At 33.6% G+C, this 57,671-nt stretch carries 50 protein-coding genes and 1 pseudogene (1 of these 51 running past the window's edge); 13 read left to right on the top strand and 38 right to left on the bottom strand.

Annotated features, from left to right (window positions below; translation table 11 throughout):
• Positions 1 to 1,576, top strand: partial view of an OmpA family protein gene (locus B0A64_RS11760; RefSeq protein WP_089479733.1) — the 3' portion only. Its footprint begins 596 nt before the window's first position; 1,576 of the gene's 2,172 nt are visible here — the last part of the coding sequence; its start codon lies off the left edge, out of view; it ends in the stop codon at positions 1,574 to 1,576.
• A gap of 153 nt (positions 1,577 to 1,729) precedes the next feature.
• Positions 1,730 to 2,212: a hypothetical protein gene (locus B0A64_RS11755; RefSeq protein ID WP_089479716.1), complete on the top strand. Its 483-nt coding sequence runs from the start codon at positions 1,730 to 1,732 to the stop codon at positions 2,210 to 2,212.
• A 59-nt stretch (positions 2,213 to 2,271) separates the two neighbouring features.
• Here the strand turns inward: B0A64_RS11755 and B0A64_RS11750 are convergent, their stop codons facing one another.
• On the bottom strand, positions 2,272 to 2,652 hold the full coding sequence (locus tag B0A64_RS11750; protein ID WP_089479715.1) for a DUF1573 domain-containing protein: 381 nt from the start codon (positions 2,650 to 2,652) through the stop codon (positions 2,272 to 2,274).
• Between the two features lie 287 nt (positions 2,653 to 2,939).
• Here B0A64_RS11750 and B0A64_RS11745 point away from each other — a divergent pair, with 287 nt between their 5' ends.
• Positions 2,940 to 5,573 carry a valine--tRNA ligase gene (locus tag B0A64_RS11745; RefSeq protein ID WP_089479714.1) on the top strand — a complete coding sequence of 878 codons (2,634 nt, stop codon included), beginning with the start codon at positions 2,940 to 2,942 and terminating at the stop codon, positions 5,571 to 5,573.
• Between the two features lie 41 nt (positions 5,574 to 5,614).
• Here the strand turns inward: B0A64_RS11745 and B0A64_RS11740 are convergent, their stop codons facing one another.
• The 5 genes from B0A64_RS11740 to B0A64_RS11720 all read right to left on the bottom strand — a co-directional run bounded on the left by B0A64_RS11740 (position 5,615) and on the right by B0A64_RS11720 (position 13,613).
• Positions 5,615 to 6,256, bottom strand: a complete 642-nt coding sequence (locus B0A64_RS11740; protein ID WP_089479713.1) for a putative polyvalent protein kinase domain-containing protein — start codon at positions 6,254 to 6,256, stop codon at positions 5,615 to 5,617.
• A gap of 79 nt (positions 6,257 to 6,335) precedes the next feature.
• Positions 6,336 to 7,646 carry an APC family permease gene (locus tag B0A64_RS11735; RefSeq protein WP_089479712.1) on the bottom strand — a complete coding sequence of 437 codons (1,311 nt, stop codon included), beginning with the start codon at positions 7,644 to 7,646 and terminating at the stop codon, positions 6,336 to 6,338.
• Positions 7,647 to 7,848: 202 nt separating this feature from the next.
• Positions 7,849 to 10,101: a TonB-dependent siderophore receptor gene (locus B0A64_RS11730; RefSeq protein ID WP_089479711.1), complete on the bottom strand. Its 2,253-nt coding sequence runs from the start codon at positions 10,099 to 10,101 to the stop codon at positions 7,849 to 7,851.
• A 284-nt stretch (positions 10,102 to 10,385) separates the two neighbouring features.
• Complete coding sequence (locus tag B0A64_RS11725; protein ID WP_089479710.1) at positions 10,386 to 11,111, bottom strand: DUF4198 domain-containing protein; 726 nt, start codon at positions 11,109 to 11,111, stop codon at positions 10,386 to 10,388.
• Positions 11,112 to 11,291: 180 nt separating this feature from the next.
• Positions 11,292 to 13,613, bottom strand: coding sequence for a TonB-dependent receptor (locus B0A64_RS11720; RefSeq protein WP_089479709.1), 2,322 nt, complete (start codon positions 13,611 to 13,613; stop codon positions 11,292 to 11,294).
• Positions 13,614 to 13,873: 260 nt separating this feature from the next.
• Between B0A64_RS11720 and B0A64_RS11715 the strand changes: the two genes are divergently transcribed.
• Positions 13,874 to 15,034: an MFS transporter gene (locus tag B0A64_RS11715; protein ID WP_089479708.1), complete on the top strand. Its 1,161-nt coding sequence runs from the start codon at positions 13,874 to 13,876 to the stop codon at positions 15,032 to 15,034.
• A gap of 27 nt (positions 15,035 to 15,061) precedes the next feature.
• Here B0A64_RS11715 and B0A64_RS11710 read toward each other — a convergent pair whose 3' ends face one another.
• From B0A64_RS11710 to B0A64_RS11695, 4 genes are all read right to left on the bottom strand, one after another.
• The gene (locus B0A64_RS11710) at positions 15,062 to 15,538 is read right to left on the bottom strand and encodes a DUF6265 family protein (protein WP_089479707.1); all 477 of its coding nucleotides are present in this window, start codon (positions 15,536 to 15,538) and stop codon (positions 15,062 to 15,064) included.
• Between the two features lie 255 nt (positions 15,539 to 15,793).
• Entirely contained in the window at positions 15,794 to 18,103 is a 2,310-nt protein-coding gene (locus B0A64_RS11705) for a DNA topoisomerase 3 (protein ID WP_089479706.1), read from the bottom strand.
• A gap of 125 nt (positions 18,104 to 18,228) precedes the next feature.
• Positions 18,229 to 19,302 carry a serine hydrolase domain-containing protein gene (locus B0A64_RS11700; RefSeq protein ID WP_089479705.1) on the bottom strand — a complete coding sequence of 358 codons (1,074 nt, stop codon included), beginning with the start codon at positions 19,300 to 19,302 and terminating at the stop codon, positions 18,229 to 18,231.
• A gap of 301 nt (positions 19,303 to 19,603) precedes the next feature.
• The gene (locus B0A64_RS11695; protein WP_089479704.1) at positions 19,604 to 20,401 is read right to left on the bottom strand and encodes a PhzF family phenazine biosynthesis protein; all 798 of its coding nucleotides are present in this window, start codon (positions 20,399 to 20,401) and stop codon (positions 19,604 to 19,606) included.
• Positions 20,402 to 20,691: 290 nt separating this feature from the next.
• On the opposite strand from B0A64_RS11695, the gene B0A64_RS11690 reads away from it, so the two are divergent.
• Positions 20,692 to 21,483, top strand: coding sequence for a DUF5995 family protein (locus B0A64_RS11690; RefSeq protein ID WP_089479703.1), 792 nt, complete (start codon positions 20,692 to 20,694; stop codon positions 21,481 to 21,483).
• Positions 21,484 to 21,580: 97 nt separating this feature from the next.
• Here the strand turns inward: B0A64_RS11690 and B0A64_RS11685 are convergent, their stop codons facing one another.
• Together B0A64_RS11685 and B0A64_RS11680 are read right to left on the bottom strand one after the other, a co-directional pair.
• Positions 21,581 to 22,009 (bottom strand): copper resistance protein NlpE N-terminal domain-containing protein, encoded by a 429-nt coding sequence (locus tag B0A64_RS11685; RefSeq protein WP_089479702.1) that lies wholly within the window; start codon positions 22,007 to 22,009, stop codon positions 21,581 to 21,583.
• A 236-nt stretch (positions 22,010 to 22,245) separates the two neighbouring features.
• Positions 22,246 to 23,388 (bottom strand): hypothetical protein, encoded by a 1,143-nt coding sequence (locus B0A64_RS11680; RefSeq protein ID WP_089479701.1) that lies wholly within the window; start codon positions 23,386 to 23,388, stop codon positions 22,246 to 22,248.
• Between the two features lie 410 nt (positions 23,389 to 23,798).
• Between B0A64_RS11680 and B0A64_RS11675 the strand changes: the two genes are divergently transcribed.
• Positions 23,799 to 24,137, top strand: a complete 339-nt coding sequence (locus B0A64_RS11675) for a hypothetical protein (protein ID WP_089479700.1) — start codon at positions 23,799 to 23,801, stop codon at positions 24,135 to 24,137.
• Positions 24,138 to 24,513: 376 nt separating this feature from the next.
• On the top strand, positions 24,514 to 25,275 hold the full coding sequence (locus B0A64_RS11665) for a response regulator transcription factor (RefSeq protein WP_089479698.1): 762 nt from the start codon (positions 24,514 to 24,516) through the stop codon (positions 25,273 to 25,275).
• Positions 25,276 to 25,517: 242 nt separating this feature from the next.
• Here the strand turns inward: B0A64_RS11665 and B0A64_RS11660 are convergent, their stop codons facing one another.
• The 4 genes from B0A64_RS11660 to B0A64_RS11645 all read right to left on the bottom strand — a co-directional run bounded on the left by B0A64_RS11660 (position 25,518) and on the right by B0A64_RS11645 (position 29,198).
• Entirely contained in the window at positions 25,518 to 26,093 is a 576-nt protein-coding gene (locus tag B0A64_RS11660) for a HEAT repeat domain-containing protein (RefSeq protein WP_165769799.1), read from the bottom strand.
• 494 nt (positions 26,094 to 26,587) lie between these two features.
• Positions 26,588 to 27,796, bottom strand: coding sequence for a tetratricopeptide repeat protein (locus B0A64_RS11655; RefSeq protein ID WP_089479696.1), 1,209 nt, complete (start codon positions 27,794 to 27,796; stop codon positions 26,588 to 26,590).
• Positions 27,793 to 28,131 (bottom strand): hypothetical protein, encoded by a 339-nt coding sequence (locus B0A64_RS11650; protein ID WP_089479695.1) that lies wholly within the window; start codon positions 28,129 to 28,131, stop codon positions 27,793 to 27,795. Before B0A64_RS11650 ends, B0A64_RS11655 begins: the two co-directional genes overlap by 4 nt.
• A 2-nt stretch (positions 28,132 to 28,133) precedes the next feature.
• Positions 28,134 to 29,198 (bottom strand): protein kinase domain-containing protein, encoded by a 1,065-nt coding sequence (locus B0A64_RS11645; RefSeq protein WP_089479694.1) that lies wholly within the window; start codon positions 29,196 to 29,198, stop codon positions 28,134 to 28,136.
• A 344-nt stretch (positions 29,199 to 29,542) separates the two neighbouring features.
• Here B0A64_RS11645 and prfA point away from each other — a divergent pair, with 344 nt between their 5' ends.
• A complete protein-coding gene (gene prfA, locus B0A64_RS11640; protein ID WP_089479693.1) occupies positions 29,543 to 30,619 on the top strand; it encodes a peptide chain release factor 1 in 1,077 nt (358 codons plus the stop codon).
• Positions 30,620 to 31,362: 743 nt separating this feature from the next.
• On the opposite strand, the gene B0A64_RS11635 is transcribed toward prfA, so the two are convergent.
• From B0A64_RS11635 to B0A64_RS11590, 11 genes are all read right to left on the bottom strand, one after another.
• Complete coding sequence (locus B0A64_RS11635; RefSeq protein ID WP_089479692.1) at positions 31,363 to 31,734, bottom strand: hypothetical protein; 372 nt, start codon at positions 31,732 to 31,734, stop codon at positions 31,363 to 31,365.
• Between the two features lie 11 nt (positions 31,735 to 31,745).
• Positions 31,746 to 32,138 (bottom strand): phage holin family protein, encoded by a 393-nt coding sequence (locus B0A64_RS11630; protein ID WP_089479691.1) that lies wholly within the window; start codon positions 32,136 to 32,138, stop codon positions 31,746 to 31,748.
• 35 nt (positions 32,139 to 32,173) lie between these two features.
• The gene (locus B0A64_RS11625) at positions 32,174 to 32,458 is read right to left on the bottom strand and encodes a YtxH domain-containing protein (protein ID WP_089479690.1); all 285 of its coding nucleotides are present in this window, start codon (positions 32,456 to 32,458) and stop codon (positions 32,174 to 32,176) included.
• 47 nt (positions 32,459 to 32,505) lie between these two features.
• Entirely contained in the window at positions 32,506 to 32,658 is a 153-nt protein-coding gene (locus tag B0A64_RS24940; RefSeq protein ID WP_109746162.1) for a lmo0937 family membrane protein, read from the bottom strand.
• Positions 32,659 to 32,686: 28 nt separating this feature from the next.
• On the bottom strand, positions 32,687 to 33,328 hold the full coding sequence (locus B0A64_RS11620; protein ID WP_089479689.1) for a porin family protein: 642 nt from the start codon (positions 33,326 to 33,328) through the stop codon (positions 32,687 to 32,689).
• A 34-nt stretch (positions 33,329 to 33,362) separates the two neighbouring features.
• Complete coding sequence (locus B0A64_RS11615; RefSeq protein ID WP_089479688.1) at positions 33,363 to 33,929, bottom strand: DUF4142 domain-containing protein; 567 nt, start codon at positions 33,927 to 33,929, stop codon at positions 33,363 to 33,365.
• A gap of 533 nt (positions 33,930 to 34,462) precedes the next feature.
• Positions 34,463 to 36,247 (bottom strand): sensor histidine kinase, encoded by a 1,785-nt coding sequence (locus tag B0A64_RS11610; RefSeq protein WP_089479687.1) that lies wholly within the window; start codon positions 36,245 to 36,247, stop codon positions 34,463 to 34,465.
• A 10-nt stretch (positions 36,248 to 36,257) separates the two neighbouring features.
• Positions 36,258 to 36,707, bottom strand: a complete 450-nt coding sequence (locus B0A64_RS11605) for a response regulator (RefSeq protein ID WP_089479686.1) — start codon at positions 36,705 to 36,707, stop codon at positions 36,258 to 36,260.
• A gap of 20 nt (positions 36,708 to 36,727) precedes the next feature.
• Positions 36,728 to 37,279, bottom strand: a complete 552-nt coding sequence (locus B0A64_RS11600; protein ID WP_089479685.1) for a helix-turn-helix domain-containing protein — start codon at positions 37,277 to 37,279, stop codon at positions 36,728 to 36,730.
• A 156-nt stretch (positions 37,280 to 37,435) separates the two neighbouring features.
• Positions 37,436 to 37,621: a CsbD family protein gene (locus B0A64_RS11595; RefSeq protein ID WP_068843283.1), complete on the bottom strand. Its 186-nt coding sequence runs from the start codon at positions 37,619 to 37,621 to the stop codon at positions 37,436 to 37,438.
• Positions 37,622 to 37,728: 107 nt separating this feature from the next.
• Positions 37,729 to 38,202, bottom strand: a complete 474-nt coding sequence (locus B0A64_RS11590) for a Dps family protein (RefSeq protein WP_089479684.1) — start codon at positions 38,200 to 38,202, stop codon at positions 37,729 to 37,731.
• A 161-nt stretch (positions 38,203 to 38,363) separates the two neighbouring features.
• Here B0A64_RS11590 and B0A64_RS11585 point away from each other — a divergent pair, with 161 nt between their 5' ends.
• The 3 genes from B0A64_RS11585 to B0A64_RS11575 all read left to right on the top strand — a co-directional run bounded on the left by B0A64_RS11585 (position 38,364) and on the right by B0A64_RS11575 (position 42,349).
• Positions 38,364 to 40,547 (top strand): DUF5723 family protein, encoded by a 2,184-nt coding sequence (locus B0A64_RS11585; RefSeq protein ID WP_089479683.1) that lies wholly within the window; start codon positions 38,364 to 38,366, stop codon positions 40,545 to 40,547.
• A gap of 115 nt (positions 40,548 to 40,662) precedes the next feature.
• A complete protein-coding gene (gene pyrF / locus B0A64_RS11580; RefSeq protein WP_089479682.1) occupies positions 40,663 to 41,481 on the top strand; it encodes an orotidine-5'-phosphate decarboxylase in 819 nt (272 codons plus the stop codon).
• Positions 41,482 to 41,548: 67 nt separating this feature from the next.
• Positions 41,549 to 42,349, top strand: a complete 801-nt coding sequence (locus B0A64_RS11575; protein ID WP_089479681.1) for an ABC transporter substrate-binding protein — start codon at positions 41,549 to 41,551, stop codon at positions 42,347 to 42,349.
• Here the strand turns inward: B0A64_RS11575 and B0A64_RS11570 are convergent.
• Together B0A64_RS11570 and B0A64_RS11565 are read right to left on the bottom strand one after the other, a co-directional pair.
• Positions 42,346 to 43,266, bottom strand: coding sequence for a helix-turn-helix domain-containing protein (locus B0A64_RS11570; protein WP_089479680.1), 921 nt, complete (start codon positions 43,264 to 43,266; stop codon positions 42,346 to 42,348). The two genes, B0A64_RS11575 and B0A64_RS11570, sit on opposite strands and share 4 nt — an antisense overlap.
• A 147-nt stretch (positions 43,267 to 43,413) precedes the next feature.
• The gene (locus B0A64_RS11565) at positions 43,414 to 44,424 is read right to left on the bottom strand and encodes an aldo/keto reductase (protein WP_089479679.1); all 1,011 of its coding nucleotides are present in this window, start codon (positions 44,422 to 44,424) and stop codon (positions 43,414 to 43,416) included.
• Between the two features lie 588 nt (positions 44,425 to 45,012).
• On the opposite strand from B0A64_RS11565, the gene B0A64_RS11560 reads away from it, so the two are divergent.
• Positions 45,013 to 46,506: a catalase gene (locus tag B0A64_RS11560; RefSeq protein WP_089479678.1), complete on the top strand. Its 1,494-nt coding sequence runs from the start codon at positions 45,013 to 45,015 to the stop codon at positions 46,504 to 46,506.
• A gap of 493 nt (positions 46,507 to 46,999) precedes the next feature.
• On the opposite strand, the gene purU is transcribed toward B0A64_RS11560, so the two are convergent.
• From purU to B0A64_RS11520, 8 genes are all read right to left on the bottom strand, one after another.
• Positions 47,000 to 47,854, bottom strand: a complete 855-nt coding sequence (purU, locus tag B0A64_RS11555; RefSeq protein WP_089479677.1) for a formyltetrahydrofolate deformylase — start codon at positions 47,852 to 47,854, stop codon at positions 47,000 to 47,002.
• Positions 47,855 to 47,950: 96 nt separating this feature from the next.
• Complete coding sequence (locus tag B0A64_RS11550) at positions 47,951 to 48,673, bottom strand: DUF4197 domain-containing protein (protein WP_089479676.1); 723 nt, start codon at positions 48,671 to 48,673, stop codon at positions 47,951 to 47,953.
• Between the two features lie 240 nt (positions 48,674 to 48,913).
• Positions 48,914 to 49,471: a hypothetical protein gene (locus B0A64_RS11545; protein ID WP_089479675.1), complete on the bottom strand. Its 558-nt coding sequence runs from the start codon at positions 49,469 to 49,471 to the stop codon at positions 48,914 to 48,916.
• 79 nt (positions 49,472 to 49,550) lie between these two features.
• Positions 49,551 to 50,174, bottom strand: coding sequence for a hypothetical protein (locus tag B0A64_RS11540; protein WP_244285397.1), 624 nt, complete (start codon positions 50,172 to 50,174; stop codon positions 49,551 to 49,553).
• Between the two features lie 15 nt (positions 50,175 to 50,189).
• Positions 50,190 to 50,615: a cytochrome c oxidase assembly factor Coa1 family protein gene (locus B0A64_RS11535; protein ID WP_089479673.1), complete on the bottom strand. Its 426-nt coding sequence runs from the start codon at positions 50,613 to 50,615 to the stop codon at positions 50,190 to 50,192.
• 129 nt (positions 50,616 to 50,744) lie between these two features.
• Complete coding sequence (locus tag B0A64_RS11530) at positions 50,745 to 51,101, bottom strand: hypothetical protein (RefSeq protein WP_089479672.1); 357 nt, start codon at positions 51,099 to 51,101, stop codon at positions 50,745 to 50,747.
• Between the two features lie 231 nt (positions 51,102 to 51,332).
• The gene (locus B0A64_RS11525; protein ID WP_089479671.1) at positions 51,333 to 51,674 is read right to left on the bottom strand and encodes a hypothetical protein; all 342 of its coding nucleotides are present in this window, start codon (positions 51,672 to 51,674) and stop codon (positions 51,333 to 51,335) included.
• Positions 51,675 to 51,983: 309 nt separating this feature from the next.
• A complete protein-coding gene (locus B0A64_RS11520) occupies positions 51,984 to 53,549 on the bottom strand; it encodes a L,D-transpeptidase family protein (protein ID WP_089479670.1) in 1,566 nt (521 codons plus the stop codon).
• Positions 53,550 to 53,855: 306 nt separating this feature from the next.
• On the opposite strand from B0A64_RS11520, the gene B0A64_RS11515 reads away from it, so the two are divergent.
• Positions 53,856 to 57,263 carry a methylmalonyl-CoA mutase family protein gene (locus B0A64_RS11515; protein WP_089479669.1) on the top strand — a complete coding sequence of 1,136 codons (3,408 nt, stop codon included), beginning with the start codon at positions 53,856 to 53,858 and terminating at the stop codon, positions 57,261 to 57,263.
• 70 nt (positions 57,264 to 57,333) lie between these two features.
• Here B0A64_RS11515 and B0A64_RS25155 read toward each other — a convergent pair.
• Positions 57,334 to 57,671: pseudogene (locus B0A64_RS25155) on the bottom strand (reverse transcriptase domain-containing protein); the annotation flags it as partial.

The following is a 57,671-nucleotide window of genomic DNA, read 5'->3' as shown; positions in this document are numbered from 1 at the left end:
TAATATGAACTCGGCAGATTCTCTTGTGCATTATTTTGCCAAAGAATTAAAAACCGGAATGCATGAATCGAATCCTGTTTTTACAAAAGACGGGAAAACGATTTATTTTACCCGTAATAATTCTAAAAATGGAAGCAAAAAAACAAATGATCAGAAAATTTCGAACCTTCAGATTTTTAAAGCTGACCTGGTCGACGGTAAATGGACAAATATAGTGTCACTTCCGTTTAACAGTCCAAATTATTCCGTAGAGCATCCTGCCCTTAGTCCAGACGAAAAAGTATTGTACTTTGCATCGGATATGCCGGGAACATTAGGTTCTTTTGATATTTATTCGGTAAATATTAACAAAGGAGCATTTGATACACCACGAAACTTAGGACCGACTATTAATACAGAGAAAAGAGAACAATTTCCCTTTGCTTCTCAGGATAATAAACTTTATTTTTCATCAGATGGTCATTTGGGATATGGATCGCTGGATGTTTTTGTTTCGGATATGAACCAAAATGAATATTCAAAACCTGTAAATGTTGGTTTGCCCCTGAACTCGAATTTAGATGATTTCTCCTTTACTATAGATTCAGATAGCAAAGAAGGCTTTTTTGCATCCAACAGAGAAGGCGGAAAAGGCAGCGATGATATTTATTGGTTTAAAGAAATTAAAGATTTAATTGTCGAAGATTGCAAACAGTTTATTGCAGGAACAATTACGGATGTTGATACCAAATTGGCATTAGAAAATGCAACTGTAATTTTGCAGGATTCCAATCAAAAAACGTTAAATACCGTTACGACGACTGCTGACGGAAAATTTAGTTTTACAGTTGAATGCGAAAAGTCATTTACTGTTTTGGCATCTAAAGAAAAATATACAAGTGAATCAAGATCCTTGTCTTCAGGAACAACACGAGAGGCAAGCAATGATGCTTCGATGGCATTAAAATCTCTGGAAGTTATCAAACAAGAAGAACAACAAATTGCCGAAACTAAAAAGAAAGAGGAGGAAATTGAAACAAAACGCAGCAAAGAAAAAGAGGCATTGGCGATTATTGCGCTAAAAGAAGCAGAGAAAAAAGCGAAAGCAGATCAAATTGTGGCAGCAGAAATTAAGAAAAAAGAGAAAGTAGCCGAAATTGCCGCAACTGAAATCAAGAAAAAAGAAAAAATAAAACAAATATTAATCGACGAGAAAGATATTGTAAGAGATAAGGACAGATTGATTATTAAAACAGATCCTATTTATTTTGATTATAATATGTGGTATATCCGTAAGGAATCGAAGGTTGTTTTGGGTCGTGTTGTACAATTGATGAAGAAATATCCTGAAATGGTTATTGAAATTGGTTCGCATACAGATTCAAGAGGAAATGCAAAATTTAATGAAGACCTGTCTCAAAAAAGAGCCAATTCTACCAGAGATTTTATCATACAATCTGGCGTGACGGCAAAAAGAGTACTAGCAAAAGGTTATGGAGAATCTGTCCCTATTATAAAATGTAAAACAGACGAAGCTTGCTCAGAAGAAGAACATGAATTGAACAGAAGAAGTGAATTTGTAATCACAAATTTATAGCGGTAGTTTTATACACAGTTAGTTAATCTAACAGGTTCTTAAAACTTTTCAGGTTGATATAAAAAATGTAAATTTTAATTTTAGAAGCCTTTTTTTGGGCTTCTTTTTTATTTAACTTTATAATGTAACAATGAACTTAAAAAAAATATAATTATGAAGAATCTAGTCCTATCGTGTACACTTTTGGTCTGTCTTGGATTTCAAAGCTGTAAAAAAAATGAAGACACAAAAGCGGTTGAAGCTGCAAAAGCTATTAGCGAAAAACCGGTAAGTGTACAATGCTATAAAGCAGTCTACGAAAAAGACACTATTGATATTACCTTAAATACTTTGAAAAGCGGAAAAATAACAGGAAACATGGTAATGAAAGTTGCTAATGCTCCTGAAAGAACCGGTGATATAAAAGGAGAATTCCGCGGAGATACTTTATTTGCAGATTATACCTTTGTTGACAGCACAAATAAAAATAAAATATTCAAAAATCCTTTGGCATTTTTAAAACGTGAAAACCAGCTTATTCTGGGCAACGGGACTATGCAAACCACGATGGGTGTGACTTATTTGGTCAAAGATCAACCGATAGATTTTGATCGTGTAAAATATAAATTTACTACTGCTGAGTGTAAGGGTAAATAAATGAGGTACAAAAAAAGCCGTTTCTTATAGAAACGGCTTTTGCTATTTTTAGATTTTTTTTACAAAACTTCACCTTTAATTTTTAAAGCAACTCTGCCATCAGGATAATTTACAGCATTGCTTTCGACTGTAATTGTTTTACGGATAGGACCGGCAGCCATATTGTATTTTACATCAATTTTACCTTTTTTACCGGGCATAACTGCTGCTGCAGGTTTTGTAACAACTATAGTACTTACTGTAGATTCTGCTCCTGTAATTAATAGAGGTGCATCTCCTGTGTTTGTAAATTCAAAAGATCGAACTCCGTTATCACTTTTCGAAATTTTTCCATAATCAATTGTATTGTCCGGGGCTGCAAATTCAATTTTTGGGCCGTTTTGTGCATAACTTATTGCGCTAAACAATACGACTGCAATAAAAGAGGCTACATTTTTCATTTTGAAATTGTTTTAAAGTTGTAAGTAAATATACATTCTTTTAATTAACACACAAATTAATAATTCGCTTTTTATAGTCTACTTAATTATTTACTTTTGTTGTCAATATAATTACAAAAATTGAACCAAAGTTTAAAAGGTTTATTTGTTTAACTGTTTGGGCGTTTAATTGATAAATAAAATTACGATTAAAAAAAAGTGCAAAAACAAATGAGCAACTAGACAGACTTAATGGGCCAACGATTAAACAAATCAACAAATTTAACGATTAAACATATTTATAATAAATGAGTATTCCAGCACAATTTGACGCTAAAACGATCGAGAATAAATGGTATGATTACTGGATGAAAAATAATTATTTTCATTCTGAGCCAGATCATAGAACACCTTATACAATTGTAATTCCGCCACCAAACGTGACAGGAGTCTTGCATATGGGGCACATGTTGAACAATACAATTCAGGATGTTTTAATTCGTAGAGCGCGTCTTAAAGGTTTAAATGCTTGTTGGGTGCCCGGAACAGATCACGCATCTATCGCAACAGAGGCTAAAGTTGTAGCAAAACTAAAAGCCGAAGGAATCAATAAAAATGATCTTACCCGTGAAGAATTTTTAGCACATGCCTGGGAATGGACGGATAAATATGGTGGAGTAATCTTAGATCAGCTTAAAAAGTTAGGAGCTTCCTGCGATTGGGAAAGAACCAAATTTACTATGGATCCTGATATGTCAGCATCTGTAATTCGTTCTTTTGTAGATTTATATAACAAAGGATTAATTTATAGAGGTTACCGCATGGTAAACTGGGATCCTGAAGCTAAAACTACTTTGTCTGACGAAGAAGTTATTTATGAAGAACAACAAGGGAAATTATTTTTCCTAAAGTATAAAATTGAGGGAACTGAGGAATTTTTGACCATTGCCACAACTCGTCCCGAAACTATTTTTGGAGATACTGCAATTTGTATCAATCCAAACGATGAGCGTTTTACACATTTGAAAGGTAAAAAAGCAATTGTTCCTATTTGTGGCAGAGTGATTTCAATTATCGAAGATGAATATGTAGATGTAGAATTTGGAACCGGATGTCTAAAAGTTACTCCGGCGCACGACATGAACGATAAAACGCTTGGAGAGAAACACAATCTTGAAATCGTTGATATTTTTAATGAAGATGCGACACTAAATAGTTTCGGATTACATTATCAGGGAAAAGATCGTTTTGTAGTTCGTACTGAAATTGCAAAAGAATTGGAAGAAACAGGAGTTTTGGCAAAGACAGAAATCCATTTGAATAAAGTAGGAACATCTGAAAGAACCAAAGCAGTAATCGAACCAAGATTATCAGATCAGTGGTTTTTGAAAATGGAAGATTTAGTAAAACCGGCAATTCAATCTGTATTGGTTGATGGTGATATTAAATTGCACCCTAAACGTTTTGAAAATACTTATGCACATTGGTTAAACAATATTCGTGATTGGAATATTTCTCGTCAGTTATGGTGGGGACACAGAATTCCGGCTTTTTATTACGGAGACGGAAAAGAAGATTTTGTAGTTGCTGAAAACATCGAAGATGCTTTAGCTTTAGCAAAAGAAAGAACCAATAACCAACAACTAACAACCGACAACTTAAGACAAGATGTTGATGCATTAGATACCTGGTTCTCGGCATGGTTATGGCCAATGTCAGTTTTTGGTGGAATTATGGATCCTGAAAGTGCCGATTTCAAATATTATTATCCAACAAATGACTTGGTTACAGGTCCGGATATTTTATTTTTCTGGGTTGCCAGAATGATTATTGCAGGTTACGAATATACAGGCAAAAAACCATTTACAAATGTATATTTAACAGGTTTAGTACGTGACAAACAACGTCGCAAAATGTCTAAATCATTAGGGAATTCTCCTGATCCTCTGGACCTGATCGAAAAATTTGGTGCAGATGGTGTTCGTGTAGGATTGCTTTTAAGTGCTTCTGCCGGAAACGATATTATGTTTGATGAAGAATTATGCAATCAGGGAAAAGCATTTTCTAACAAAATATGGAATGCCTTTAAACTGATTAAAGGTTGGGAAGTTTCTGGAACTATCGCGCAACCGGAATCATCAAAAGTAGCCATCGAATGGTACGAAGCAAAGTTGCAACAAACATTGGTTGATATTGAAGATAATTTTGAAAAATACAGAATTTCAGATTCTCTTATGGCAATTTACAAATTGGTTTGGGATGATTTCTGTTCTTGGTTTTTAGAAATGATCAAACCAGCGTATCAACAACCAATTGACAAAGCAACGTTTGATAAAGCAATCGAAATGCTGGAAAGTAACCTTAAATTGTTGCATCCTTTTATGCCTTTCTTAACGGAGGAAATCTGGCACTTAATTGCAGACAGAACTCCTGAAGAAGCTTTAATTGTTTCTACATGGCCGGAATTAAAACCATTTAACGCAGGTTTAATTTCTGATTTTGAAAGTACAATCGAAGTAATTTCAGGAATCAGAACGATTAGAAAAGACAAGAATATTCCGTTTAAAGATACTATCGAATTAAAAGCGATCAATAGTGAGAATATCTCTACTTATTTTGATACAATTGTAACGAAGTTGGGTAATATCTCAGCTTTCGAATATGTTTCGGCAAAAGTAGACGGAGCACTATCTTTTCGTGTAAAATCAAATGAATATTTCATTCCGATTTCCGGAAATATTAATGTCGAAGAAGAAATTGCAAAATTAACAGCTGAATTAGTGTATACACAAGGTTTCTTAAAATCAGTTCAGGCAAAATTGTCGAACGAAAAATTTGTTGGCGGAGCTCCTGAAAAAGTTTTGGCAAACGAAAGACAAAAAGAAGCTGATGCATTAGCAAAAATCGCTACAATCGAGCAAAGTTTAGCCGGATTGAAATAAGAAGAAGAATTTATCTAAAATATATAAACCCAATACTTAATTTAAGTATTGGGTTTTTTATTTTCATAAAAGGTATCGGTTATATAAAAGACCGTATCAATAAATTGAAGAATACTATTTTCTGTTAATACATTCTCATCGTGCAGGTCTTCAAGGATAATTCCCAATTCTGGATTATAATAATCATTATTCTTAGTATTTACAAATCCATTGGCAAGCATAAATTTCTTGACTAATTCTAAGTTAGTTTTCTCAGTTGCTTTTACGAAAGGCTGTTCAACAACTGCATATAGGGTATTTATTTCTTTATAAAACCCTAATAAAGTATAAGCTGTATCTGGGAAAAAATAATTATTTAGAAGTAAGTTGTTGAGATAATCTAACCAAGAATTGTAATAAATTGAATCATTTAATTTAATTACATTTTTACCATCTTTTAAGTAAACCTTTTGTTCAGCACCTTCAGAAACATAATTATCAATATTAATATCCAATATCCAAAGATTATTTTTGGAGATAAATTTTGTTAAGGCTTCTGTTTCTTGTTCTTTGATGTGCTTGAACCCTTTAGCCACTTCACTTGAGCTTTTGCTTCGGCTAAGGTAACGGGTTGTTGCTTGGATAATTGTTCCATGCTTAACTTTGCCCTCTCCTGAAATGATACGTTGTAATTCATATTTCATAGTGTAAAATGTAAAAGTATTACATTTTATCAAATTATCAAAAACCAGATAAAAATTATAGCCATTTACTTACTTTTTTTTATTTCTTTTTCAAAATCAAAAACAAAGGATAAGAAACAATTGTAATTACAACAATAATTAAAAAGCTTTTAGGATCACTATATACAAAACCTGCCAATAGTGCCAGAGATGCGATTATAGCGATAATAGTTGTCCAGGGATACCATAAAGAACGATAGGGTCTTGGTAAATCAGGCTCTGAAATTCTTAGTTTCAAAAGCGAACAATATGCCAATCCCCAAACAATAATAGAGGTAAAGGCGGCAAACGAAAACAAAACTTCAAAAGAGCCAATACAAATCAGGAATAAACTAAACACTGATGAAACCAAAAGTGCAATAATTGGAGTTCCGCCCTTATTAACGGCTGTTCCTTTTTCGATAAAAAAACCATCACGACTTAATCCGTACAAAATACGAGGCGGAATCATCATAAAGGCATTCAGAATACTAATTAAGGAAAAGATAGAAATAACGGTTACAATTATAGCTCCGTTTTTTCCAAAGATGATCTTGGCAACATCGGCTGCGGCCAAATTCGATTTTGCTATAGATTCGATGGGTAAAACATGAAAGAAAGCAATATTTAATAAAACATAAATAGCAATTACAAGCAAAACACCACTGTATAAAGATTTAGGAATGTTTTTGCTGGGATTTTCGTTTTCTTCTGCAAAAAAACAAACACCATTCCAGCCATTATAAGTCCCGATGATAAGCTGAAGTGATTTGAAAAATCCAAATAATAAACCAATCTGAACTACAGAATTGTTTTTTGGAATTGGGGCTAATTTCACGCCTGAATACATAAAACAAGCAACAAGTAAAGCAAAGAAACAAATTACTTTTATAAAACTGGTAATTTGCTGGATTGCGCTTCCGTTTTTTACACCGCTTAAATGTAGTAATACAAAAGCAATCAATAGCGAAATAGCCATTTGAGTAGAATAACTGCGAAGATTTGGAAATAAAATTATAATATATTCGCTGATAACAATACAGAAAAAAGCGGGCGGGATTGCATTGGTAATATAATCAAACCAACCGGAAAGAAAACCGGCATATTCGCCAAAAGCCCTTTTGATATAGTTGTAAGATCCTCCGGCTTTAGGCAGCATTGTTGCAAGTTCTGCGTATGAAGTTGCACCTATAAGAACAAATAATCCGCCAAAAAGCCATGAGGCTATAATGAGCCAATAATTATCCAGTAAGGCTGCAATTGTGCCGGGAGTTCGTAAAATTCCAACACCAATGGTCCCTCCAATTAATACAGCAATATTAAAACTTAAACCTAGACTTTTTTGTAATTGGTTTTTCCTGACATCTGACATATTTGGAGTTTTATTTTAATGCGATAAAAATATCTGCCTGACAAAAGTAAAGATAATTAGAGCATTTTCTTTTATCGCAACAAAAAACCTCATCTATTGCTAAATGAGGTTTTTGTTCTCTAAAAAACCAAAACTTCTTCTGATTTTTAAAAAATTAAAAATGCAGAAAAAGCTATGGAAGATTAAAATCTAATTCAAATTTTTAAAACTTGTATCGCAAACTTGTCATAACCTGACGTGGTGCGATTGGATTCACACTATAATTTTCGTGAACCGTGTAATTTAACTCATTTGTAATGTTTGACAATCGACATAAGATGGAGAATTTTCTCCACTCGTAACCGGCAGAAACATCTATAGTAGTATATCCTTCTAGCGGGATATCTCTGTCTCTGATAGTTACAGTATAAGTAGCAGGTTTAGTTGCCGGTGTAACCGGAGTCCATAAATAATCGTCATTCCATCCGCCTAAACGCTCTCCAACATAATTTCCTATCGCTCCAAAAGTAAGTCCTTTTAGGATTCCGGCAGGCAGCTTATAGAAAAAGCTTAAGTTGGCTGTGTTTTGTGGTGTTCTTGCTACGCGATCCCCTTCAACAAAACTTCCGCTTGTTCCTGAGGTTTTAGTATAGCGCATATCATTATAACTGTAACCGGCATTAATATTCAAACCTTCAACCGGAGTTGCAGTAATATCAACTTCGACACCTTTACTTTTTGTTGCCCCGCCTAACATCTTAATGTTGGTATCTGCATTTACAGTAACCCCATCTGCCTGATAAGGCGCAGTTTGTGCCAGATTACTGTTGGTAATTTGATATAGAGTAATGTTTGTACTTAATAAACCGCTAAAGAAATCTTTTTTGATTCCCGCTTCATATTGATCAATAAGCGATGATTCGATGATATTGCCATCAACAGTAAGTCCACTGTTTGGTGTAAACGAGTTCGAATAACTGGCAAACAAAGACGTGTTTCTTGTAGGTTGGTAAACTAAACCTACTTTTGGAGAGAAAGCTTTGTCTACGCGTTTTGCAGCCTCAACTGTTGTTACAGTATTTGGATTTACTTTGTAAGTATCTGTAATTACCTGCGATTGTTGCCAGGACCAACGAATACCTGCGAGAAGTTTAATTTGGTCTGTAAACGAAATCAAATCTTGCGCATAAGCTCCAAAACGTTCTGTTTTAGTATCTGCAATTGCTGTAATTCTTGAGTTTGGTTCATCAGTTCTTTGATTTGCCGGATTAAAACTATAAAGATTTATAGTATCGTATGTTGCAACAGTGGTAGAAGTTGGAGAAGTAAAAAAGCCATAAGTATATGCCGTAGCGTATGAGTTTTCGTAATCTACTCCTGTAAATATTTGGTGTTTGATGCTTCCGGTTCTAAAGATACCCTGTAAGCTTAATTGATCTCCAAATATTTTTTCTAAGTTTTGATTCTGAACCAATGGTCTGGTCCAGTTGCCATTTGTATCTATAGTAGATAATTGTGATGTAGACTTAGAAGTTCTGTCATAATTTTGAAAAGAAGAATTAAAGTTCAGCTTCCAATTGTCATTAAAATTATGATTTACCAATACAGAGGCGCTTGCAGATTTGGTGTTTCCGTTAGACCAGAGTGCTCCGTAAAAGTTATTACGTGGCACGTTTACAAGTTCTTTTCCTATAATTCCTGTTCCAAAATCCGGAGTCCAGTCTGCGCTTAAATAATCTCCTTGTACCGTAATTTGTGTTTTGTCTGTTACATTAAAAAGGAAAGACGGGTTAAGATAGATACGCTCGTTTTTGACAACGTCTCTAAAACTTTCTGAGTTTTCGTAAGAACCTGTAAAACGATAAGCAATATATTTATTTAAAGGGCCATAAAAATCAACAGCAGGTTTATAATACGAGTAGCTTCCCATTTGCATTGAAACCTCGCCACCGCTTGTAAATTTAGGTGTTTTGGTTACCATATTCAAAATTCCGCCCGGAGCAACGTTTCCATATAATAAAGCAGCACTACCTTTTAAAAACTCCACTTTTTCTAAAGAGGAAACTTCAGGAATTGAACCACTATTAAAACGGAATCCGTTTTTGAACATATTATTGGCAGACATATCATATCCTCTTGAGAAAAAAGATTCCTGAGCTCCACCACGAGCCGATGATACATAAACACCATTCATGTTTTTTACAACTTCACTTAATCTAATTGCCTGTTGCTGTTCGATTACTTCACTGCCTATGATTTGCACACTTTGCGGCAAATCCATTACTTTGATTCCTGAACGGGCAGCCTCAATTGGTTTTTTAGGTTTATTTGCGGTAATTAAAACTTCATTAAGAGTTTCTCCCTTTTTATTTTTTACAGTATCATTTACAGTCGAAGCATTTTCGGCACTTGTGTAATCCTGACTATAGGATGCAAAACTTAACAAGGACAAAGCGATTAGTAAATTATATTTCATAGCTTATTTAGATTTAATAAAAATAATTTTTTGCAAATATAAGGGCTTGTAAAGACTTTAACAAAATTTATAAAGGTGTTTTCGTACTTAAACCTTCCTTAGCTCTTTCTTAAGATTGTCTTAATTTTTTGGTATAGTCATTTTAATTTTTTATTAATTAAGAATTATTCTAAATAAATACAGCCTATTCAATTGTATTTTTCGCATAAAAAAACCTTGTCAGCAAGACAAGGTTTGATTGAAGATGAACTTCCTGATTTAATCTGAAGATTACGGTTTTAAAATTATTTAACTGTAATTAAGTACGTAGCCATTTTCCAGATTTCATCGTATTTTTTGCCATTATGTTCTCCGGCAGCTTTTTCTGTATAAGCAAATTCTACCATATAATCTCCTGACCAAATTGGTGTAAACGAGATTTCGCCCTTGTCATTACTCCATAATTCTTTTTCCCAGCCATTAGGAGCAATTACTTTTATTTTTTGCTTTTTGGCCTCTTTACCTTCATATAAAGTATTGACATCAATTTTTGTTTTTTGTTTAGCAGTTGCTGCATTTTTAGAAAATACACTAATAATATTGGTATTTGCAGTCGCCTCATTTCCTTTTACGGCATTACCAACAGTAACAGTTGCGCTGGAATTATAATCTAATTTCATAGTTCCGTAAACATCTTTTACCGTGTGATGCATTACTACAGTATAAACTCCGTCCTCATCTGGTGTAAAAAATGCCTGAAATTTGTTTTCTAATGCTGAAGAAGTAAGCTTAGTTTCTTTTTTTGAAGGACTGATTACCACTAGTGAAAAATCTTTTAAATCAGAAAACCATTTGTTCGCTTTCGTAATGTCATTATCTGAAAACTCTCCAAAGAAAATCGAAATTTCCTGAGCTTTTCCTTTTGTTCCCGTTGCTTTAGTTTCGATCCAAAGAGCGTGAGCAAATAATTGTGGACTTGCTACTAACATAAATAGTAAAAATGCTATTGATTTTAAAGTTTTAGATTTCATAAGAGAAAGTTTAAATTGTATTAATAATTATTGTTCTTACAAACTTAAGTCTTATTTAGAATAATTAAAAATAAAACAAGAAAAAAGAATTTAAAAAGTCGAAATGATTGTAAATAATGCGCGTTTCTTTCCTAAAAAAAAAACACCTCTACAATAGAGGTGTTTGGACAAAAAAGTGCCTTAAAACTTTAGGGTTAAGTTTACCAGAAAGTTTGTTGGAGTCTGGGCCATTCCGTAAGAATCCCAGTATTGCTTATTGTTTATGTTATTAAATTTAACGCCAATTCTCCAGGTTGGCTGATCATAAAATACAGTTGCATTATAAACAGAATAAGAGGGACTATAAAAACTTTGATCTTCAAATTTATATTGTTTGTCTACATAATTACCTCCAAAACCAAGACCTAAGTCTTTCAGTTTATTTTGAAATTTGTAAGAGATCCAAAAATTCATTACGTTTTCCGGAGCGCCGCTCGCTTTATTGCCTTCGATAGTAGCATCAGATGATTTTACGATACGATTGTCATTATAAGCGTAACCCAGCATTGCGTTTAGACCTTCGATAGGATTGGCAATAAACTCAAAATCTACACCTTTGCTTACTTGTTTACCATCCTGAAGATTAAACCCGTCAGGAGTTGTTCTGGTAGCATTATCAATGGTAATGTTGTAATAACTTACGGTAGTACTTAGCTTTTTATTAAATGTTTCTACTTTTATACCACCTTCATACTGGTTTGCATAAATTGGTTTTAAGATCAACAAAGTTCCATCCGGCTGATTTACAGGTCCTGAATTTTGAAAACCGTTCATATAATTTCCAAACAAAGAAACCTGATCTTTAACAACTTCGTAAACCAAACCTAATTTAGGCGATAAAGCAGTTTGGTTGTAACCCTCTGTATCTTCAATTTTTTTCTGTACAAAATTATCCATACGAAGACTCAACATAGCTTGTAAACGATCTGTAAAACTAATTACATCCGAGGCATAAATACTAAAGGTTTGTTCGTCCGGAACACCAAAGGACTGATCGACTATTGCTGCATCAACTTGTTTTTTACGAATAGGATCAAATGCTTTGGTTACATCGATTGTATCAAGAGCTTTGGTTGCACCATAATTAAAAGTACCTTTTGTAAATCTGTAATTAACACCTGCCAATACTTTATGTTTGATACTTCCGGTAGAAAATTGCCCATTAATATTTTCTTGTATGTTGGTAAATTGATTGCTTATTGGTCCAAAACGAGATACCATTCTTTGTACTTCTGTAGGCGAATTCCAAACGGTATAGTATTGGTAACTATGATCTACATTTTCGTCTATAAAAGAAAAAAGTGTAGTAGATTTCCAATCCTCCGCTATTTTATATTCTGCCTGAACAAAAGCTTTTGCCGATGAGGTTTTGGCATCCAGGTCATCATGAAATAAAGTTGTTTTATAATCTGCCTTCAGATCTGTTGGGTTTGTAATTCCTGCAGCATAAGAGCGACCGTAAGTAGGGCGTGTATTGTTTGTGTTATAAAGTTCTGTGTCGATACTCAGAGTAAGTTTATCTGTTGCTTTAAAAATAAGACTTGGAGCAATCAGGAATGTTTTATTAAAACCGTAGTTTAAAAAACTCTTTTCAGTATTTACAGAAGTATTTAATCGAAACAATACTTTATTGTCCTGTGTTAAAGGCGTATTGATGTCAAGTGCAATCCGGTTTAAACCAAAACTTCCTCCTGTATAGGATACTTCTGTTTTTTTTGTTTCAAAAGGTTTTTTGGTAACCAGGTTTACAACACCTCCAAAAGAGGATACAGACGATCCAAACAAAGTTCCCGATGGTCCTTTAAGAACCTCAATACGTTCTGCATTATCAATAGAAATAGAGCTGCGACCCGTCATATTTTCCATTCCGTTTCTCGCGTTGACTCCCGTACTAAATCCTCTGAAAGAAATTTCAAGTCCGCCTGAAGGATAAATTTTCGACGTTACGCCGGGAGCATTTTGCACCGCACTTCTAATGTCTACTACCACTTGTTCCTGCAAAAGTTCTTTTTGAATAACGCTATAAACTTGTGGGTTTTCCAGATTTTTTAGCGGCATTCTTGCCACATAGTCTGTTTTTTTAGATAAGATGCTTTTATGACCATTAACAACAACTTCGTGCAATTCTTTGTTCGAAACTTTTAGTTGCAGGTTAAGGGTTGTCGATTCATTTTCGGTTACCACAACATCCTGTTCCGTAGTTTCGTACCCTGTTAGTGATATTTGCAGCGTATACGTATTTGGTCTTACCCTGCTCAGTTCAAAACTACCATCGTCGTTTGTAGTAGTACCATATTTTGAATTTTTAAGGATCACATTTACACCAGCAGCTGCATCGCCTTCAGATGTGGTTATGATTCCTTTAATTTTTCCGTGATTTTGTTGTGCAAAAGCGCTTAAAACACAAAAAAGAAAACTGATAGAAAACAGAAGACGGGAGGTCTTCTCAGTAAAATATTTCATTTTAATTTAAATTGGTTAGGTTTCTGTTTTTATTTAGAATGAATAAAAACAGTGCAAATGTAAAAATTAATATTTCCTTAACAAACATTATTGAACTTGATTTGATGAAGTTTTTGTTATATTTTGGCAAACTTTTTTTTAAGATTTGCAATAAAACAATTGAATGACTTAAAATTCTGACTTTTATTTAAAAAGCCAAAAAGGGTAGAAGTTACACTTCAAAAGGCTTAATTTTGCATCTTCAAAATGAACCTTCACTCATGATTTTACCTTTTTTTAAAAAAATACAAAACACGCCCAGAGGATTTCGTATTGCCAATACCGTATTTTTTTTCCTTTCCGGATTTGGATATTCTTCCTGGGTTTCCCGTATTCCGCATATCAAAGCACAATTACATTTATCTGAAGCACAATTTGGTACTGTTTTATTTGCTTTCCCGATTGGTCTTATGCTAACAATGCCTTTTACAGGAAAGCTATTAAATAAGTACAGCAGTCGCTACATCATGCTGTTGGGCGCAATCATGTTTAATATTGTTTTGTGTCTGCCGGGACTGGCTGCTTTTGTGTGGCAATTGGTCATTATACTTTTGATCTTTGGTGCTTCGCGTAATATTTTCAATTTATCTATTAATGCACAATCTCTGGAGGTTCAAAAATTATATCCACAATCGATTATAACCCGTTTTCATGCAGTTTGGAGTATTGCTGTTTTTACGGGAGCAGGTTTAGGCTATGTTATGGTATCGCAACACATTGCGCCGGCACATCATTTGTTGGGAGTCAGTATTTTTATGATGGGACTTACGGCTTGTTTTTATCCATTAAGCATTCATAATGAACCTGTACCGGTAAAAAAGAAATTCTTTTCGATGCCGGAAAAAAACCTGGTCAAGTTTGCCATCATTTGTTTTGTCTCTATGGCTTGCGAAAATACAATGTATGATTGGAGTGGTATCTACTTTGAAAACATCTTGCATGCTTCTCCAAAGTTAACCAGTGCTGCATTTGTATTTTTTGCAACAGCGGTAACATTAGGACGTTTGTTTGGAGATTATGGCGTAATGAAATTTGGTACCAAACGAATCCTTCTTTACAGCGGTATTTTGATTACTGTAGGATTTTTAATTTGTTTTCTATTGCCTTTTATTTACCCCACTTTTTTAGGTTATGTATTAATAGGTATTGGAGTTTCCTGCGTAGTTCCATTAGTATTCAGCATTGCCGGAAGATCATCAAAATTAAGCAGTGGTTCTGCCTTAACCTCAATATCTACTATTGGTTATCTGGGTTTTTTATTGGTTCCGCCAATGGTGGGTTTCATCTCGGAATATTTAAGTATGAAATGGGCATTTTTGATAATGGCTCTTTTAGGAATACTGATGATTTTTATGGTGAATAAAATAGGGGAGAAGGAGTAGGTTTTTTTTTGAGAAAACCACACCATTTTACTTCTTTACCATAATAAACCTTTCTGTTGTTACTTTACCTTGCAGGTTTCCTGTAGCCTCGGCAGTCAAAGTATTATTGGCACCTTTTGTATACGTAATTTTTTGAGGATAATCGTGTTTTGGATTTTCGAAAACCAATTGTTTGTCAGATTCAGCAGTTGCAGGAAAAGCAACAGGTTTATCATCATTTTGACCTTTTACGGTAGCAAAATACGTCAGGGTTTCTCCTTTTTGAGCCAAAACTATGCTTTCTATGTGCAACGTATCTTTTCCTTTTATAAAATAAGAAGATGCACTAAAAGTGCTGTCGTTTAGTTTTATCCAGTTCTCGGTAAGAACACCATCTGGCGAGGTGTTTTCCCAATTACCAATAAGCCAATCGGCAATTTTGACTTTGTCTTTTTCAACAGATTCTTTTTTCTGGCAAGATACAATCGCTAGTACAAGTGCTAAAAGCGTAATTTTTTGAAACATATATTTTGGTATTTGGTGTTAAATTGAAAAGCTAAGATATTAAAAAAAAAGTTGCCACGAATTTCACAAATTAGCGCGAATTAATTTCTTAAACTTAGAATGCACAAAATTGCCACAGATTAAAGGATTAAAATGATTCTCGCATCTATTCGCAAGCAAAACAGAAAAATAATTCGTAAAAATTTGTGCAATTCGTGGCAAAAGAAACCCAACTAAAAAAAATCTTTTTAATCCTGTAATCTGTGGCTAAAAAAATTAAACGCTTTCGCTCAAAATCGAATAAACCAGTTCTTTAGTTGGTTTTTGATCTTTTAGCTTGGCTCTTACATCATCAAAAGTCACTTTAAAATCACACCCTGATTTATAACCGCTGCAACCATAAGCCGTATTGCCTTTTAGGATCGTTCCTTTATTACATTTAGGGCATGTTAATGCAGCAGAATCTGTTGCTACAGCTGGTTTTGTCTTTGGTGCTGTTTTTTTGATTTCTAATTTTAGTTTGTAGTTTTCTTCAAAACGAATTAACCCTTCGACAGTTCCTTCCACAGTTTTAAAGCCTTTTATATTTACGGTTGATCCTTTTTGAACCAATCTTAAATACTGAATCTCTGTTATTTTTTTCTCAGCAAAAGTATAAGGCAATAAAAAATCGCAACCTGCTTTGTAATTGCCACATCCAAAAGCCGATTTTCCTTTTATTAGTGTTGCTTTCTGGCATTTTGGACAGGTTTCTGCCAAAATCCCTGCGGCTTTCTTTTTCTCGACTTTTGCAACTTCTTTTTGTACACTTCCCGCATGCGAAATATTGGCGTGCCTGGTTTCGCTTCGTACTTCGGTCACCAAAGCTTCGACCATTTGCTTCATGTTTTTGATGAATGCAGCGGCAGTAAAAGTTCCTTTTTCGATATCTTTCAGTTGCTTTTCCCAGGATCCCGTAAGCTCTGCTGATTTGATTAATTCATTCTGAATCGTGTCAATAAGCTGAATCCCGGTTGGTGTGGGTAAAACCTGTTTTTTGTTTCGAACAATATATTGGCGTTTAAAAAGTGTTTCGATAATATTCGCTCGCGTTGACGGACGACCAATACCGTTTTCTTTCATCAATTCGCGTAAATCTTCGTCGTCGACCTGTTTACCGGCAGTTTCCATAGCACGCAATAAAGTTGCCTCTGTAAACTGATTGGGTGGTTTGGTTTCCTTTTCTAAAAACGAAGGTTCATGCGGACCTTTTTCTCCCACGACAAAACTAGGTAATAAATCGGCTTCTTTTTCTTTGGCGTTTGGGTCTTCAAAAACAACGCGGAATCCTTTTTTCAGGATTTCTTTTCCGGTGGTTTTAAACATTACATCGGCAGCTTTGCCTATTACTGTAGTATTGGCAACGAGACAATCGTCGTAGAATACGGCAATAAAACGTTTTGTAATAATGTCGTAAACTTGCTGCTGATTGTATTGCAGATTACTTTCTATACCGGTTGGGATAATCGCATGGTGATCTGTAACTTTTTTATCGTTGAAAACCTTAGGCGATTTTTTTATTTTTTTGCCTAAAAGAGGTTGCGTTAATTGGGCATATTTGGTTAATTTTTGCAGGATTCCCGGCACTTTAGGATAAATATCATTTGGTAAAAAAGTAGTATCAACTCTGGGATAGGTCACTACTTTTTGCTCGTACAAAGTCTGAACAATTTTTAATGTTTCATCTGCCGAAAATCCAAACTTGGTATTACAATATACTTGTAATCCCGTTAAGTCAAACAGTTTAGGAGCATATTCGTTTCCGTTCTTTTTATCGACAGAAACAATTTCGAACTCACTTTCTTTGACTTTATTGGCCAGAAGTTCTCCGTCTTCTTTTTTCAGGAAACGACCTTCTTCATAGCTAAAAAGCGTTTCTCTGTACAAAGTCTGCAACTCCCAATAAGGTTGAGGTTTAAAATTCTCGATTTCTTTAAAGCGGTCTACAACCATTGCCAATGTTGGTGTTTGCACACGACCTATAGACAATACTTGCTTGTAACCGCCATGTTTTACGGTATACAAACGTGTGGCATTCATACCCAATAACCAGTCGCCAATGGCTCGTGAAAATCCGGCATAGAATAAATTGTCATAATTTGCAGAAGGTTTTAAGTTATCAAAACCTTCTTTTATAGCTTCGGTTGTTAAGGATGAAATCCACAAACGTTGTACCTCGCCTTTGTAATGGGCTTCGTTCATAACCCAACGCTGGATGAGTTCTCCTTCTTGTCCGGCATCCCCGCAGTTAATGACCAACTCGGCTTTGTCGAATAAACTTTTTACGATTTTAAATTGCTTCTGGATACCTGAATTTTCTACCACTTTGGTTTCAAATTTTTCAGGAAGCATGGGCAAGTTGTTCAAATCCCAGCTTTTCCAGTGCGGTTTGTAATCATTAGGTTCTTTTAAGGTACATAAATGCCCAAAAGTATACGTCACGGCATAACCATTGCCTTCATAATATCCGTCATGTTTGGTATTAGCCCCCAAAACGGATGCGATTTCGCGTGCTACACTTGGTTTCTCAGCAATACAGACCTTCATTTTTCTCCTTCTTATTAGAGAGCGAAATTAGGGATTTTTTATAAGAAAGAAGCAATCGTTCTCAGGAACAAAGACACAAAGGGAGATTTTTTGACGCTACAACGATCAGGATTAGGTTGTGGTTGTTACTTTTTGTCTGCTAGATATAAATTTGCTATTTCTTCTATAAAACGTTGTGGCTGTCCGCCTTGTAAGTTACTCAAAATAATAACAGACAGATTATCTTTAGGATAGATGTACAAAGCATTTCTGGCACCACCCAAAGCAGTAATTATTGGATTTTTGGTTCTTAAATTAGTATCGAAACCAATTGCAGTTCCGTTTGTTGAATCTGCTGCACCAGGTTTTTTTCCATTTTTTAATACTGCCGGTGTCCAAAGTGTTTTTAGGTTTTTGGACTTAAGTAACGTATTATTTTGTAGCGCAATAACCCATTGCGCAACCTCTGTTGCAGTCGAATAGATACTTGCTGCCGGATACAAATTGGCAGGAATCACTTCGTATACATTGGTAAGACTGCCATTTCTAAAATAAGAGTAAGGTCTGGCAGCATGATTTACTATTTTATAATAATCTCCTAAACCTGCTTTGGCAGAGTTTTTCATATTTGCTTTATCAAATTGATTTTCGGTAATGAATTGCTCATAAGATTTACCGCTTATTTTTTCGATAATCATTCCCAGTACAATATAATTGGTCTGGTTGTATCTTAAATCTTCTCCGGGCTTAAAAACAACAGGCAATTCTTTTATCTTGTTGAATAAAATTTTAGGATCTTCAGAAAGCATATGTTCCGGTTTTTCCCAAATATCAGGAAGTCCTGATGTATGCGTTGCTACTTGTTTTACGGTTATTTTTTGCCAGTTATTAGGTAAGCTGTCTACATATTTTGAAATAGGATCTTCTAGTTTCAACTTACCATTCTCTACCAATTGCATGATAGCAACACCGGTAAAAGCTTTTGCCATCGAGTTTACACTAAAAACAGTTTTTGGATCAACAACAATTGAATCCTGAATACTTGCCAAACCATAACAACTTGTTTTAACAATTTTATTGTTTTTGACTACTGCCAATTGTAAACCAACAATTTTATTTTTTTGCATTAGGTCTTTTATGGCGACATCGACTTTGTCAGTTTGAGAATAAGTATAATTGATAATTGCAAAAAAAGGAAGTAAGAACAAGAGTTTTTTCATGGTTTGCCGGGTTAGTTAGTTTCTGATTAATTCTTAGTTTTTCGACTTGCGCAATTTAGTACTGAGTTATTGATCTTGAGATTGTTTCTTTAGATCAATAATATTCAAAACACATTAAAAGCCTTACCAAAAGTAATTTTTTAGAAATGAATTTCCTTACGTAAAGCCGTAAAACGGTGTCTTTTTTTAAGAATTATCCTAACTCTTGAGCAAGGGTAAGCATTGCACAACTGTCCCGATGAATTTTTGTCCTGAGAGATTTTTGTTTTTATTAAAGTTTTTTTCGTCCTGTACGGGATATTTATAAAATAAATTGACCTTCGAGAACAATTACTGCTTCGCCCAAAATCGAAATTTTGTCTTCCAGAAGTTCAGTACTCATAGTTCCTGTTCTTAGTGAAGATTGATAAGCATTCAATTTTGTTTTGTTCAGTTTTATTGCCCAATATTTTGTCAGGAAGGTTTGCACACCGCCCGTTACGGGATCTTCGTTTGTACCTGCCCAAGGCCAAAAATATCTGTAGTGAAAATCAAAAGCTGTATTGTCTGACGCTGCAGTTACCAAAACACCGCTTATTTCAGTATGAGAATTTATTAATGCTGTAAAATCGGGTTTTAAATTCGCCAATTCAAGAGCACTTTCAATTTCGATTAGGATTATCTTGTTTGGAGGACTGTATCTTTTGGATAAAATTGTAGAAATACCAAGGGCGTCCAGCATCTTTTGAGGTACATCTGTTTCCTGGGTTTCATAAACAGGAAAATGCATTTTGATTTTATGCGCTTCTTTCTCGATATCTAATTCAACATTGTTAATATTGATAAATTTGATACGGTCAAATGAAGTGGTGCTGAAAACAATTTTAGACGAAGCAAGTGTAGCATGCCCGCACAACGGAATTTCAGTTTTTGGACTAAAAAATCTAATGCTGTAGGTATTGCCTGTTATTTGTTTTATAAAAGCAGTTTCCGAAAAACCAATTTCGGTAGCAATACTTTGCATGTTAGCAGCATCCAAATCGCGCTCAGGCAAACAAACTGCTGCCGGATTGCCTTTATATTTTTCATTTGTAAACGAGTCAACAAAATATGTTTTCATTCTTTATAATTTTCTATGTTTAGAACTATTAAAAGTAAGAATGTTAAATGAATTTCCCCAAGTTTTTATTTTCGAATATTTTTGTACTAGGTCTTGTGTGTTAATGTTGGAGGTTTAGATTTAAATTGTAATGTTTTTATTAAAGAAATAAATTAGAATATACATCTTAATTGCATTAATTCGCAAAAACACTAGAGAAAAAATAACAAGATAATTGCTTCAAAAAATGTTTTTAGCAAGATTAAAATAATTATATTCGTTCTTGCTAATTTATCTATAACCAATTATAAATGAGTATGAAACAAGCCAATACTATAGACGAAGTAATTAAGTTACTGGATGAAATAATAGAGAAATCAAAACTAGAGCAAAGCGCTATAGGTTTGTTTGCCACACTATATCGCGAAGTTACGGCAAAAGTAAAGGAAGGTATCGCAAATGGATCTTTTCAAAATGGTGAGCGAATGGAGAAACTAGATGTTATTTTTGCCAATCGCTACCTAAAAGCGTATTATCAATACAAAGCCAAAGAAAAACCATCCGAATGTTGGGGATTTGCCTTTGAGCAAGCCGAAGACTTTTGGCCAATAGTGGTTCAGCACTTACTACTTGGGATTAATGCACATGTTAATCTTGATTTAGGTATAGCCTCGGCCCAGGTTAGTACAGTAGAAAACATTGGGGACTTAAAAGCTGATTTTGACCAAATAAACACCATTTTGAGCAATCTGGTAGGAGGTGTCGAGAAATGTTTGATCAAAATTTGGCCAACACTCACAACGATCCTAAAACTAACAGGCAAAATAGATAATTTTTTTATTGATTTTAGCATGGAAACTGCCAGAGACGGCGCCTGGAAATTTGCCAATGAATTTGTGGCGGTTCCCGAAAATCAAATAGAAGCTTTTACAAAACTAAGAGACGAGAGAATAACAGAAATTGCCCGACTAGTCTCGAACCCCGGATATTTTGTTAGTGCTGTTTTTAAATTTATTCGCTTATTTGAAAGAGGAACTGTCGCTCAAAAAATAATTGATATGCAAATAATCGAACAAAAAATAGTTGAATGTGCGGTTGCATAATGATTATTGCTTTTTGGTTAACGATTTTTGATTTTTATTGCATTCATGACCGAGACGCTCGCGTCAGCGAACTATTTTTGTAAGTTTTTAAGTTCTTCTAGATTTTAAAAATATCAATTTTTTTCATCCAGAAAATTCCCGATTCTACAAACGTAAGTCTTGTTTTAACGATTTGATCTGTTTTGTCTCTGGGATTTTTAGTTACAAATCTAGCCTTAGAATTATTAAAATCTAAAGTGTATTTCTCGTCAAAGTCTTCTTTTTTATTCGATCCAAAAGTGATTACATTGTCTTTTGCATTCCATTTTCCTTTTCCGTATTTGTTTACTTCTGGTGGTGTTGCGCCTTGTATTTTTGAATACGAATGAAATACAAATGTTCCGTCTTGATTCAAAGTCAATTTATATTCGATGATATGTTTTCCTTCCTCAGAAAGGGAACGTGTATAATCGCCAACAATTTGGCTCGATTGCGCAGACAAAGTCAGGTTGAAAATAAAAAGAAAGATGGTAAGTATTAGTTTCATTGGTTTGGTTTTTTATGGGTTTAAAAAAGCTTTTATCAAAAGTAACTCGCATATATCTAAATACGTAAATGTCTTTTTAATAGATAACAGCTAAATCTAATCTTATTTTATAAAAAGCTATAGAAATTATTTTCTGCTAGCTTTTTTATTTGATAATTTATCATTCTGTATAAATCTTATTAAAAAATAAAAACATATCCGTTATTTCGGTGAAAATATATTGGAGCAATAGAATTTTATCTTGGGTTATAAGTAACTTTCGAATATCCATGTTTAGGTACTCCATGTTTTTCAAAAATGTGAAATTGCCATTTATATTGATATTTATAATCGTCTAAAGTAGATTTTTCAAAAGTACTTCTAAATTCGTCTCCTATTTTTTCTAAAGCATTATGTTTTATTAATATTTCCAAAACGATTTTGTTGAAATCTTTGATTCTTGTTCCATATCTGTCATTACAATAAAAGGATTGTTTATTATCAAGGATTTCCAAATATTCTGCTTTAGATTGAAAAAGATGATTACTATATTTCCCATTCAAAATTATATTCTTCAAGGTTTCATATATTTCTGCGTAATCTTTATTTGAATTTACAGAGCCATTAGCACCTACTACAATTAGTTTTCCTTTGTCGCGCATAAAGCGCATACAGTTTTGAAGTTCTTCGCTTAAATCGTCTACTTGACTAACTTGTGTTAAAAAATTACTAAGTAGAACCATGTCAAATCTATACTTTTTTGTTCTTGATTCAATAATTTGATCACCATCATAATTAGATGAATGATTTAAATAATTTTCATCAAATTTTATATTGTTGAAGTCATGAAAATTTCCATGATGGTAAGGAACAATCCATTTATGTTCGACATTACTAAGCCAATTTGCAATTTCTGTAAAATGATGAAGCCAATTTCTGAAGCCACTACTTCTTTCAACATAATCTGGAATGTATTCTTGATTTTTCAGCTTGTAAATATTATTATCTTGACCAAATAATTTTAGAGATAAGTATAAATCTGATAATGCAAATAATGTTGGTCCTGGCCCGGTTCCTATGTCAAGTATGTTAATTGGACGATTGTTCTTTATGGGAATTAAGTTTTTCTCTAAAAGGGTGTCGAAAGTCATTTGAAATCTGTGATATCTTGGGAGAAAATGAATAATTGCATATGCAACTGCTGTAGAATCTTCTTCATAGTCAATTTCATCACAAGACTTAATTACATCAGAAAATTTAGACGCAACTTCGTTTGCAAAATTTTCATCATCTAGTTTTTTTTGAATATATTTAGTCAGAACAGACACTAGTGTATCGAATCTTTGATAATGAAAATCATTACTAATTAACCATTCCTTATAAAGTTCAATTTTTTTCATATTCTTTTTAAAATATTTTACATGATTAATATTATTCTGTATTTATATAGTGGTAAAAAAAAAGCAAATTAATGTAGATATTCAATATCCATATTTTAAATCTGCAAACATTTACATTTTTATAAATCTTTAATTAAATCGCCTGGATTTATTTTTTAAGGATTTAGCAATTTTAAACAAAGTATTAGTTTCATTGGTTTGGTTTTTTATGGGTTTAAAAATGGATTAGAAAGCTTTTATCAAAAGTAACTTGTTTAGATTTAAATCCTTTACGTGAAGCCGTAAATCAATGCAATAGATATCGGTGGTATACAACCGATTGTATACAATCCCTTAAAAATCATCTATTACTTGTAATTTCGTTTCGATAAAAAAGAATTAGAAATCTAGCAATCAACTAAAATTCAATTATGGAAATACAACATACAAAACAAGTCACAGATTTTTTAGAATCTATGAATAGAATCAATAAATTCAAGAAACTAAAACAAGAAACGGGTAGCGATAACTCGTTTAGCATACCGCTAAAGGTTTCCGGATATAACGAACTTAATATAATGGTTTCAGATCTCCTAAAAGCAAGTATTGTTTTAATGAATAAGGAAGCTAGAAGTTTGGCAAATTTTGAATCAGATACAGATATTAATATAGTGACTTTGCTTGAAATTGCCTTGCAACTTTTACCAGATCAGGAGATGGAAGTATTGGATGATTTGCATAAGATTTGTTTGCACGCTGATAAAATGTAAGTTTTGCGTATGGCTGGCGTGAGCGTCCTGCTCGTGATTCATTAACTGTTCTGCGAATTACGTTTTTTAATTTCGGAATCTATTAGACTCATAAAAATTAAAATAGGGACAATTGTTGTAATCGCAAGAGTTAAAAGCGTAAAAATTAACTTGTATTTTGGGATACTAATAATCCAGGTCAAGATAATAATCCATAAAATACCTAACCCGATAATAATTATTTTTAACGCTTTTCTATTCTTAGTTAGTTCTCTTAAACTAGAATCTGATACTGATTTATTTCTCATAATAAAAAGAGTTAAAACTTAGTACAAAAAAAAGTAATAGATTTTAAATTCATTTTACACTTTTGTGTAGTTTTTAGTATTTTTATAGGATGGAAAACGAAAAAAAATCTTTACTCAGCCGCAACAAGATAGCAGCCACATCGGAGGCAGACAAATTTCAGTTTGGTAATTATTTGGAAGTTGTAAAATCTTTTGCAAAAATAACGTATCAAAGCATTTATGTAATTGATTACGAAGAAATGAAGTTCGAATATGTATCCAACAATCCTTTGTTTTTATGTGGTTTTTCGGCAGAAGAAGTTCTTGAAATGGGCTATGAATTCTATTTTAATAATGTTCCAACAGAAGATCTACAGTTATTAAATACGATCAACAGTGCCGGATTTGATTTTTATGATAAACTACCTAACAATGACGAACGAAAATTATACAGCATATCTTATGATTTTCATTTAAAAGGTAAACATGACAAACCCATTCTTATTAATCATAAACTAACCCCTCTTTTTCTTAATCAGGAAGGGGCAGTTTGGAAATCGTTGTGTCTGGTTTCTATTTCACACAATAAAAAAGCCGGAAACATTATTATAAACAAACAGGGTTCAGATACTTTATGGAAATTTGATTTATCTGATAAAGTCTGGATTGCAAAAAATAAATTAAAATTAAAAGACAAAGAATTAGAAATACTTCGGTTATATGCTCAGGGTTTAACCATAAATCAGATTGCCGAAAAAATGTTTGTTTCTCCGGATACGATAAAATATTACAGAAGAAAAATTTTTGAAACTTTTGAAGTTAAAAATTTTACCGAAGCGCTGGCTTTTGCAAAAGATAATAAGATCATTTAAAATTGACAGACTTAATGATTTTGATGAAGAATTAAATTGATTTTGATTTTGATTGCGTTCACGATCTGGGAGATGGAGGTATTGGATGATTTTCAGAAACTTAATTTGAGGTCTGGTGAAATGTGAATCTAAATTAATAAATAAAACATCATTAAAAGTTGCGATTGCTGTGCGATTCCGATAGCTATCGGGAATACTTCGTAGAGCGGGTATTTAGAAAGAAGTGCTCAAAAGAAATTAATTTATTGATATCTTTTTTTTATTTCTTCAATAGCATATTTTGCAGAATCCTTTACATCTCTTTTTCTGCTTTTTAAATGTTTTTCTAAAAAAGGTATAGCTCTTAGTGTTCCTATTTTATTTATTGTAGCATTTGTATACGCTAAGTCGTATGGATCCTCAGAATCATTGAGGATTTCAATCAGTGCCGTTTCTGCATCACTATCAGATGAGTTTTTTAAAGATTGTATAGCACTATGTCGAATTAACCATTTGTCACTTTTAGTTGATTGAATTAATGGTTGTAAATCTGTTTCAATTGGTTTTTTGATATCTGAAATTCTGTCCAGTAAAGATGAAATTATATATTTATCGATTTCCTTGTTAACACGAGAAATTAAATAATTTAAGGCTTTTAGATCACTTGTGTTTTTTGCAATATGCCCAAGAAGAAAATATGCTTTGTCTCTTTTCTTTTTGTTTTTTTCGTTGTCAATAAATGTAATTAGTTGTAGAACATATTCTGCGTTTTCAACATTTTCGGCTTCTCTATAAGCTTGCCAAGAAATTGTTTTGGAGCTATCGTAACCAGTTTCCATATTGTGGTCGCTGATGTCCAGCATTCTGTCAATTATGTTTATCAAGTAATTATCCATTTATTTGAATTTTGTAAATTGAAGATATAATTTATTTTTAAAATAAGATGTGCCCAGCGATGAAAGGTCTTTGTTAAGGCTGCGCAAATGTCTCTGACTTTGCGCCATTTTTGCTAAAATTTGTTTGAAAATAGAAAGATCTCAAAGTCTCTGACTTCATAATCATTCCTGTTTTAAAATTAATTATTTTTGATCAATTCGTGAAAAGTCCGGAGACTTTTGACAGGTTTATAGTTTTTAAGAACGTAAAAAAATTACGCAAAGTCAGAGACATTTGCGTAGCGCTTCAGGAGGAACACTTTGGAGAGCAGGGTAGCGCTTCGGAAGGAACACTTCGGAGAGCAGGGTAATAATTTCTATTATAAGGTTCGGCCTTTTATGAACACCGCCAAATAAATTAGGGACTCTTGCGTTTTAACAGTACTTTGAGTAACTATCTATAATATACTTTTTTTGTATAACTCGAGAACTTCTTTAGCATCCTCTGCAATATCTTTTCCAACATTATTTTTTACAATTTTATCTATAGTTGGTATGGCCTCTTGCACATTTTCGCCTATTAAAATTTCTTCCCTAATATAATTGATAATAGCAAGAGAGTTTAAATATGTTAGTTTTTCTTCACTAGAAATTTTAATTGCTTCTGCATAATATTTTCGACCAAGATCATGAAAACCTTTTCTAAAATATAAAAGACCTGTAGTAGCAGTTAGGCAGATTCCTATATAATTGCGCGAATTTAAATCCTCTTTTTTAATTTTTTTTAAAAAGTGATCGGCTTCGTTAAGTTTGTTTTGTAAAGACAAAGCGTAAATAATATTATTTAATAAGTGAGGATCGTGTGGATGTGAAATTAGACCAAGTTTCGCAATTTCAACAGCTTGATTATTATCTCTCAACTTTCTGGAAGCTACTTCATTTCCAAAAAGTACTCCTAGTTTAGAAAATGGTTGATCAAAAAACCATTTTTTTGAATAGTTTATTGATTCTTGCCAATTTCCTCCATCAAAAAATTCTCTTGCTGATGCTTCAAAAGAATTGACCAAATTAAATTTGTTAGGATCAACATTCATAAGACTTCGGTCTTCTTGGGATGCCCATTCTGCTTGAGCTAGAGAATTATCATTTGGGCAGATTAGTGATTGTTGAAATAATTTTTTACTTTTTGCTACACTTGCATTTTTTAATTCAACACTTGCAACAGAACTCGCTAGTTCACTTACGTTGAAAGGATGAAAATTATTTGAATTTACTAGTTGAATTCCAGTTTTTGTAAATATTGAATTTCTTTCTCTTAAAGTGGCTAATGCTATTTCCGTTGCCATAAGCCAAGGATCTATTTTTGTCAAATTGCTTTTTCGAATTATGTCGTGCGCTAAATCAAAATCTCCAATATGAACGTAAAATCTTGAAATACTTCTAAGAATATAGCGATTTTCAGGTGCTAAATATAATGCATTTAATAAAGCTTTTTCAGCTCTCTTGTCTTGTCCTAGAATTGAATAAAATCGAGCTATTTCAACCCAGAGAACTGGATTGTGGGGACTGTTGGTTATTTTCTTTTTTAAATTATTTATTTTTATATGTATTTCTAATAAATTAGTTTTAATTCCAAATTCATTTGGGTTAGAGATATCCAAATTCAATTGAATTTCTTCCTTTTAGGCTTTAAAATATTGTTTGCAGCTTCAATTATTGCTTTAGAAGCTATTTCTTGATTTTGTAGTACAAATTTTGATATGTTTTTAACTGTTTGATTGTCTGATTGATTGCAGACAAGGGCTACTCCTAAAATATCTCCTGCAATTCCAATAGATTGTGAATCGTTCCATCCATCTAATAAATCTGATATATCAGGTTTAAAAGATGAATCTAATTTTATACTTTTACTACCATTTAATTCACCAAGTTTTGCTGTATTGTCAAAACTTCTCCAGTTTGGAATTAAATGTCTATCCTTTTTTTCAAAAAAATCTGCCATCTTTATTTAGTAATTTTGTATTCGGCTTTTTTAGCCAAAAGATTGAACAATTCAACAAATCTTTCCATTTGAAAATTATTTCCTATTTGTTTGATATTCTTAAAATGTCCTCTTTTATTTGGATCTGGATAACATAACATTTTTATTGCTTCGATTAATTTATCTTGTCCATCAATATCTTGAGTATGATCTTTTATGACTTCTAAAACTTCATCAAAAGCAGCTATCCAATAAGTTAAAGCATTTTCAAAATTGAGAGAGAGGATATTTATCGAAGAATTAATTTTTTGAGATAGAAGAGCCGTCATATTTTGTCCAGTGAAATAAAAAGAAGCCATACTTCCTAGTAAATAACAATCTATAGCAAAAACTTTATCTTTCCATTCAGGTATTACATAACCGTGAAATACTTCTGGTGGTGCATATCGCGTATCACCTGAAAAATTTAATTCAGAGTGTGGTGCAATTATTGTATCACTTAAGGCTCTTCCTAAATCTCCTACCTTCGAAATTCCATCTTCAAATATGAAAACATTTGAAGGCTTAACATCTTGGTGAGAAATATTTATGGTATGGAGTTGTTTAATTCCTGTGGCAACATTGTGAAGAGATTTTAATTTCCATGCATTATCAATTAATGAGGAGAAATTCAAATGATTTCTAACATCACTATCAGCTTTTTCGAAAATCATATAATATACATTAGGAACAAGAAAACCTTCAAAATTTTCAAATGAAGCTTCTAATAATTTAGAAACCTTGGATAAATTTTTATTTTTACAGCGACTCAAAATTTCCTTTTCAAAATTATAGGTGTTTAACATTTCAGTCATAGAAGCTAGAAGATCAATTTTCGAGTTTAGAAATGATAAAATATTTATAGCTTTTAAAAATCCAATTTGCCCATCTTTTTCAACAAGATAACAAACTGAAAAATTTCCTCCTGTTGAGCCAGCTTTAGACTTGGCTTTTTCTATTACTGTCCAGCCTGTTTGTAGAATTTTTCCTTTGAGTGAGTGAACAGCACTTAATTGATCTTCAGGAATATGTTGAAATGGATTTGTCATGTTTAGATTTTATTGGTTGCTTCTTTAGTTAAATGACTTATGCGAAATAATGGTTTGATAATCAAATATATAAAATTAACAATAAAAAGTTGATTTAATATATTTCAAAACTAAAACCTTAGATTTCAATAATATTACGGAAATTCATAAAAGCCCTACTGATAGAAGTGAAAATCCTTTTGAGAAGCTTTAGCGGAACAAAAGATTGTAGCGAATAGCAGGAAACAGCTCCAAAAAACAATTCTAATTCCACCAAAAATCACCCTTAAAAAACTCAAAAGGTTATTGATAGAATTTTAAACAAAAATTTCGTAAATTTGCACTCCAATAAAAGGAATTAGAAAATGTTAGATAGACTTCAAATAGTAAAACAACGTTTCGATGAGATTTCGGACTTAATTATCCAGCCGGATGTTATTTCTGATCAGAAACGTTATGTGCAATTGAATCAGGAGTACAAAAACCTGAAAGCATTGGCTGAAAAGCGTGATGAATATGTGCTTTTGATGGCTAATATAGAGGAGGCAAACGAAATTATTGCTGACGGAAGTGATGCAGATATGACCGAAATGGCCAAAATGCAACTAGATGAAGCAAAAGACAGATTGCCTGAACTTGAAGAAGAAATCAAGTTTATGTTGATCCCTAAAGATCCTGAAGATGCTAAAAACGTGATGGTCGAGATTCGTGCCGGAACGGGTGGGGACGAAGCGAGTATTTTTGCAGGAGATTTATTTAGAATGTATACCAAGTATTGCGAGAATCAGGGATGGAGAACTTCTGTAGTAGATATGAACGAAGGAACATCGGGAGGTTTCAAAGAGGTTATTTTTGAAGTATCTGGAGAGGATGTTTACGGAACCTTGAAGTTTGAAGCTGGTGTGCACCGTGTACAACGTGTGCCTCAGACAGAAACGCAGGGTCGTGTGCATACATCTGCCGCTACGGTAATGGTTTTGCCGGAAGCAGAAGAGTTTGATGTACAAATTGATATGAACGATGTTCGTGTTGATTTCTTCTGTTCGTCGGGACCTGGAGGACAATCTGTAAATACGACGAAATCTGCGGTACGTTTAACGCACATTCCAACCGGATTGGTGGCGCAATGTCAGGATCAGAAATCGCAACATAAAAATAAAGACAAAGCGTTGAACGTTTTACGTTCTCGTTTATACGAACAAGAATTGGCAAAAAAAGAAGCCGAAGATGCTACAAAACGTACTTCTCAGGTAAGTTCTGGAGACAGATCTGCTAAAATTCGTACGTACAACTATGCACAAGGTCGTGTAACAGATCACAGAGTTGGTCTGACGCTTTACGATTTAGGAAATATCATGAATGGTGACATTCAGAAAATTGTTGCCGAGCTTCAATTGGTTAACAATATGGAGAAACTGAAAGAAGCTTCGGAGGTTTTCTAAGTTGCTAAGGCTCTGAGGGACTGAGTTTCTAAGTTTTTTAGATGCAAAGGTTCAGAGGAGCAAAGGAACAAAGGTGTCTGTAGAGGTGCACAGCAGTGTATCTTAATCTGAAGGTTTTAGAATTATAAAAAAAGAGTGTTTCACAAATAGTGAAACACTCTTTTTTGGTTCAGACAAAGTCTGGTTTTAACCTGTAAAGAAAACCTTTGCGGCTTTGCACCTTTGTCCCTTCGCACCTTTAAAAAAAACATAGACAATGGTTTCAACCATTGGAACGCAATATATTTATTATCAAAATACATTGCCAAAATGCATTACAAATATTCATTATGATAATCTGTTTCCCCAAGTTGAAACCTTGGGCTATGGTTGAAATAGGATAAATCCAAAAGGATTTTTTAATACTTCAATCGTATCATTTTTCGTTAGAACCTTAAAATCAAAAGACCCTGTTTCACCAATGTGAAACAGGGTCTTTTTTTTTGATTCAGACGAAGTCTGGTTTTAAGCTTACAAAGAAAACCTTTGCAGCTTTGTACCTTAGCACCTCAGAACCTTAATAAAATATATTGACGGATATTAACTCTTTAATCGTTTGTTTATAAAACGTATAAAGCAAGTTAGATACCTAGAAATACTCTCGAAAATTCGAAACATTTATATAGATTCGAGTAAACGTATACACCATTTTTTAATACTATTTCGCTTAACTTTTCCATAATACATAAATTTATGTTAGACAATTACTCTCTTGATGATTCTTTATGTGATGACTCCTCGTTTGAGGTTTCATGATGTGGTTTTGAAACTAAATTAGTAACGACAAGCTGTAATAAGGATCCGGCAATACTTTTGAATGTCGATGTGCTTTTGCCCACTACAAATCTCTTGGCAAGATATCCAATCCCTATACTTATGGCAGATTGTGCTATATTGCTCTTAAAACCTACAGTTTCGTTAATTTCTTCGACTGTATTCCTGATGAGATTAAGAGGTTTTAGATTGTCCTTAATTTCATCTATTTCGTCTTTAATAGCGCACCATTCTGCGTCTTGTCTAATTTCTAATTGGTCTATCGTCTGATTTAATGAATCAAGGGTGTAAATAGTTTCCATAACAGTCTTTTTTAGTTTTTTGATTCGTTTAAATCAGTTTTGATATCCTTTTTAGTTTCTTTTAGAATACTGGAAATAATCATATTTCCAATAGGTGTTTTTATAATCTTATGTTGCATTGAGTTCATGACAATTGCAACAATAAGGTAAAATAGCGCTACGATAAAAAAACCGTAATAATACTCTCCAAGCAATTTACCAAGCCACAAACTAATCCCTATATTAAGGAACAAGGTAAAAAATGCAACAACAGCTCCAACTGCTATCCTTGATGTTAATGTCGATAAAACATCAGCGGCTGCCGATACCGTTTTAAGTTTAATTAATTCTAAACTTGTTTTGGTATAGTTTTCTGCTTTTTCATAAAGATTTAAGTTCTCGTTTGTTGTTGCATTTGATTCCATGATATAGGGTATTTATGGTTTAAAAATTTCACTCTTTAGTAGTTCGATTTTACTGTTTTTGCTTCGTCTTTAATAGAGTTGAAGTCTTCTTTTGCCTGATTGAATTTTGCTTTTCCTTCTTCAAGGATATCTTTACCATTTGAAGAAATAGTACTTACGATACCATCAAATTTTGCTTTTGCTTTATCTCCGTAATCTTTAGATTTATCTGAGATTTTTTTTCTTGTGTTTGACCCTTTGTCCGGTGCAAATAATACACCTAAAAATGCTCCTGCAGCTGCAGCTCCTAAAATTCCTAAAATTGTGTTACTCGTTTTCATAATATTTGATTTAGTGATTTATATAATAATTTAATAATGTTTAATTTTTAAACTTCGCGACCTTTGATCAGTCTGAATAGTATGGCAATTATGGCAATAACCAGTAAGATGTGTATAATACTCCCTAAGCTATAAACAAAGAACCCAAGAGCCCAGAGTATAACCAAAATTACTGCGATTGTATATAATAAATTTGACATGGTTTTTATATTAAGGGGTTACTATTTTTTAGTTTAACTTATACGAAAGGTATAAAGTCAAATTGCTGTTTTTTGCATCCGGAAATGTATAAGTTGTTCCTGCAACAGTTCTTTCTTTTCCAACAGTAGTTAATCCGTAGTTGTAACGTAAACCAATACTAATTGGGTTAAAATCTACTCCAACACCTGCAGCGATACCGGCATCAAACTTGTTTAAATCGTCTCTGTCGATATTTTGTTCAAAACTTACATCTCCGCTACCGGTTACTTTTGAGCTTACTAAATAAGATGCGTAACCACCCGCTTGAACATTAAAGTTTTTGGTAATATTTACTCTTACTAATAATGGAACTTCGATATAGTTTAATTTGAATTTTGCATCTCCTGAGGCAAAAGCGTTATCATATTCTAATTTTGCTCCTTTTGTAGTAAATAAAATCTCAGGCTGGATAGCTACGAAGTCTGAAATAGGCAATGTGGCATAAACCCCGGCGTTAAAACCGTACAATACATTGTTGTCATCAGCATCATTTTGATATAGATTAGACATGTTGAATCCTCCTTTTACACCAAACTCGGTGTTTACATTATTGTCCTGAGCGTGAAGCATTCCAAATGAAGCTGTTAAAAAAAGTGTTAAGGCGCATAATAAATTTGATTGCATTTTCATAGTTAAAATAATTTAGTTAATAATATATAGGCTTTTAAATAAACTCGTTGTTACTCTTTTGCAATTCTCGCAAAATTTGATATTGTTCAGGTAAATAATGTAATACTAATTTTAATATCATTTTATCGTTTGTTTCTTTCGAAATAGACTCAAACAATCCAATTTCTTCTTTTAATGATTCTATCATAGAATCCAGATATGTTTTATTAAAATCGATATTACTGGCGTCAATCAGTTCGTATAAATCTCGTTTATGTGTTGCATTTATTTCGGTAATAATAATGAGCTTTTTATTGGCCATTTTTGATACTTCCTGCAACAATTGATTCTGATTAATCTCTATTTTTTTACTCAACTCCTGTATTGTTGAGTCTGAACTTTTTTGTTGTGCAATTTCACTTTTCGAAATAATTGATTTACTCGCGTTTGCCGTTGCTATAAAAAAAAAGGCTTCAATTTCTTCCTTTTCCGTTTTAATAAAAGCTTCATTTTTCAATGTGTTTTCTATCGGATTGGTTTTCTTGCATGATGAAATACAAAATAACATTATCAATAAAAAAAATCTAAAAATGGTCGCTTTCAATTGGGGCGCTGCTTTCATTATTACTTCATAAAGTATTACATTACAAAGATGCTAACGAAACAAACATTTTGCTTTACAGCATAAAAAAGAATCTTTATATAATTCCCATAATCAATTTAATTATGTTGCTTATCCTTTAGTTTTCAAGTGTTTGTTTGGTAAAGTGTAGTCAAAAAAAAGAAACCACTAGCCGCAACTAATGGTTTCTTTTTTATATTTAAGGAGTAATAAAGGGGGATTTTTTTTCCTACAGATTTTTTTTAGTATTCAGTCTCGGTATTCAGTCTCAGTTTTCAGTCTCAGTGTTCAGTCTTGGTGTTTAGTCTCAGTGTTCAGTCTCAGTATTCAGTCTTGATGTTTAGTCTCAGTGTTTAGTCTCAGTGTTCAGTCTTGGTGTTTAGTCTTAGTATTTAGTCTCAGTGTTCAGTCTCAGTATTCAGTCTTGGTATTTAGTCTTGGTATTTAGTCTCAGTTTTAGGCTTGTGGGTAAACTGTGACTGAGACTGCGACTGTAAACTTTTTTTAAACTCAAACTACAACTGTAAACTGAGCTATTCCGGCAGAAATACTGTAAATACAGATCCTTTATTTGGAGTGCTGTCTGCAATGATATGGCCTTTGTGATTATCAACTATTTTTTTGCAAATGGCAAGACCAATTCCGGTTCCGGGATAATCTGTTTTAGAATGCAAACGCTGAAACAAAACAAAAATAGTTTCCTTAAACTGGGGGTCAAATCCCATACCGTTATCTGTAAAAGTAATTTTATTGAACTTCTTTATATTAGGTTCTAATAAATCCGGATAATCGCTTGAATTTACTTTCTCACTTTCGATAGTGATTTCAGGAGCAATATTGGGCTGACTGTATTTTAGAGAATTTCCTATTAAGTTTATAAAAAGCTGCTCGATTTGATACGGTATAACTGCCAGCTTAGGAAGTTTGGATACTGTAATAACCGCTTGTTTTTCGTCGATAATTTCTGCCAGTTCAGATTCGGCATTTTCCAATAGTTCGTTCAGGCTTAATTTTATAAACTCCTTTTTGGTCGTATTGGTTCTCGAAAATAAAAGTAAATCGTCTATTAAAACACGCATTCTTTTTGCCGACACTTCGATTTTAGAAATATAATCTCTGGCGCTCTGCGACATAGCAGCTTTGTCAGCCTCAGAAACTCTGGAAATAAAAGTCTGGATTTTTCTTAAAGGTTCCTGCAAATCGTGACTTGCAACGTGGTTAAAGGAAGCAAGTTCTTTATTGCTTTTTTCAAGTTCTCTATTACGTTCCTGAAGCTCAATGTTTAGCAGGTGTTCATCTGTGATATCAAAATTAATTCCCAGCAAAATTTTACTTCCTTGCTGATCTGTCAAAAGTTTTCCTGTAGATTTAAAATACCTGATTTCATAATCCGGACGTGTAATTTTATAGTATACAAAAGGCAATTGTTTTTTCTCGACAATCCTTTCCATCGATTTTGCAACAGTTGCCCTGTCGTCAGGATGTACAAATTCCAGGAAAGTCTCTTTTTCAGGAACAAACGCATTGGGTTCAAAACCTAGTAAACGAAACTGATTGTCAGAGTAGTCTATTTTGTTAGAATCCAGATCCCATTGCCAGGTGCTAAACTTACCAATACTTTCAGATTCGGCCATTAGTCCGCTCGAAATTAAAAGTTTTTTATTATAGATTTTCAAACGTTCAAAATCCCGACTAATTTGCCTGTAGGCCAATAAAATAAAAACTAGGGCTACCAGAAATAAAGAGATAGAAAACAGGGGGCTTAGAGAAATTTCGGCAGCATAAATTTTAAGTCTTTTTGCCAGATAATTTTTCTCGATGTCATTCATTTCGTCTACCTGAAAACGAATGTTTTCCATCAGGATTCGACCACCAAACATATGATTGTCGAGTTTTCTCTTATCATATGTTTTGGGATCGCTGTATTTTAAGCAATTTTCAAAAGAAACAAAACGCTGAATAATTAGCTTAAATAACTTTTGAAGATTTTTTTGCTGTTTCGGATTATCAGCAGTCAGCTTTTTTAGCGTGATAAAGGAGGTATTTACTTTATCACGCGAATAAATATAAGGAGTTAAAAATCGTGCATTACGGGTTATGATATAACCACGTTGCCCTGTTTCGGCATCCTTAATCGCCGACATTAATCGCTCTAATTGAATGTTTATTTCGTACGTATGCATTACAACTTTACTGGATTCATCCAAATCCCGATTGTGTTTGTAAGCAATTGAAGAAAGAAATAACAGAATGAAAACCGCGATTACAAATATAACTCTCAAAGAGTTTGAAGAATTAAAATTTGGTATCCATTTCATTGGTATGCTATTATTTTAGTCGAAGCAGGAAATTATCACGGTTTAACCCGGAAGTGTGATAGTGCCAGTTTACAGTAACGACTTCATTAATTATTTTTTTAAGCGTATTAAAATCACTAGGTTTTTTGATATAAATATTGGCTCCCTGAATAAACGTATCTTCAATATCTTCTTCAGATGATGAAGTCGAATAGATCGCGATAATGATATTTTTAAGATGCTCTGTTTTTTTTATTTCGATCAAACATTCTTTACCCGTTTTTTTAGGCATATTCAAATCCAGAAACAAGATATCCGGTAATTTTGTATCAGGATTCATTAAATGATCCATCAATTGCATTCCGTCATGAACAAAATCCACCTTTGTCTGAATTTTTATTTCTTCAAAAGCATCCTTAAAAAAAAGACGATCATCTTCATCATCATCAGCCAATAAAATGTATAATGCGTTTTTTTGCATTTTAGTATGGTATTTGGGTTTTATTTTAAATTTTCTCTACGTTTCTTAATTATTCTCTGAAATGCCGATGGCGTAATTCCTGTTGTATTTTTAAACTGAGTACTCAAATGCGCAACACTCGAGTAGTTGAGTAAAAAAGCAATTTCGGTCAAACTCATTTCATTAATAATAATTAATTGTTTGGCTCTTTCAATTTTCTGTAAAATGATAAAATTTTCAATAGAAGAATAGGTTACTTCAGAGAAAACGTTTGATAAATAACCATAACTATGGTTTAATTTCTCAGCCAAAAATACAGAACTCTTATAATTATTGCTGTCTTCCATGAAAACAAGCTCAATTATGGCATCTTTTATTTTTTGTACTAAAACGCTTTTCTGATTTTCAACAACTTCAAAGCCGCATGGCAACAGATTATTTTTTAAAGTTTCCAGAGCATCAGCATCAAAATTGTCTGCAATTTCGATTTCACCAAATCCCAACGTTGTAAAATTTACATTGTTTTGTTCCAGGTTTTGTTTCAAATAAAGCGAGCAAATGGTGTTAATGTCGAACTTTATAAATAGTTTCATTTTATAAAAATTTGGTTAAAGATAATTAATTTATTCTTGGTTATAGAGTTTAATGCTTGTAAGCGATTTTTAACATTAAATAATTTAAATAAAAGTCTCAAAAAAATACCGCCTAATAAGTGTACTAGACGGTATTTATGATTGAATCAGAAGGGTTTACAAATCTGATAAGATCTGATGAAATTCTTCTTTGGTTTTTCCTAGTTTTTGTTGAAGTCTTCCGTACATTTCGTCTTCTTTTCCTTCAGCAAACATCAAATCATCATCTGTAAGGGTTGCGTATTTTTGTTTCAATTTCCCTTTTAACTCATTCCAGTTTCCTTTTATTTCTGTAGTATTCATGATAATAGTTTTTTTGTATTTATAATATTGTAAAATTCCGAAATCTTCTTTGTTTCCTTGTTATATGAATTTTGCAAAGCGTTTCATAATTCACATTTCAGTCTGTTTTAAACCTGATAGCGGCGTAAAACCCAAGCCATTTTTTCGTGCTGTTGCAATAAACCTGTTACAAAATCAGCTGAACCTATATCATTACTATCCTCTTCAAAAGCGGGTACATAACCTCTAAATTCTGTAACCAGTTGCTCATGATTTTCCAGAAGTTCTTCGAGCATGTGTTTTTGCGAAGCGTATTCTTTTGGGGATTCTTTTAGCGTCGAGTTTTCGATAAACTCTTTCATCGTTCCAATTGTTTTCTCTCCAAGCTGACTAATGCGTTCGGCAACCTCATCAATATTAGCTTCTAAAATCCTATATTGATCTTCAAACAATTTGTGAAGCTCCATAAAGCTATTTCCGGAAATATTCCAGTGAAATTTTCTTGTTTTTACATAAAGAGTCATTTCATTAGATAAAATCGTGGCTAATATATGCGCGCTTTTTTTTAGGTTTTTTGGCGTTATACCAATATGTGGAGTCATAATTGTTTGATTTAAGGTTCGTTATCAAAAATAGAGCAGAAGACCTTCGTTTTTCTTACATAATTTATTAAAGATGTTACATGAATTCAATGTTTGCGTAACATGTTTGTAATTCTAAAAGTGTAGTTTTGCCACGAATTTATCTAAAAACCAAATTTTAAATGAAAAGAACTCTACTTAGTCTATTACTTATTACAATCACTTTTACTGCTACTGCCCAATCTTATCTTGGGTATACTCATGATAATTATGCAGGAGTTCAAAGTGTGCTTTTTAACCCGGCTTCTATTGCCGATTCTCGTTTTAAAACCGATATTAATTTATTCTCGATTAGCGGTTCAGTAGGAAACGATTTATATGGTGTGAAGATTTCTGATACCTATAAAAAAGGATATGATTTTGACAGTCAGTCTGTAATGACACCTAAAAACAGCAATAATGGTATCGTAAATTTTGATATTATGGGGCCTTCTTTTATGTTTAATATTGCTCCTAAACATACTATTGCTGTATTTACAAGAGCCAGATCTGTTACTAACATGAGAAACATTAATGGTGGTCTTGTAGATCAGGTTAAAGAAGGTCTTGATAAAGCAAGTGACTTTAATTTTAATGCAGGAAATGCTAATGGCGCTTCGAATACCTGGGGCGAACTTGGAATTTCGTATGCTGCTGTTTTGTACCAACAAGGACAACATTTTCTTAAAGGAGGTTTGACTGCAAAATACCTTCAGGGTGGTGTAAACGGATATATTAAAGGAAACGATGTTACTGTAAAGTATAATGAAAACAAAGTAAATCCTGATAGAGGAACGCTAACATCTACCGGACAAATTACCGTAGGAACCAGCCAGGACTTTGAAGCAAATGAAGATTATAAATTTGACTCGAATGCAAATGGATTTGGTTTTGATCTTGGATTGGTGTACGAATGGAGACCGGATTATGAAAAATACGATTTAAGTAAGGCAAAACCAGCCGATAATAACTTTAGAGACCTAAACAAATACAAAATACGTTTTGGATTATCGGTTACAGATATCGGATCCATCAATTATAAAAATGCCAGACAGGATACGTACAATGTAAATGGTACGATCACGCAGGAAATGATTAATGATGCTGATAACTTCTATGATTTCCTTAACGAGCATTATACTAAAACTTCTTCTACAACAGGAACGAAAACCAATTTGCCTACAGCACTTCATGCCGATGTAGACTGGAATATGTACAGAAAATTTTATTTGAATCTTAACGGAGATATCAATATGGTTTCTGCCAACAAAGTAAACGGTTACGGAATTGCAGATCGTGTAACTTTGACACCACGTTACGAAAGCAGATGGTTTAGTTTTTATGTACCAATGACGTATATGCAGTACAGTGGGATGCAGGTAGGTTCCGGATTAAGAGTTGGAGCTTTCTTTATTGGTTCAGGTTCTGTACTTACAAATCTGGTTTCGAAAGAATCAAAAGCAGTTGATTTTCATCTTGGAATAAAAATTCCGGTTTATGAGAAAAAATTCAAAGACACAGACGAAGACGGAGTTATCGATAAAGAAGATGCTTGCAGAAAAGTAGCAGGTCCGGCAGAAAACAAAGGTTGTCCTTGGCCAGATACGGATAAAGATGGTGTTTTTGATAAAGACGATGCTTGTCCTAATGTTGCAGGTCCTGTAGAAAATAAAGGTTGCCCTTGGAAAGATACTGATGGAGATACATTGCTGGACAATGTAGATGCTTGTCCTACTATTGCAGGTCCGGTAGAAAACAAAGGTTGTCCTTGGCCAGATACAGACTCAGATGGAGTTCTGGACAAAGATGATGCTTGCCCAACTGTTGCAGGTCTAGCTGTAAACAAAGGTTGTCCGGATTTAGACGCAGATAAAGACGGAGTTCCGGATAATGTAGATGAATGTCCATTAATTTATGGTCCAGCAGATAACAAAGGTTGCCCTAAAGTTTCTAAAGCTACATTAGAGCAATTAAGAATGGAAGCAAAATCAATCTTTTTTACAACAGGAAAAGCTTCTCTAAATGATGCCAGAAAAGGAGAAACATCAGGAAGATTAGATGCAATCAAAGAAATATTGAAGAACTATCCAAATGCTAAATTCGCTATCAACGGTCACACAGACAATATTGGAAATGCAAAAGCAAACCAAAAATTATCTGAAGCCAGAGCTAAAGTTATTATGGATCTTTTAATCGAAAAAGGAATTAATCCGGCAAACTTAACTTCTAAAGGTTATGGTGCTACAAAACCGGTTAAATCTAATAAAACTGCTGCAGGAAGAGCAGAAAACAGAAGAACAGAAATCGTTTATTTAGGTAATTTGTAAGCCTGAATTGAATATAAAACTAAAAAGCCATTCGTAATTGAATGGCTTTTTTTATTTTTGCGTACTTCTAAAATACAATTACTTCTAATGTACAAGAAGAACTAAAAAATCAAGAATGACAACACAACAACTACACGAACAAATCCTTTTAAAAAAATCATTTTTATGCGTTGGACTGGATCCGGACCTGACCAAAATTCCGCCTCATTTATTAGAGACCGAAGATCCTATTTTCGAATTCAATAAAGCCATAATCGATGCAACGCATGATTTGGCTGTGGGATACAAACCTAACACCGCTTTTTTTGAAGCGTATGGAATAAAAGGATGGGTATCTTTGCAAAAAACGATCAACTATATCAACGAGAATTTTCCTGATATTTTTACTATTGCCGATGCAAAACGTGGCGATATTGGCAATACGTCAAGCATGTATGCAAAAGCATTTCTTGAAGATTTAAATTTTGATAGTGTAACCGTTGCACCCTACATGGGAAAAGATTCCGTTGAGCCATTTTTGGCTTTCGAAAATAAACATACCATCATGTTAGCCCTGACCTCAAACGAAGGTGCTTTTGATTTCCAGACGTTAATTACAAACGGAAAAGAATTATACAAACAAGTTTTAGAAACTTCTAAAACCTGGAAAAACAGCCACAATTTAATGTATGTAGTTGGCGCTACAAAAGCAGAATATTTTGCCGACATTAGAAAAATTGTACCGGATAGTTTTTTATTAGTTCCCGGAATTGGCGCTCAGGGCGGAAGTTTATCTGAAGTTTGCAAATACGGAATGAATGACAAAGTGGGCTTATTGGTCAACTCAGCAAGAGCGATTATCTATGCCTCAAAAGGAACAGACTTCGCAGAAAAGGCGAGGGAAGAAGCTCTGGCAGTTCAAAAAGAAATGGAAGAAATTCTCGCTAATAAATAAAGTTATCAGTCTCAGTTTCAATCACAGTTTTGACTGAGACTGAAACTGTACACGGAGACTAAATATTATGAAACAACTCACAGATCAACTTGGTACTTCACATTCTTTTGAGACGACACCCAAACGCATTATTTCGTTAGTACCATCTCAAACCGAATTGCTGTATGATTTAGGTTTAGAAGATAAAATTATCGGGATTACTAAGTTTTGTGTACATCCGTATCATCTAAAATCGACTAAGAAAATAGTTGGCGGAACCAAGAAAATTCATTTTGAGAAAATAAAACTGCTTCAGCCCGATATTATCATTTGTAATAAAGAAGAAAACACGCAAGAAATCGTAGATCAATTAAGTACTATTTGTCCGGTTTGGGTTACGAATATTATTACGATCGAAGATAATTTTCAAATGATTTCAGACTTTGGTCAACTCTTTAATTGTAGGACCGAAGCTCAAAAGTGGAACAACAAACTGGTTTTTGCCTTAAGCGATTTTAAAAAATATATCGCCGATATTCCACTACAAAAAGCAGCTTATTTTATTTGGAAAAATCCATTTATGGTTGCCGGAAACGATACATACATCAATGAATTACTAAAATTAAATCACTTCTCGAATATATACGAAGACAAAGGGCGTTATCCTGAAATCGAAATAAAAAAAATGCGTCTTGAGGGCGATCCGGACTTGGTGTTACTTTCATCAGAACCGTATCCTTTTAAAGAAGAGGATGCTTTTGAAATTGGACGTTTTACCCATCATGCCAAAACTATTTTTGTCGATGGCGAAATGTTCTCCTGGCATGGTACCCGATTGCTAAAGGCTTTTTCATACTTCAAAATCCTGCACGAACGCTTAAAAAACTAATTAAACGAGCTTCTATATTCTAAAGGAGAAAGATTGGTTTTGCTTTTAAATAATTTATTAAACGATTGTGGGTATTCAAAACCCAATTGGTAAGCCATTTCGCTCACACTTAGCGAAGTAGTTGTTAGCAATTCTTTTGCTTTTTCGATGATTTTATTATGAATATGATGTTGCGTACTTTGCCCCGTAAGAGAACGTAACATATCACTCAGATAATTAGAAGAAACATTCAGTTCCTCAGAAATATAAGCGACAGTTGGTAACCCGAATTGCTGTACTTTATCACTTTCAAAATAATCAGACAGCAATGTTTCTAATTTGGTCAACAGCGTACTGTTGGCGCTTTTTCTGGTTATAAATTGGCGGTTGTAAAATCTATTGCAATAATTAAGCAATAATTCGATATGCGAGATCATTACATCCTGACTAAAAGCATCAATCGACGAGAGATATTCCTGCTCAATATTTTGCATTATATTACGGATCATGGTTTCTTCCTTGTCAGAAAGATGCAAAGCTTCATTAACAGCATAAGAAAAATAACCGTAGTCCTTAATATTTTTGGCTAAAGGATAGTTTTGGATAAAATCAGGATGAATCACGAGCATAGCACCATAAACAGACGTATCGACAGAAACTTCTGTAGAGATTACTTGTCCCGGGGACATAAAGGTCATAACACCTTCATCAAAATCATAAAAGTTTTGACCGTACCGCATCTTTCCCGTAAATCCTTTTTTTATGCAGACCGTATAAAAATCGTAGACAACACTTTTTAGGTTGTCATCAAAATGGCAACTTATTTTACTAAGATCAACAAAACTGACTAACGGATGTTCCGGTTTTGGAATTTTAAGTAGCCGATGCATTTCTGAAAGCGAATGAATCGTATACGGAACGTGGACTTCTTTTTTCATAATATTTAGAATACTTAAAGAAATATATAGGTAGTAAAAGCTACTGTAAAGATACCTTTCTTTTAATGATTTGCTTTCGTTGTTATTTGTAAATCTAAAACTTCGCTCAGGAAATTGTTATTATAATCCTGAGCAAAGCCAAAGCTTTTATTGATCGATACCAGCCATATTTGCCTCATCGTACCTTGCGCCTGTAATAGTGCCAAGCGGTATAATTTTCTCTAAGCGGTATATTTCGTCTGTAGCTAAAACCATTTGAGCAGCAGCAATATTTTGCTCTACATATTTTACACGTTTCGTTCCCGGAATTGATAAAATATTTTTAGAAGCAATCCATGCTAGTGCTAATTGCGAAGCTGTAATTTGTTTTTCGTCAGCTAATTTCTGGATTTCATTTACCAACTCAATATTTTTCTTAAATTGCTCTCCTTGAAAACGCGGAATTGCTTTTCTAAAATCATTCTCAGGAAAATCATCAGGACTTTTAATATCTCCCGATAGAAAACCTCTTCCAAGAGGAGAATAAGCTACAAAACCAATTTGTAATTCGTTAAGCGTATCCAGAATACCTGCCTCTTCAACAGTTCTTTCAAACAAAGAGTATTCAGTTTGCACAGCAGTCAAAGGATGAATTTTATGGGCTTTTCTAATAGTATCTGATGAAACTTCAGACAGCCCGATATAACCCACTTTTCCTTCTTTTACCAATTCTGACATTGCTGCAACAGTTTCTTCAATTGGTGTATCTGGATCAAGTCTGTGCAGGTAATACAAGTCGATATAATCTGTGCCTAAGTTTTTTAGAGAACGTTCAACCGCTTTTTTTACATACTCTTTGGTACCATTAAACTTCCAGGTAAGTTGCTCGTTATCGTCAATTTCATAACCAAATTTAGTCGCAATACGATACCCGTCACGATTGCCTTTTATCCCTTTTGCAATTAATCGTTCGTTGTGCAAAGGTCCGTATAAATCTGCAGTGTCCAAAAAGTTGCCTCCTAATTCAAGCGAACGGTGAATGGTAGCAATCGCTTCTTTTTCATCGGCTTTGCCATAAATATCATTACCCGCAATTTGGGTCATTCCCATGCAACCTAAACCAATATTGGGAACGATAAGTCCCTGATTTCCTAATTTAATTTTGCTGATAGTACTCATAATTTCTGTTTTAAATTTTTGTTTGAAAATTATAAGGCAAAGATCCGTGCGTATTATTTGTATAGTGTATCTAAATCTCGTGTAGTTGTATCCAAAATGTAGTTTTTTGTCTCAGGTTTAAAATTATTCGCTACGAATGTCACGCATTAGCATGAATGTATAATTTACTTAGTGAAAATTTGTGCAATTCGTGGCTAAAAAATATGCGGTTAAATGACCAGATTTTAATAACTTGAAAGCTTATTCGAGGCCAAAAGCTGAATTGGCGAAGCAAATAAAAAAAAGAGAAATTGCTGTAAAAAAAGAATGCCGGCATCTCGAAGACGCCGGCATCATTTAACTAACCAAAACCAAAATAATAAATAACCAGTTTATTACACTACAAAGATCCAATATATATGAATGTTTAGCTGTTAAGGTTTTGTTATTACTTTGTTGGACATAAGTTAAGATTTTTTGATCGTGGTTTCTGAGCTTTCTATAGCGTTAAATAGCTTTTGATTATTAAAATATAATAACAATCAATTTTGTTTATGAATATCGTAAAGATATCTTTGTATATTTGATAAAACATTAAAAATCAGCATTATGGATTCGAACAAAAAATTAACAACTGCAACAGGAACTCCCGTTCCAGACAATCAAAACATACAAACAGCCGGACCTCGTGGACCTGTTTTATTACAGGATTTTTGGTTTTTAGAAAAAATGGCACATTTTGACCGTGAGGTAATTCCGGAACGAAGAATGCACGCAAAAGGTTCAGGAGCTTACGGGACTTTTACAGTAACTCACGACATTACAAAATATACAAGAGCCGATTTATTTTCGGAAATTGGTAAAAAAACAGAAATGTTTGTACGTTTTTCAACCGTTGCAGGTGAAAGAGGTGCAGCAGATGCCGAAAGAGATATTCGTGGTTTTGCAATGAAGTTTTATACAAATGAAGGAAATTGGGATTTGGTAGGAAATAATACGCCTGTTTTCTTTTTTCGTGATCCAATGAAATTTCCGGATTTAAATCACGCAGTAAAACGTGATCCAAAAACCAATTTAAGAAGTGCTGATAACAATTGGGATTTTTGGACTTTATTACCCGAAGCTTTGCACCAAATTACAATTGTAATGAGTGATAGGGGTATTCCCAAATCATACAGACAAATGCACGGATTTGGAAGTCATACTTTTAGTTTCCTGAATGCTCAAAACGAAAGAAGTTATGTAAAATTTCATTTTGTATCGCAACAGGGAATTGAAAATTTATCTGATGAAGAAGCTGCTTTATTAGTAGGTAGCGACAGAGAAAGTCATCAAAGAGATTTATTTGATGCTATTGAAGAAGGAAATTTCCCAAAATGGAAAATGTTCATTCAGATCATGACAGAAGAACAAGCTGCTAATTATCGTTTTCATCCTTTTGATTTGACAAAAGTTTGGTTAAAAGGAGATTTCCCATTAATTCCGGTTGGAGAATTTGAGCTAAACAAAAATCCTGAAAACTATTTTGCCGAAGTAGAGCAAGCCGCCTTTAATCCGGCACACGTACCACCGGGAGTTAGTTTTTCGCCGGACAAAATGTTACAGGCTCGTTTATTCTCTTACGGAGATGCACACCGTTACCGTTTAGGAGTAAACAATTACCAAATTCCGGTAAATTCAGCAAGATGTCCGTATAACAGTTTCCACAGAGATGGCGCAATGCGTGTAGATGGAAATTATGGAGCACGTAAACATTACGAACCAAATAGTTTTGGAGAATGGCAAGAGCAGCCAGAATTCAAAGAGCCACCATTGGCACTTCATGGCGATGCTTATGCGCACAACTTTAGAGATGATGATAATGATTATTTTACCCAACCAGGTTTGTTATTCCGTTTGTTAACAGACGAGAAAAAACAATTGTTGTTCAAAAATACAGCAGGACAAGTAGGAGGGGCACAAAAATTTATTCAGGTGCGTCATATCAGAAACTGTTACAAAGCTGATCCCGCTTATGGAGAAGGAGTTGCTAACGCTTTAGGATTAACAATGGAGGAAGTCAATAATTTTAGTGATCCAAGATTGTTAATAGAAGTGAGATAAGTTTCTTTTTTTAAAGGAACAAAGGTTCAGAGAGACAAAGGTTCAAAGTTTGAACTGTGAGTTTTTTTTTAAGGAATAAAGGTTCAGAGAGACAAAGGTTCAAAGGTTGAACTGTGAGTTTTGATTTTTTTATAAAGGAACAAAGGTTTAGAGAGACAAAGGTTCAAAGTTTGAACTGTGAGTTTTTTTTTAAGGAATAAAGGTTCAGAGAGACAAAGGTTCAAAGGTTGAACTGTGAGTTTTTTATAAAGGAACAAAGGTTCAGAGAGACGAAGGTTCAGAGTTTGAACTGTGAGTTTTGATTTTTTTTTAAAGGAACAAAGGTTCAGAGTTTGAACTGTGAGTTTTGATTTTAAATAGTAAACCCGACAGGTTTTTAAAACGTGTCGGGTTTTTTTAGGAACAAAGGTTCAAAGGTTGCTTTTGTTTCTTTTTAAGGAAAACCCTTTGAACCTTTGCAACTTTGAGCCTTTGACCCTAAGAAACTAAGACCCTAAGAAAAAACAACCGTTTTATTGCTATAAACCATTGTTTTACGTTCGGCATGCAGCTTTATAGCACGGGCGAGAACAATACGTTCCAAGTCTCTTCCTTTCATAATAAAATCATCTACAGAATGTATGTGCGAAACACGTGCGGTATCCTGTTCGATAATTGGTCCTTCGTCTAACTCTGCTGTTACGTAATGACTTGTGGCACCAATAATTTTTACACCACGTTTAAAAGCAGAATGATAGGGTTTTGCACCCGGAAAAGCAGGTAAAAACGAATGGTGAATATTAATGATTTTGTTTTCGTAAAGTGCAATCAGTTTTGGGGTTATAATTTGCATATAACGCGCCAGAACAATAAAATTGATTTGGTATCTTTTCAATAATTCAATTTGTTTGGCTTCTCCTTCTTCTTTAGTATCTTTTGTAAAAGGCACACAATGAAACGGAATATCAAATCGTTCTGCAATAGATCGCAAATCATTGTGATTACTAATAATTACCGGAATTTCGACATTGAGTTCTCCAGCGCTGTAACGTCCTAAAATATCGAACAAACAGTGATCATATTTCGATACAAACAATGCCATTTTTGGTTTTTGCTCCTGATTGTACAAATCCCATGACATGCTGAAATCAGCAGCGATGGTTTTGTCAAAATCTGCTTTGAGACCTTCGATGGTAATATTATGATTAGTGAGTTCGCACTCCAATCGCATAAAAAATACATTTTGTTCTACATCAACATGCTGATCGATGTAGATAATATTTCCTTCTACTTTGGCAATAAAAGTAGTCACTGCGGCAATAATACCCTTTTGGTCTTTGCAGTGAATCAGAATCGTTATTTTTTGCATTTCAGTTTAGTGGTTTTGGTTAGTTGCAAAGGTTCAAAGTTGCAAAGGTTCAAAGGTTGCTTTGTAACTTTGAGCTTGTGAACCTCAGGGTGAAAATTATTTTTTATCCTGCATGGCAAATACTTTTTGTAATAAAGGCGATGTTCTTGCACTAATATTGGTACGAATATCTTTTTCTTCAACAGCGATCATTTTAAAAACACCGACCAAAGCCTGGTTTGTTGTATAATCAGTCAAATCAGGATTTACTTTTCTAACTAACGGAATTGCATTGTATTTGTTAATGATGTTTTTCCAAACTACATCAGCGCCTACTTTCTCGAAAGAGGTTTTTATAACCGGATTAAATTTTGCATACAGAGCTGTATTTGTATTGCCCTGCAAATAAGTAGTTGCCGCACTCTCATTTCCTAACAGAATATTTTTAGCATCTGTAAACGACATATTTTTTACAGCCGAAACAAATATTGGGGTAGCTTCTTTTACGGCATCTTCGGCAGCACGATTTAATACTTTTATACCTTCATCTGCAAGAGATGATAATCCTACTTTTCGCAAAGTAGCATCTACTTTTTGCAATTCTTCGGGCATTAAAATTTTTACGGCTTCATTTTTATAAAAGCCATCAACTGCGGTTAATTTACTCACCTGTTGGGTAATTCCTTTGTTTAAGGCCTCTTTTAATCCGGATGCAATATCAACACCTCCAACTCCTGAAATTTGAGAAGATAATCTCGATAGTTTTTGAGCCAAAGTTTCTTTTACCTGAGCATGTGAGCCAAGAGAAAATAGAATAAATAAAATTAAAATCTTTTTCATTAAGTAGGTTTTTATAAGTTTCAAAAATACTACTTATTCAAAAATAAAGCCACAATTTTATGTGGCTAGTTTAAACATTTCGTTATAATTAACATTAGTCCGGATATCTGTTATAATCTGTTGCTTTTTAACCAAAAAAAGAATAGAATTCAGCATCGAAATACAATTATTTAATTTCTCTAAAAATAAAAATCAGACCAGATGAATCACTAATTCATAAACTTGGTATCTTAAGCTTTTTTACGGCCAATACATTCTATTATTATAATCCCAATAGGTTTTGCTGGAGATATAAGTAGGTTGAAATTCGGCTATTGGCATATTATTTTCATCGTACAATTGCAATCGTATGATTTTCTCTTTGCTGTCATCTTTTAGATCAATGTTTCCTTCGGCAGCATCGATTAATTTCTTTTTCTTTAAATACAAATCCGGTTTTTCAATAATAAATTTTACAGCTGCTTCACTTTTAGATTCTCTTTCTCCTGCTAAGTTTCCATTACTATCAAAGTTCTCAATTCTTTGCAAATAATTATTTTGGTAATAAAAAAGTTGAAAAACAATTCCGCCATGCAGTATTTGTAGTTTATGATTGTTGACCCGAAAACGCAGGACTTGTTTTTTAGCATTTGTAAATTCTATTGGTCCGCTTCCTGTCGCATCTGTAGAACTGGATAATATTTTAGCCGGTTTCGAAAATTGCTTTATTTTATTGGTATAGGTTTCATATTTGGCGCTAGATTGTGCAAATACAAAAATGCCAGGAAGAAAAGTTAAACTTAGTAGGAATGATTTCATTTAATAATAATTTGAAAATAAAGCAGTTTGAAAGTTTTGCTGCAACGGAAAAATAAAACAGTTTGTTTCAAGACCATTTTTAGTTAAATGCACCGTTTATATTTTTTCTATAGATTTGTTTAATTTCAGTTTTTGTAAAAGAATAAGAAGATTCTTCGGTCCAGTTCCATTTATTATTTTTGTCTTTGTCTGTGCCAACTGCGCTGTAGATAATTTTGATTGTATTAGCGGTAGTAGCCATTTTTAGTTCCGTAAATCCGTCCTGAATTTTTTCTGAGGATTCGGTTTTGTTGCAATATTGTAACCTTTCAAGTACTTTTTTATCGTCTTTAAACCATTTTTTCAAAAAAGACAAATGGGTTTCAGAGCACTGATAGCCTAAATTTAGTGCAGAGAGTAATATGCATTTCAAATTACTCTTATCTGCTTTTTTATCTCCATCCCAATGGCATTCATTACCAACATCTGTTGCAATATAGCCCAAGGCTGCACGTTGCTGATCTGATACTGTTTTTATATAATTTTCATTAAGCTGAAGTTTGCCGTTTTGGTCTAACCACAAAATTTTGATATAATTATCTTGCCTGGCAGTATTTTTAGATTCCTTGTCTGTGTGTAAAGAATTTATATTCTTTGACTGAGCAATAATCGAAGTGCTTAGAATTAAAAAAAGAGCAGGAAAAAGTAGGTGTAAATTCATCATTGAAGTTTTCAAAGTTTATTGTTTTTTCTTCAACAGATCAATTTCTTCTTTTGTAGCCTTGATATAAACAATAATTTGGCTGTATTTCCAGGTACCTCTTTTTTCGGCCACTACAAATACAGTTGCTTTTCCTTTTGGTCCTTTTATCGGAATTTGCAGATCACAATTTCCGCTATCGTTGGTAATGTTTATACTTCCGGAAGTCATTCCGTCATCTTCAATTGGGTTTCCTAATTTTTCGATGACTAACTTGTTATTTTGTACTTGGGTCATAGCGCCTTTGTAAGCATCAGAATCTTTCATCATAGAGGTAACACCAAAGAAAATTCCAGCTATAAATAACGCAAAAATTACTATAAGACTTAAGCATCCGGTTGGTACAAACCATTTCCAGTTTCTATCCCACCAACTTCTTCTAACTTCAACGTAATCTTCTTCCATACTTAAAAAAGGTTATTTTTAAAGTTAGAAAGATACTATTATTCTAATTAAAATTTTAAATCAAACGGCAATAAATTTTTGTAAAAGTGAGAACAAACCTGTATTTTCTTATACAAGTTATTCTGCTTTTTATGCAAATTGAAGATAGTGCAGGTCAGGTTCATAAACAGGATTGTTTTGCTCTAAATCATTTAATATAATGTGCGTACAATCCTTACCGCCTATAATGTGGTGGTATAAGGAACTTATAGTGTAGATTGGACCAAAGGGAAATCCCCACCATCCAAAAGTTAAATTCAAGAGCAAATAACCAAAAGAGTATTTTAAGCTATTTTCACCGGGACGAATAAAATAGATGGGGGAATTTTTTTTAACAGACCATACTAACATAGAGATAGTATAGGAGAAAACAACAAACTTTCCGCCTTGTTGAATTAATTGGCTTATTTCAAAAAGTGTAAGCCCTTCTGTATTTTTTGTTTTCATTATAAATCATTTAGGTATATAATTGCAACATTGTACTATAGTTACATTCTTTTTAGGGGGCAAAAAGGGTGGTAATAAATAATTTACAAAGGTCTTTGTAATGCGTTTTTATAATTGCTGCTAAAAGTTTTAAAACTAATAGTTTAGGACAAAAATAGGCGGAGTTATATGGAGAATGCAAATCCTGCTGATAAAAATAAAAACAACAGGATCTGTGTTTGTCTTTTTAATCTATACGTACTGTAGGCAGTACAAATTTGGATTGTAGACGGGATTGATTCTATTTAAATCATCCAATATGGTGCAGGTATAATCGCTACCGCCAATGGCTAAATAAAATAAAGATTTTGTAGCATAATAAGGTCTTAAAGGAAAAGTACGCAGACCGTGTAGTAGGTTTTTAAAAAAATGTCTTATGACATATTTGAATATTTTTTCTTCAGGACGAACAAAATAGATAGTAGAACTTTTTAATTTGGTAAGCAAATTAGGAAACATTATAAATCTTCCGCCTTGTTGAATTAATAAATTTATTTCAAAAAGTGTTAATCCTTCGATATTCTCTGTTTTCATGATAAAGTAGTTTAGTGGTATTATTATGGTGCAAAGATCAGATCATTTTGGAGATATTTTTTCCTGTAAAAGTTTTAATATTAATAGTTTAGGTTTTTTTTTTATTTCGATCTGTAATTTTTTTTCTCAATTATGTTTAAGGGTGTTTTTTTACTTTTAATTAATATTTTTTTCAGTTTAATGAGCAATCAGGAAACAGTAAAGCATTTGGAGAGAAAACGTATTTAGAAAACTTAAAGAACTATTTTAAACAAAAAAATGGCTTGCTTCAATAAAGAAGCAAGCCATAAAATATTTTAACTTAAGGGGTTAATTAGTTACTACTTCTGCCTTAGGAGAAACAGTTTCACTATCTCGGTCATAAACATCCTGAAAGAAACCAATTTCGCCATTTGCATTTACCAATGATGTAAAATAAGTAATGTAGATTGGTACTTTTTTAGATAATTTAAAACTGTTTTCAGTTTTACCCTCCATTGCTTTATCAATTTTATCGGGAGTCCATTCCGGATAATCCTGAAGCATTGCAACAGCCAGTTCTTTGGCCATTTTTACATTTATACAACCGTGGCTGAAAGTTCTTTTTTCAAAATCGAATAAAGTTTTAGCCGGAGTATCGTGCAGATAGATGTCATCCGGATTTGGAAACATAAATTTTACCAATCCTAACGAATTATCCGGTCCTGGTTTTTGTCTTACCTGACCGTTTACGATTTCCATATTTTTTTCGGCAAGATAATTTTTATCCGCAGCTATTTTACCTTTCAATTCATTGTTTACAATACTCTGTGGCACTGTCCAATAAGGGCTAAAAACGATTCTGTCAATTTCACCATTAAAAATGGTTGTTTTGGTCAACGGCGCACCAACAAATACACTTGAAGTCAGTTGTACCTTTCCGTTTTTTACGTAAATTAATTCATAAGAAGGAACATTTACTAAAACATACTCATCGCTACTGGCAATCTGAGCCGAAATAGCGCGACATCTTTCTATGTTAAGTTTCAGCGTTTCAATTTTATCTGAAATCGGTACATTCATTTCTTTAATATGTTCTTCGGCAAGAATATAATTTGGTTTAAAACCATTACGAACTTTATATTTCATTACGGCATCCATCAATTCACGATCGTAGACCTTACTTTTAGAATCATTTTTTAAATCTCCTAATAAATATAAACGAGTTCTAACCTGAGATATAGTAGTCGAAACAGCATCCGGGCGCAAATCGATATAAGGCGTTTCTTCCGGTACAATAGGTTTCCATTTATTTGAACGCTCTATTTTTTTATATTTTTTTAAGACATCCTGCAATTTGTAATATTGATCATATTCTACCTTTACATCTGCGGTTGTTGAGGCAGTTGATGCTTCGATGGTGCTGTAGTTAAGAAAATCTTTCAACAGGGTATCATAAGAGACTTTTTTCTTAGAGTCTGAATTGCTTTTTTTAGCATACACAATATATAAGGAACTTAAAAGCATATCAGCATCAGTTTTTGAAAGTTTTGTTTCTGATGAAGAAAAAAGTTCGTCAATTTCTTTTTGATAAGGAATAATCAGATCGTTTGTTTTTTTTGATTTTTCGTATAATGCGGAACCAAATTCATTGATATCATCTTCATCAAACCAGATAGTTCCTAAAGTTCTATTTTTATATAATGACATGACATCAGATTTGTATTTTTTCAGATCAGAATATCTTTTAAAGAAATCATTTGAAATTTCCTCCAGATTATCAGAATCTGAATTGTAATTAACGGCTGCAATAGTTGCATTTTTTTTAGAAGAAAGAATGTCATTTTCTGCTCTCTCAAAAGAAGATACAAAAAAACTTAAACTTAAAATTAGGGTGATTGGATATAATGTTTTCATTTTTTTTAAATTTTTACGTTTATTACTTAGGAATAAAAGTTTTGGGTAAAAATTTGGGGCTTTTCTACTCTGCTAAATTACTTCATGATACTGTGAGACAAGTTGTTATATTTAATTTAAATTTTTCAAGATTGCCATGTTGTTAACATTTCTATAAGACTTATATAGTATAAATCAATCCTGTATTCCAATTGTTACCCCTATAGATAAAAAAAGATTGTTTTTTTTGTTAACAAAAAGATATAACGAGGATCAAATATTATAATATTTTGTAAATTGCTCCCTTAAAATTATCATATTCATAAAATGGAACAACAAATACCATATATTCCTAAAAATAAAGTAAGAATTGTAACAGCAGCTTCTCTTTTTGACGGGCATGATGCCGCAATCAATATTATGCGTCGTATTATTCAGTCTACAGGTGTTGAGGTGATTCATCTGGGGCACGACCGTAGTGTCGAAGAAGTGGTAAACACCGCTATTCAGGAAGATGCGAATGCAATTGCGATGACCTCCTATCAAGGTGGTCACAACGAATACTTTAAATATATGTATGACTTGCTTCATGAAAAAGGAGCAGGACACATTAAAATTTTTGGAGGCGGAGGCGGAGTAATTCTGCCAAGCGAAATTTCAGAATTACAGGATTATGGTATTACCAGAATTTATTCTCCTGATGATGGTCGTTCTTTAGGTTTGCAAGGAATGATCAATGATTTGGTAGAACGTGCAGATTATCCTATTGGAGACAAACTTAACGGAGAAATCGATCATATCGAGAATAAAATTCCAACTGCAATTGCACGATTAATATCAGCAGCAGAGAATTTTCCTGAAATTGCAAAACCGGTGTTTGATGAAATTCACAACAATAATATCAATTCTAAAATTCCGGTTCTTGGAATCACCGGAACTGGTGGAGCAGGAAAATCATCTTTGGTAGATGAACTCGTTCGTCGTTTTTTAATTGATTTTCCGGAAAAAACAATCGGATTAATTTCTGTCGATCCTTCGAAAAGAAAAACTGGAGGAGCATTATTAGGGGATAGAATCCGAATGAATGCCATTAATAATCCCCGAGTTTATATGCGTTCGTTGGCAACACGCCAATCAAATTTGGCATTATCCAAATATGTTGCCGAAGCGATTCAGGTTTTAAAAGCGGCAAAATATGATTTGATCATTCTGGAAACTTCCGGAATCGGACAATCAGATACGGAGATCATGGACCATTCTGATGTTTCTCTTTATGTAATGACACCTGAGTTTGGTGCTGCAACACAATTAGAGAAAATCGACATGCTTGATTTTGCTGATCTTGTTGCCTTGAATAAATTTGATAAAAGAGGTGCTCTTGACGCCATTCGTGATGTTAAAAAACAATACCAGCGCAATCATAATCTTTGGGATAAAAACCCGGACGAAATGCCTGTTTTCGGGACAATTGCATCTCAGTTTAACGATCCCGGAATGAACACGTTGTATAAAGCGATTATGGATAAAATTGTCGAAAAAACAGATTCAAATCTACATTCGACTTTTGAAATTACGCGCGAAATGAGCGAGAAAATCTTCGTGATTCCGCCACACAGGACACGCTATTTATCTGAAATTGCAGAGAATAACAGGTCTTACGACGACAGTGCTATTTCGCAACAAAAAGTAGCTCAAAAACTTTACGGAATTTTTAAAACGATAGAATCGGTTTCGGGTAAAATTCCTGAAATTAATAAAGCAGGAATTGACGACAATAGTGTCATCCTGAGCGAAGTCGAAGGACTTAACGAAAACAGAATTTTTCTGAACCTTTTACTCAATCAGTTTGATAAAGTAAAAATGGACTTAGATCCGTACAATTGGGAAATTATCCTGAATTGGGACGAGAAAGTAGCCAAATACAAAAATCCGGTTTACAGTTTTAAAGTTCGTGATAAAGAAATTAAGATTGCGACACACTCAGAAAGTTTATCGCATTTGCAAATTCCGAAAATAGCTTTGCCTAAGTATGAAGCCTGGGGCGATATTTTACGATGGAATCTTCAGGAAAATGTTCCCGGAGAATTTCCGTTTGCTTCAGGATTATATCCGTTTAAGCGTGAGGGCGAAGATCCGTCAAGAATGTTTGCCGGCGAGGGCGGACCGGAAAGAACCAACAAACGTTTTCATTATGTGAGCGCAGGATTGCCGGCAAAACGACTTTCGACCGCATTTGATAGTGTGACTTTGTACGGAAATGACCCGGACAAACGTCCTGATATTTACGGAAAAATTGGTAATGCAGGAGTTTCGATCTGCTGTCTTGATGATGCCAAAAAACTGTATTCAGGTTTTGATCTGGTTCATGCTTTAACCTCTGTAAGTATGACGATAAACGGTCCGGCGCCAATGTTACTAGGATTTTTTATGAATGCGGCGATCGATCAGCAATGCGAATATTATATCAAAGCAAACGATCTTGAAAAAGAAGTTGAAGCTAAAATCAACAAAATATACAAAGAAAAAGGAACAGAACGTCCCAAATATCAAGGTGATTTGCCGGAAGGAAATAATGGTTTAGGATTAATGCTTTTGGGTGTTACAGGAGATCAGGTTTTGCCTCTGGAGGTTTATAATGACATAAAAGTTAAAACATTATCGCAAGTTCGTGGTACGGTTCAGGCTGATATCCTAAAAGAAGATCAGGCACAAAACACCTGTATTTTCTCGACCGAATTTGCTTTGAGGTTAATGGGCGACGTTCAGGAATATTTTATTACCAAAAACGTTCGTAATTTCTATTCGGTTTCGATTTCAGGATATCATATTGCCGAGGCAGGAGCGAACCCAATTACCCAATTGGCCTTTACGCTTTCTAATGGTTTTACTTATGTAGAATATTACTTAAGCCGCGGAATGAGCATTAATGATTTTGGACCCAACTTATCGTTCTTTTTCTCTAATGGAGTAGATCCTGAATATTCAGTAATTGGTCGTGTGGCGCGTAAAATTTGGGCGAAAGCCATGAAAAACAAATACGGAGCAAACGAAAGAGCACAAATGCTAAAATACCATATTCAGACTTCCGGACGTTCGTTGCACGCACAGGAAATTGATTTTAATGATATCAGAACTACTCTTCAAGCTTTGTATGCGATTTATGATAACTGTAACTCGCTACATACCAATGCTTACGATGAAGCGATTACAACACCAACCGAAGAATCTGTGCGCAGAGCAATGGCGATTCAGTTGATTATTAATAAAGAATTAGGTCTGGCCAAAAACGAAAACCCAATACAAGGTTCATTCATCATCGAAGAATTGACAGATTTGGTAGAAGCGGCTGTTCTACAAGAATTCGACCGAATCACAGAACGTGGCGGAGTTCTTGGTGCAATGGAAACCATGTACCAGCGTTCTAAAATTCAGGAAGAAAGTTTGTATTACGAAACCCTGAAACACAACGGAGATTTCCCAATCGTGGGTGTAAATACGTTCCTGAGTTCAAAAGGTTCTCCAACGGTAATTCCGGCAGAAGTAATTCGCGCCACCGAAGAAGAAAAACAATATCAGATTACGATGCTTGATAACTTACACCAGTTTCACGAAGCAAAAGTAAACGAGCATATTAACAAACTGCAAGAAGCTGCGATTAAAAACGAAAATTTATTCGACCATTTAATGGAAGCTACAAAGGTTTGTTCGCTTGGTCANNATAGAAGGAATATGTAGCATATTTGATTTAATATATTTAAGGAAACCTCTCAAGATATGGGAGGTTTTTTGTTTCTTCTAATTTCACTCATTCTTTTCCATTTGAAAAATCATATTTTGAAATAGTTTTTTGTAATATTTTCCAGTGATTTCTAATTTGTCTCTTTATTTCTGGTGAATTCATTTCATCTGATGCACGATAAACATATTTTATATAATTGCCTCTGTATTTCTTAGTTGTTTTTTTTATAATTATTTTTTGATTTTTATAAGTAACCCTTTTAGAAGATAATTCTCTGTTTTTAGTACCTTTAAAACTATATAAACGGTAAATTTTTCTTTTAAATATAGGAGCGTTGTCTAGTAATTTGTCTTGTTTAATGTTTAAGACACGATTGTACTTTCTTTTTATTGTATTTTTCATAC

The organism is Flavobacterium araucananum (genome assembly GCF_002222055.1).
GTDB classification, from domain to species: Bacteria; Bacteroidota; Bacteroidia; order Flavobacteriales; family Flavobacteriaceae; genus Flavobacterium; species Flavobacterium araucananum.
Note: the sequence above shows the minus strand (reverse complement) of the source record. Positions and strands in the feature narration are given on the sequence as shown.

What these genes read in the sequence shown, in the direction of transcription:
- B0A64_RS11755 (WP_089479716.1), top strand. Translation starts at nt 1,730, where the DNA reads ATGAAGAATCTAGTCCTATCGTGTACACTTTTGGTCTGTCTTGGATTT.
- B0A64_RS11750 (WP_089479715.1), bottom strand. Translation starts at nt 2,652, where the DNA reads ATGAAAAATGTAGCCTCTTTTATTGCAGTCGTATTGTTTAGCGCAATA.
- B0A64_RS11745 (WP_089479714.1), top strand. Translation starts at nt 2,940, where the DNA reads ATGAGTATTCCAGCACAATTTGACGCTAAAACGATCGAGAATAAATGG.
- B0A64_RS11740 (WP_089479713.1), bottom strand. Translation starts at nt 6,256, where the DNA reads ATGAAATATGAATTACAACGTATCATTTCAGGAGAGGGCAAAGTTAAG.
- B0A64_RS11735 (WP_089479712.1), bottom strand. Translation starts at nt 7,646, where the DNA reads ATGTCAGATGTCAGGAAAAACCAATTACAAAAAAGTCTAGGTTTAAGT.
- B0A64_RS11730 (WP_089479711.1), bottom strand. Translation starts at nt 10,101, where the DNA reads ATGAAATATAATTTACTAATCGCTTTGTCCTTGTTAAGTTTTGCATCC.
- B0A64_RS11725 (WP_089479710.1), bottom strand. Translation starts at nt 11,111, where the DNA reads ATGAAATCTAAAACTTTAAAATCAATAGCATTTTTACTATTTATGTTA.
- B0A64_RS11720 (WP_089479709.1), bottom strand. Translation starts at nt 13,613, where the DNA reads ATGAAATATTTTACTGAGAAGACCTCCCGTCTTCTGTTTTCTATCAGT.
- B0A64_RS11715 (WP_089479708.1), top strand. Translation starts at nt 13,874, where the DNA reads ATGATTTTACCTTTTTTTAAAAAAATACAAAACACGCCCAGAGGATTT.
- B0A64_RS11710 (WP_089479707.1), bottom strand. Translation starts at nt 15,538, where the DNA reads ATGTTTCAAAAAATTACGCTTTTAGCACTTGTACTAGCGATTGTATCT.
- B0A64_RS11705 (WP_089479706.1), bottom strand. Translation starts at nt 18,103, where the DNA reads ATGAAGGTCTGTATTGCTGAGAAACCAAGTGTAGCACGCGAAATCGCA.
- B0A64_RS11700 (WP_089479705.1), bottom strand. Translation starts at nt 19,302, where the DNA reads ATGAAAAAACTCTTGTTCTTACTTCCTTTTTTTGCAATTATCAATTAT.
- B0A64_RS11695 (WP_089479704.1), bottom strand. Translation starts at nt 20,401, where the DNA reads ATGAAAACATATTTTGTTGACTCGTTTACAAATGAAAAATATAAAGGC.
- B0A64_RS11690 (WP_089479703.1), top strand. Translation starts at nt 20,692, where the DNA reads ATGAGTATGAAACAAGCCAATACTATAGACGAAGTAATTAAGTTACTG.
- B0A64_RS11685 (WP_089479702.1), bottom strand. Translation starts at nt 22,009, where the DNA reads ATGAAACTAATACTTACCATCTTTCTTTTTATTTTCAACCTGACTTTG.
- B0A64_RS11680 (WP_089479701.1), bottom strand. Translation starts at nt 23,388, where the DNA reads ATGAAAAAAATTGAACTTTATAAGGAATGGTTAATTAGTAATGATTTT.
- B0A64_RS11675 (WP_089479700.1), top strand. Translation starts at nt 23,799, where the DNA reads ATGGAAATACAACATACAAAACAAGTCACAGATTTTTTAGAATCTATG.
- B0A64_RS11665 (WP_089479698.1), top strand. Translation starts at nt 24,514, where the DNA reads ATGGAAAACGAAAAAAAATCTTTACTCAGCCGCAACAAGATAGCAGCC.
- B0A64_RS11660 (WP_165769799.1), bottom strand. Translation starts at nt 26,093, where the DNA reads ATGGAAACTGGTTACGATAGCTCCAAAACAATTTCTTGGCAAGCTTAT.
- B0A64_RS11650 (WP_089479695.1), bottom strand. Translation starts at nt 28,131, where the DNA reads ATGGCAGATTTTTTTGAAAAAAAGGATAGACATTTAATTCCAAACTGG.
- B0A64_RS11645 (WP_089479694.1), bottom strand. Translation starts at nt 29,198, where the DNA reads ATGACAAATCCATTTCAACATATTCCTGAAGATCAATTAAGTGCTGTT.
- prfA (WP_089479693.1), top strand. Translation starts at nt 29,543, where the DNA reads ATGTTAGATAGACTTCAAATAGTAAAACAACGTTTCGATGAGATTTCG.
- B0A64_RS11635 (WP_089479692.1), bottom strand. Translation starts at nt 31,734, where the DNA reads ATGGAAACTATTTACACCCTTGATTCATTAAATCAGACGATAGACCAA.
- B0A64_RS11630 (WP_089479691.1), bottom strand. Translation starts at nt 32,138, where the DNA reads ATGGAATCAAATGCAACAACAAACGAGAACTTAAATCTTTATGAAAAA.
- B0A64_RS11625 (WP_089479690.1), bottom strand. Translation starts at nt 32,458, where the DNA reads ATGAAAACGAGTAACACAATTTTAGGAATTTTAGGAGCTGCAGCTGCA.
- B0A64_RS24940 (WP_109746162.1), bottom strand. Translation starts at nt 32,658, where the DNA reads ATGTCAAATTTATTATATACAATCGCAGTAATTTTGGTTATACTCTGG.
- B0A64_RS11620 (WP_089479689.1), bottom strand. Translation starts at nt 33,328, where the DNA reads ATGAAAATGCAATCAAATTTATTATGCGCCTTAACACTTTTTTTAACA.
- B0A64_RS11615 (WP_089479688.1), bottom strand. Translation starts at nt 33,929, where the DNA reads ATGAAAGCAGCGCCCCAATTGAAAGCGACCATTTTTAGATTTTTTTTA.
- B0A64_RS11610 (WP_089479687.1), bottom strand. Translation starts at nt 36,247, where the DNA reads ATGAAATGGATACCAAATTTTAATTCTTCAAACTCTTTGAGAGTTATA.
- B0A64_RS11605 (WP_089479686.1), bottom strand. Translation starts at nt 36,707, where the DNA reads ATGCAAAAAAACGCATTATACATTTTATTGGCTGATGATGATGAAGAT.
- B0A64_RS11600 (WP_089479685.1), bottom strand. Translation starts at nt 37,279, where the DNA reads ATGAAACTATTTATAAAGTTCGACATTAACACCATTTGCTCGCTTTAT.
- B0A64_RS11595 (WP_068843283.1), bottom strand. Translation starts at nt 37,621, where the DNA reads ATGAATACTACAGAAATAAAAGGAAACTGGAATGAGTTAAAAGGGAAA.
- B0A64_RS11590 (WP_089479684.1), bottom strand. Translation starts at nt 38,202, where the DNA reads ATGACTCCACATATTGGTATAACGCCAAAAAACCTAAAAAAAAGCGCG.
- B0A64_RS11585 (WP_089479683.1), top strand. Translation starts at nt 38,364, where the DNA reads ATGAAAAGAACTCTACTTAGTCTATTACTTATTACAATCACTTTTACT.
- pyrF (WP_089479682.1), top strand. Translation starts at nt 40,663, where the DNA reads ATGACAACACAACAACTACACGAACAAATCCTTTTAAAAAAATCATTT.
- B0A64_RS11575 (WP_089479681.1), top strand. Translation starts at nt 41,549, where the DNA reads ATGAAACAACTCACAGATCAACTTGGTACTTCACATTCTTTTGAGACG.
- B0A64_RS11570 (WP_089479680.1), bottom strand. Translation starts at nt 43,266, where the DNA reads ATGAAAAAAGAAGTCCACGTTCCGTATACGATTCATTCGCTTTCAGAA.
- B0A64_RS11565 (WP_089479679.1), bottom strand. Translation starts at nt 44,424, where the DNA reads ATGAGTACTATCAGCAAAATTAAATTAGGAAATCAGGGACTTATCGTT.
- B0A64_RS11560 (WP_089479678.1), top strand. Translation starts at nt 45,013, where the DNA reads ATGGATTCGAACAAAAAATTAACAACTGCAACAGGAACTCCCGTTCCA.
- purU (WP_089479677.1), bottom strand. Translation starts at nt 47,854, where the DNA reads ATGCAAAAAATAACGATTCTGATTCACTGCAAAGACCAAAAGGGTATT.
- B0A64_RS11550 (WP_089479676.1), bottom strand. Translation starts at nt 48,673, where the DNA reads ATGAAAAAGATTTTAATTTTATTTATTCTATTTTCTCTTGGCTCACAT.
- B0A64_RS11545 (WP_089479675.1), bottom strand. Translation starts at nt 49,471, where the DNA reads ATGAAATCATTCCTACTAAGTTTAACTTTTCTTCCTGGCATTTTTGTA.
- B0A64_RS11540 (WP_244285397.1), bottom strand. Translation starts at nt 50,174, where the DNA reads ATGATGAATTTACACCTACTTTTTCCTGCTCTTTTTTTAATTCTAAGC.
- B0A64_RS11535 (WP_089479673.1), bottom strand. Translation starts at nt 50,615, where the DNA reads ATGGAAGAAGATTACGTTGAAGTTAGAAGAAGTTGGTGGGATAGAAAC.
- B0A64_RS11530 (WP_089479672.1), bottom strand. Translation starts at nt 51,101, where the DNA reads ATGAAAACAAAAAATACAGAAGGGCTTACACTTTTTGAAATAAGCCAA.
- B0A64_RS11525 (WP_089479671.1), bottom strand. Translation starts at nt 51,674, where the DNA reads ATGAAAACAGAGAATATCGAAGGATTAACACTTTTTGAAATAAATTTA.
- B0A64_RS11520 (WP_089479670.1), bottom strand. Translation starts at nt 53,549, where the DNA reads ATGAAAACATTATATCCAATCACCCTAATTTTAAGTTTAAGTTTTTTT.